We start from the raw sequence: 49,680 nt of genomic DNA on the forward strand, positions 1-49,680 counted from the left end.
ATTGCTAATTTAATCTGCTCTAATTATCCGTGCTGAGAATGTTGGGTTACGGCAGGATTCACTCCGTGCGTAAGTTATTCAATATTATTTGTCTGCCTAACCCAACCTACAAAAAGTTAAACTTCAAACTAATTTAAATATGTAAAATTACCTGTTTGTAGAAGCCCCTTCAACGCTACATCCGTATACTGGTAATATGAAAACGCTCCGTTACTGTCGTCAACATCGTGCTAATGCGATAGGGTAATTAGGTCAAGATAAAAAATCAAGAATTTTGCAAAGAAAAGTCCTTGGTAATTATCTAGAAATGCGATACTGCGAAACTGAAAAATTATGCAGGCATCGAAAAATTAAACCTAGTCAAAACTACTAATCTTAAACTTAGCGATTGGAAACTCCATATCCCAATGGCAACTGAAGGTAGTGATTCATTGAATCAAAACTTTAGTCATGGAGTGAAAATTTTAATCTTACTAAGTAGAGATTTAGTTTAGTACTTCAACACTGTACACATTCGCTTCAAAGGAACAGAACATGAGTACACTATACGAAAAAATCGGCGGACAACCAACTATTGAAAAAGTTGTCGATGATTTTCACAATCGCATTTTAGCAGACAGTAGCCTCAGTGGCTTTTTCGCTAATACAGATATGAAACAGCAGCGCGATCGCCAAGTTAATTTCTTTGCTCTTATTCTGGGTGGCCCCAAAGACTACAAAGGGCGCAGCATGGATCAAACACACACCGGAATGGGTTTAGAGCAGCCACATTTTGATGCAATTACCAAGCATTTAAGCAATTCCATGACTAGCTCTGGAGTATCTGCCGATGACACAAAAGCAGCAATGGAAGCAGTTGAAAAATTAAAAGGTTCTATCTTGCATAAGTAAGTAGTGTCTAGCCCAAGATCGATATTTTACTTTATTTTACTTTTAGGAAAGGGTTGCTCACGGCATCCCTTTTTTTTTGTTTTTATCGGTTGGGTTAGACAAAAAAATAAGTCCTGTTTCTGTATTTGTTCTCAATATTATTTGTCTGCTTAACCCAACCTACAACTGCATAAGTCCCGAAAAGCTTCACCTATATAGTAGATAGGTAATTGGCTTTAATCCGCATATTTTTAATCATCCAAGCCACAATAACCGCTTTTACCGTTGGAGAGCGAATAATATTTAATCCAAAATCAGTCAAATTCTAAAATCTAAAATCTAAATTCAATTACAATTATGCAATCAAGTTTTCTAACTACTGTTTTCCTACCCCTGGCTTTATTTATCATCATGCTAGGAATGGGATTGGGATTAACGTTAAATGATTTTAAACGAGTCTTTGTACAACCCAAAGCTGTAATCCTGGGTTTGATAGCTCAATTAATCGTTTTACCTTTAATAGGTTTTCTTTTAGCAATGATTTTTCCGCTTTCACCAGAGTTAGCTGTAGGAGTAATGATTCTCGCAGCTTGCCCTGGTGGCCCCACTTCTAATATGGTGACTTATTTAGTACGGGGAAATGTGGCTCTCTCAATTACTCTTACCGCAATTAGCAGTTTTATTACCGTATTTACTATTCCCATCGTGGTAAACCTGGCAATGCAAAATTTTATGGGAGAAGGAATTGCTTTACAATTACCTTTTCTCAAAACCGTAATTCAAATTGCTGTAATAACTTTTATTCCAGTAACCATAGGAATGTTATTACACCGATATACTCCCCAAGTTGCAGCGAAAGTAGAAAAATCAGTTAAATGGCTTTCCCTATTCTTCCTGGGATTAATTATCGCGGGTTTGCTTTTAAAAGAACGAGATAACGTACTCAGCTTTTTCTTTCAAGTTGGTGGAGTTACCTTAACCTTGAATTTATTAACAATGGCTTTGGGTTATGCGATCGCAACTCTTGGTAAACTCGATGAAAGCAGCGCCAAAGCAATTACCGTCGAAGTCGGAATTCAAAACGGTACTTTAGCAATTGCAGTTGCTACTACTCTGTTAAATTCCCCAAATATGGCAATTCCAGCAGCAATTTACAGTTTGCTGATGTTTGTTACCAGCGGAGCCTTTATCGGAATAGTTAGAAATCGAAAAGCATAGATTTATTTCTAATCTAATAATCTCCCCTTTGGATCGATAACTTCTGCCAGCGAAAAAATATTCCCAGTCAGTTTTTGCATGGTTTATTTATAAAGTTCCATTAGATGATATGATATTCTACAGACGGATAAAAACTGTTTAATAGCCGTCGGCTACATAAAAAATGAGTTTTGATATAGCTTAGGATTTTGAATAATTCGGTAAGCAAACATCTAAGCTGGCAACTTATAACATGATGCAACAATTTGTATACCAAAGATGTTTTGATTAAGTCAGGGAATTATTTAAACTCAATTTTGTAATTCAAATTGTGCCGATCTATTTTAACAGTAGGAATTCAATATTAAATTTAAAAATGCTTAGCTCAAATGTTTGCTGCTCAAACTTAAAATAATTCTAGGGGCTTTGAGAAGCTAACTATTTATGACGCGGTTACGAAACCATAAATTTTGGTTTCTATAGAATATTTTATCATGCAATTGAATCCTATATTAGTGATTTTAGCCGAACTTTTTAGAATTTATTCTTTAGCAAATCGAATTATAAAATCAAATTGTAAAATTGATCGTAACTGTTATATAGAAGAAGCGCTGAAGCGCAACTACGAACAAATACCAGAAATATTACTGAGATTATAGCGAATTTATCGTATCTTACTTTATATAAATAATCGCAGACATTGTATTACAACATCTGCGATATCTCTCTATTAATATTATTTACCAGCAACTGGCTGATAATACCCAAGCTCTGTTTGAATGTTCCTCAACGTATCTAAAGCGTCCGAATAATAACTACCATTATCAGCCTGAAGAAATTTCTTATTCTGCAAAAGCTGATTTAATTCAACCATCGCCTTTTGGGGATTTATTCCACTTAAAGCTTGTAATGCTCCACGGCGTATATCCAAATCATTGTTTTTCAAAAGTTTCGTTAATACAGGAATTGCTTTTTCCGATCGAATTTGACCTAAAGCTTTTGCGGCAATATAAACAACAGTTTCACATTCGTCTTTGAGCAGCGATATTAATTCGGGTACGGCTGCTTCTGCTTGTAAATTTCCCAAGGCTTCCGCAGCTTTATAACGTACATCAGCATATTCATCTTTGAGCAGCGATATTAATTGGGGAATAGCTGCTTGTGAATTTACTGTTCCTAAAATTTCTGCTACTTCCTCACGCATCAAATCATTATCGTATTCGAGCAAAGATATTAATACCGGGATAGCTTTTTCTGGTTGGGTTTCTAACAGAGAAATTGCTGCATTTTTACGCACCCACTGATTATCATCTTCTAAAAGGGATATTAACGTAGAAATAGCAGTTTCAGATTCAAAATTGCCTAAAGCTTCTGCAACATTTTCGCGTACATCTGAATTTTGATGTTCTAAAAGTTTAATTAATTTAGTTAAATTCTTCTCAACTGGCAATTTTCCTAAAAGTTTGACGGCTCCAGCACATACCTGACTATTCTTAGACTTAATCAGTTTAATTAATTCTGGAATTATCTCTTCGGTTTGAATTTCTTCAAGAATCCTTATAGCATTATGCTGTATATAATCATCTTTATGCTTAAGAAGTTGAAGATATTTGGGAATAGCTGCTTTACTGTTAACTTCTTTTAAAGCGTATATGACAGTTAAATATATATCGCTATCTTCATATAAGCTAAGTTCAACTAATTTAGCAATAGCTGCTGGTGAATTAATTTGAGCTAAAGCGATCGCAGCCTTTTCTTGTAAATCCCCGTATTCTCCTTCTCCTTCGTCCATAATCTCAATTAATTTGGGAACTGCTGGTGAGTATCGCATTTCTCCCAATAAAATTACCGCAGTAGTGCGTGCAGAAAAACTTTCATGTTCTAAAAGCTCAATTAATCTGGGAATCATTTTCTCAGATTTATTTTGTTGCAAGGTAGGTTGACTCATAGAATGTAAAATAAAATCTTCTGATTCGATCAATTCCATGATTTTGAAAATTATTTCTTCAGAATTAATCTTTCCCAAAGCAGCTACAGTTTTAACAACTAAGTTATTATCAACTGAATCTAAAAGGGATATTAATTTATTTTTTGCGAGTTCTGAATCAATTTCTCCTAACCTACGTATGACTTGAGAACGCACCTTACTATCTTTATGTTCTATAAATTTTATCAATCTGGAAATTGCTGCTGACGATTCTGTTTGATTTAAAAGTCTTATTCTTAATAATGGTGGAAGTTCTAAATTATCAATTAAACTAACAGTTTGTTCCTGCCACTCTTGATTAACTTTTCCTGCTAATAAAGCACCTAATTTCAAATCTATATCAAAAGCCAATTTCACCACACGTAAAGCCAAATCTTTATCGTCCACAAATCCCATTGCTACTGCCATAGGTTGAGTGAACATAACGTCATTCAAATAATCCCATTTCAATTCATCGTCGCTTAACTTGGGTAATTTCTGTAATAATCTTTGTACGGTATAGTCTGGCATAATAAAAATAAAAATGCTCGTTGGTTAAATCTTATTTTCTCAAATTAATTACCCTTTTACTAATAGAAATTTTAGATTTTTCTACTTACTCATCTTACTGTTCCGATGACGGTTGACTTAGTTATGAATTAATTCTATCCCATATAAATACACGACATAAAACTGATTATTAGGGTTCTATCTGAGGATTAAAATCCTCAGATAGAAAAGTTAAAACTCTTACTACGAACTAGGAGGATTGTCAATCAATTTTAGGCGCGAGCTAAAACTGGCTTGCCTGTAGATACTGCTTGTTCGATGATATCGGCAGCTTTAGTTGTTCCACCCGATCGCTTAATAGCTTCTTGCAATTTTAAAGCATTTGTTTTGTAAGATTCTTCGGTTAATACTCGTTTAACAGCCTTATGCAACTTTTCTGCGCTGATTTCTTTGAGAGATACAACTTCTCCGGTTCCCGTCCAAGCAATGCGTGCCCCAACCCCTGGCTGGTCGTTAGTAACTGGGATTGCAACCATTGGTACACCATTAGTCAATGATTCTAAAGTAGTATTTAATCCAGCATGAGTTATGGTCAGAGCGGCTTTTTGAAGCAGTTCTAATTGAGGCGCATATCCTACTACTAAAGGATTTCCTAGTAAATTTGGTAACGATTCTGGAGTAGTAGAACCACCTAGAGAAATTACTAATTGAGCGTCTAATTGTTCGCAAGCTGCGGCAATTTGCTCAAATACTCCCACAAGACGATTTTGCAGGGTTCCCATCGAAGCGTAAATCAGCGGTTGTCCGGTTAATTTCTCCCAGGGGAAAGCAACGGGTTCCCGACTAGCTGTGGTATGAAAAGGTCCGGTAAAGTGAAAATATTTAGGCAAATTTTGTCTGGGGAATTCAAATTCAGCAGGTTGTTGACTAATTTGAAGTAGTGGAGAGTAGCGATCGTTAGGGTGGAAATGCTCGGGTAAATTCCACTTTTTCCGATACAAGTCGATCGCACCTCTAATTGGTTTAGAAACGACATTTACAATCTGATAACCCAGTTTATTGCGTAAAAGCCCGCGCCATGTAGGGTTATACTGCCAGGGGGTATTAAAAGGAGGAAGGTTTTCGTCTCGATTTAGGATTAAAGCACTGCATACGGTAATGAAAGGAATATTGAGGTATTCTGCAACAGTTCCTCCCTCTGGTGTTACCTGATCTACTAATAGAGCTTCGATTTGATTATCTTTAATAGCTTGAGGAAGATATTCAAGGTTACGAATTGCTCCATTCGTAAGTAGTTTGACAGTATATCGCAATGCAGCCAACCCACTTAAATCCCCCAATTTTGCGAAAGCTGCTGCTGTTGAACCGATGGGAGATTCATCTAAAGCAATGGCAAGAAAATCTAATCCTGCTGCAATTGCTTTCTCTTTAGCATCCAATACTCCGACGACAGTAACGCGATGACCGCGTTTTTTTAGTTCATATCCTAATGGTAGTAAAGTATTGAAATGACCGGATGAAGTAGGACAAATGATACCGAAATGAGTCATAAGAATTTATTCTCCACAAAAAATGATTGAGAATTTTTATTAAGCTTAATTTACTGTTTTACAACTTACTTAAATATTAAAAGCTGCTTATCTTAATATTCTCCATTAAATGCCAGTTTATCTAAATTTTTTCTTTCCTATTTATCTTATGGGTAAAACTTTCATAGAATTATGCAGTTTCTCCCAATTTTTTTTCACGGAGACGAAAAGTACAAGTTTACTATTAAAAAAACATTGAAATAATAATTAACCGAACTTTAGCTTTTTGAAATAGTCTTTCATGGTAGGTTTTTTGTAGGAGAGAATAATTATGCAATCAATAAATAATAATCTCGTTGCCGATACACCTTACCTAGATTTGCTGCCGGAAGTAAACTTCAATCCCATTTTTATTATGGGAGAGCATCGTTCGGGTACGACTTTGTTATACAAGACATTGACTGCAACGGGGTGCTTTAACTTTCTCAAGGCTTATCACATTATCAAATATGATCAGATTTTATCTAATCATATTAATCACACTGAAGATAAGGCTCTAGAAGAATTAGAGGAACTTTTTCAACGAGAAGGAATTAGCGATCGCGCTATTGATAAAGTCATGGCGACTCCAGATTTACCTGAAGAATACGGGTTTATTCTCAAAAATATTGTTGGAGATGAGTTACGCATTACACCTAAGAATCTGCCTATTTTTCAACAGTTATGTCGCAAAATTCAATTGGCATCAGATCCAGATAAACCTATGCTGCTTAAAAATCCTTGGGATTTGCCCCAATTTATGTATGTCAAGAGCGTAATTCCCAAGGCTAAGTTCATCTTTATTCATCGCCATCCAATTCATGTAATTAATTCTAAATTGAATGCTGCACGTATTTTGTTTGATTCATGGAACCCCTATACTGCTCTAATTGCTCAGATGTATGCCCAGATATTCAACAATCCCGTTAAACGCTTTTTATACCAACTAATGTATTCAAAGTACTTCAACTTGGGATTGCGTCGAGTCACCAAAAAGTCAGTTGAATCATCTAGTTACTTTTTAGAGAATGTTAAGTCATTACCCCAGGAAGATTACTTCTGTATTAGGTATGAAGACTTATGTAAAGCTCCAGAAGCCACTATTTTAAACATTCTGGAGTTTCTAAAATTGCAGCCCAGAGTAGATTTAGATTATCAAAGCTTAATCAAACCGCGCCCTCCAAAATTATTGCCAGAAGTGCAAACTAATTATCAACAAATCTGCCAACAGCTACAGCCATACTTAAGCGATCGCGGTTATGATATCTAACTAACAGCACCTTGGAGAACTTGCTGCTGTTGAGTCCGTTTACCTTTAACTACCATTCGCACTCCATCTTTTGGTGACATCAGAATACCTTTCCGTACTGGCTTGACGGGCTTGCTATCGGCTAATTCTAACTGCCAACGGGATAGTATAGTTGCCAGAACCAGTTTCATTTCAAACAAGGCAAAAGCATAACCCAAACAGCGACGATTACCACCACCGAAGGGTAAATACTCATTGGGAGAAAATTGACGTTCCAGAAAACGCTCTGGCTTAAACTGCTTTGGTTCGGGATACAAATCTTCTCGATGATGAGTCAGATAAATACAGGCAGATACTATTGTACCAGGCTCTAACTGATATCCCATAATTTCTAGCGGTGATTTAACGATGCGTGGAAGACCAAAATTTACTACTGGGTAAATCCGCAGTGCTTCTTGGCAAACGGCATTCAAATAAGGTAATTTCATCATGTCGTTTGCTTCTGGATTATCGCCCAAGTTATCCAATTCTTGCCTCAGCTTCTCTAACACCAGGGGCTGCTGATGAATCCAGTAAAATGCCCAGGATAACGATGTAGCGGTGGTTTCATGACCTGCAACCAAAAGGGTCATTAATTCATCTCGTAACTCTACTTCCGTCATCGGTTCGTCATTTTCATCGCGAGCAGCCATCATCAAAGAGAGGATATCGGTACGAGATGAATCTAATTTTGACCAACGTTCCCTAATTTCAGCGAAAATAAGTTCGTCCATTTTCTGTCTCAAACGCAGAAAGCTTCCCCAAGGACTCCAATCACCCAAATCCTTTTGCAAGGCTGGAAACAGAAGCATCAAAGTTTGCACTATAGGTTTTTTGGGATTCATCCAAGCCATGAGCAATTCCTTAAGTTGCTCGTAACGCAAACCGGATTCTAAACCAAAAACAGCTTTTAAAATTACCTCAAAGGAAATGGCTTGCATAGAAGAACGTATCGATAAAGTTTCGCCAATTTTCCATTGACTAGTTACTTGCTCGGTGAGATTATGCATCAATTCCCCATAAGCTCGCATTCGTTCCCCGTGGAAAGGTGGCATCAATAATTTTCGTTCCCGCTTGTGTCGAGATCCACTCAGAGCAAGTATTGAATGTTGCCCCAACAACGGCAGCTTTACTCCAGCTTCCCCACCAGAATCTAATTTTTCTAAATTGGCAGTAAAAATTTGCTCAATACCTTCAGGATTACTAACTACAACTTGAGGAGTATTGCTAGGACCAACAGAAATCATAAATATATCGCCATATATTCGTGCTTGTTTCTCTAAAGTCTCTAAGGGTTTAATAATTGACTGGAATTTTCCTAGCAAAAATCGATTCTGGGGACCTGGAGGCAGTTTTGATGTAGACATAGTAGACATAAATATTATCGCTCACAGATACGATTAATTAAACTCAATATAAACTAAATATTCAAATTTATTTCCTACCGAATTTTGATTTTTAAACCGAATTAATCCTGCATTGCCTGTAAAAGAGGTTGATAACAATAGCTAAAAGGCACATTACAAAATTTAATAGGTCATGCTAGAGGAAACTGTCGATTATTTTGATTCAAGCAGAATGTTTCAAGACAACTAATTGTAATAATTCTTCAAACAAAGAATCACCAAAACTCATTAATCTCAACGATGGTTTTTCGTCAAATATTTGGGGATAAAAGGTAATATTATATGTATTGTCTTGATATATTAACTGCCAATTTTCCTGGTTGGGGATAAAGATCGCGTTGCAGTTTTTGAGAGTTATTGAAGTAGTAAATAGCTGCTCTATAGCTTGTGGTGTAAAAGGTGTAGTCGCAATCGGTTTTTGAATTTCTGCTAAGTCTGCATCCATATCCATAACCGTCATCTCTTCGATCGCAAGTCTTGAAGCGGGGGTATCTATTACCGAATCGAATTCCGACATTAAAACGTCTTCTTCTTGTGGATCTGCACTCATGACTGCTTGTTCGATAAATGTCGGAACTTGCGCTAAAATTGGTTGCAGATTTCCGACTACTGTAGCAAATGCATTAATGCGATCGCGCAATTTTCGGTAAACTTTGGCTTCAACGGTGCCGTCGTAATAAAAGTTGTGAATCCTGACGGTAGAATATCTTTGTCCGATACGGTCTATTCTACCAATACGTTGTTCGACTCGCATGGGATTCCACGGCATATCGTAGTTAATTAATACTCCACAATTTTGTAAGTTCAATCCTTCTGAAGCGGATTCGGTACAGAGGAGAATTTTGATTTGATTGTCACGAAAACGTCTTTTGATTTCTTCTTTGGGAACAATGCACCATTTACCTTCAAAATAGAATTCACCACCTCTACCGGAATAGCAAGCAATTTGATTGCCATATAATTCCTGCAAAGTTGCTCGTAGATAATCCATTGTATCGGTGTATTGAGTAAAGGCGATCGCGCTTTCTCTTTCTAAAAGTTCTTGACGAAGTATTTTGATAAATTGGGAAAGCTTGGTATCTTCTCCGGTATTGTCAAACTGTTGTAATAAATCTTCAAGATATGCGATTTCTTGGGGGTCAACTTCTTCTTTGATATTATCTAAATAGGATTCCATACCAATAATTACAGCATCGGAAGCATCGTCTAAATCTGTTAAATCATCGTTACTGAAAATGCTTCCCTGCTGGGTTAACAAGAAATCTAAACGGCGTTGCAGAGATGATTTAATCGCGTAAAATGAACTGGTTAAGCGTTTGCGGTATAAAGTCATCAAGAAACCCAAGCAGGAGCGTTCGTCTTTTTGCGCTAATCTGTAAAAATGTCTAACGTAATTGCTGACTGCTTGGTATAGTGGGATTTCTGTTTTTGATTCTAAAGCAATAGCGTTATCATATACAACTCTTGTAGGAATATCTTTTTCTAAAAGTCCCCTTTTGTAATATTGTCTTAAAGTATCGCGGGTATGACGAAACATTAAATCTTTGAGCGGAGTATTTGCGGTGAGATACTGACAAGAAGCGGTGATAAAGTCTTTATCTAGTAATAATTTTTTATGGTTGACGATTTTTTTACCCTGTTGCCAGGTATCTTGGATTTTATAAGCGAGATTGCGGTCTTTTTTTCGTAAGAATTGTTCTAATCTAGAGCAAGCTTCTCCACCGCGTTGAAAATAATCGCTGCACATTAATTGCCAAAAATCAAGAGTTTCGCGTTTGGGATTTTTTTGTAGCGATTCAAAGTAATCACAAAAATTATCGCCATAACTCCAATGTCCTTGCAATCCCAACAGGTATAATAAATCGAAGATTTCAATTGCATCAATTTGCATGGGAGTTGCAGAGAGCAGAATTAAAGATTTAGTTTTCTCCTTCAACTGCTGCATTAACTGTAACAAGCAATTTGGGGTTTCTTTGCGGTTTTGGGGACTTTTGCGACGAGCGTGGTGTGCTTCATCTAAGATTACCAAATCCCAAGGTTGAGCTTCTAAGAGTTCGAGCATTCTTTCTTTTCTTCTTACTAGGTGGGAAGAAGAAAGGATTAAATCGTGAGAATTCCAAGGGTTTAACCTCTCCCCTAACCCCTCTCCTACGAGGAGAGGGGAATAATTTTTCTCCCCATCCTCTGTCTTCTCCCCCTTCCCTTGTAATAACCTCTCCCCTAGCCCCTCTCCTACGAGGAGAGGGGAATAATTTTTCTCCCCATCTTCTTTCTTCTCCCCATCTTCTTTCTTCTCCCCATCCTCTTTCTTCTCCCCATCCTCTTTCTTCTCCCCCTTCCCTCGTAGGGAAGGGGGCTGGGGGGTTAGGTTTTTAGGGGTTAGGTTTGTAAATTCATTTTGAGCATAACTCCAGAAATGCAGATTAAATTTTTCTCGTAACTCTTCGAGCCATTGCGGTTGCACGCTAGCGGGTGCGAGAATAAGTACGCGCTTGACTTTTTTAGCTAATATTAAATATCGTAAAATTAAACCTGTTTCAATCGTCTTTCCTAAACCAACTTCGTCAGCAATTAGGAAACTTTGAGGAAATGTTTCTGCAACCCGACGCAGAATTTTAATTTGATGTACCCAAGGTTTTATCGGAATTGATTTTAAACAAAAATCCAAGCAGCCTGGATGGTTATGAATATTCGCTAATTGATGAAACTGCTCTAATTCCTCTTGACTTACTTTTAATGCCTCCTTACTTCTTTCCTCAGCGCTCTCCGCGTCTCTGCGGTTTATTAATCCATAATCTTCTACAGAATCAATAATCCGAGTATCAAATTCAATTTTCGGTTCCCATATTGGTTTAACATCGGGAGTATATTGCAACAGCTTTCTTTGTACAGCTTCCGGAACATCAAATACTCGGACATTCGGTGAAATATCGTACCAAAGTTGTTCAAATCTAGAAATTTCTTCTTCTACCCTATCTAACTCTCTTCCACCTTCCCAAGAGCAATAAACGTGGAAGGATTCGACATTTTTTGCCCAACCGCTAATAGATTCGTTATTTGAACCGCTAAAAGCTAAATTATCGCCATTAATATCTGTAAAGATACCAACTTTTTCATGAAAAATGTGTTGTGGATCTAATTGTTGTTCGCTGGATTCGGGAATACCATTTTCTTTGAGGGGAATAGCAATTTTGATATCAAGATAATTATTTGCCACCAACCAACTGAGAATTTCAAAATGTTTAAGTTGAGCAAAGTTTTCTGGTGGTTTTAATTCTGCATCTAAACGACTTAATAAAGCATCTCTTAACTTAAAACCTTGTTGAATTGCGGATAAATCTTGCTGGCTAAATTGACAACCCATAATTAAGCGGATTTGTCCTTGATGGTGTAGCATTGCTCCCAATCCACGGGCAACTTTACTCAAAATTGCACTGCCGAAAAAGCCGGATTTACGGTTATATTTAATCGCGCATTCTAAAGCTGGAATATAAAAGTCAGCGATGGTGTTATCGGTGTTGCTAGAGTAGCTTATTTTCCAGGGATAATCGCGTAGTAATTTGGACATATTATACAGACGCTACGGTAGAAGAACCTAACCCCCAACCCCTTCCCTACGAGGGAAGGGGGTTAAGATTCAAAGCCTCTCTCCTTGTAGGAGAGAGGTTTGGAGAGAGGTCATATCTAAGATAGCGTATTATATTTATGTAACCGTATTTACTAACATTTTTCTAAACTATCAGCCCATTCACGTACAATATTATGTGCTACTCCGGAACCTTTACGACGATAATCTTCTAGGGCTAATTTACTTTGTTGAATCATTTCGGCTTCGGTAAGAGGTTGAAAATTCAATGCTGAGTCTATCTCACCGTATTCAAATGGTAATGGTTTAAGATGCTCTAATATTTGCTGTTTAATATCGTTTGTTGTCATAATTTTTAACTTTTGTAGTTGTTTTTTGTTAATACAAATTAAGAATATATTTTAACGCAGAGGAGCGCAAAGGTTAACGCAAAGTAACGCTGAGTTTTTATTACAATATGTTTTTTATTGAAATGCTCCCACTGTTCACTGTAAATCCAATTCCAACTGCCCCCCTTGATTAAATTCTAATTCTTGCTGTTTATAAGATACTTTAGCTTTAATTTCATCCATTGATAACCACAATTCTTGTAACACTTTCTCTTCGGGAATGCGTTTTTTTTCGTCGCGAATTTGCGGGATAACTTTCAGAGCAACTTCAAATGTCCGCATGAATAAATCGTTGCTAATTAAACCCGTATTTTTCATAAATCTTCTAATGGCTTCAATGTTTTCTTCTTCTTGGTAAAGGGCAATTATGGCATGAAGTCCATCTAATAGATACTGAGCGGAAAAGTCGTTTTCATTTACCGAGAAGGCGCGTTTTTTGAGTCTTTGTTGTGGTGTAAGTAATTTACAGCTACCACCTTTTGATTCAATGATTTTATGCTTTTTCGCTAAGTCGGAAACGTCAAAACCACCCACAGCTAAAGCCAGTTGTCTGGCTTCGTCAAAGGGAAATTCGCGGGCTTCAAAGGTGTCCCATGCTAATATATACCATTGAGTTAAAGCATCGATGCCGTTGAAGTCTTTACCTTGTAATAAGTTTTGCAATCGGTATTCTACTATGGCTTGACGCACTTCTTCAAATGCTGCTTTGGGTTCAACTTGATTTCCGGCGCTGTCGAGAATAGAGGTATATTTGGTAAATACGCTCAAAGCTGCACCGAAAGCGGTTAAGCATAAATCGATACCGGGGGGTTTGATTCGTTGACGCGAATCTGCTACTTTGTCAGCATCGGGACGAGAATCTGCTGCAAGGGATTTTTCGATTTCTGGGGCTTTTTCAAAGACGATATTTCTGATATCAGTGCGAATGTCATCCCACCAAGCTTGCTCGGCTTCGGGGTTGCGTTTGCGACATACTAAAAGTACGGTGCTGGATACGGCGTTTTTTTGAGCTTGGTGCAAATTTTGCGGATTTTCGGTACTCACAGCCCAAGATGCGGTAATCTCGAAACCTGCATCTATGAGTGATTTGGCTAAAACATCCCACGCGCCGGAATCTTTGTGGTTAAATTGTACCGTCATAACTCCATCGTCGCGCAATACCCGGTGGTATTCTGAGAATGCCATTGCCATTTTAGCTTCGTAATCTTGGTTGGCTAATTCTTCGGGGGATATTCCCATATTGCGGAAGCGGGAAGGATTGGCGACGGCTTCGCGGTCTTTGTCGGTGAGTTCGAGGTAGAATAATTCCGGGAAGATATCGCCGAGGGTGCGTTTTAGCCAGACGTAGAAAAAGTCTGATAAATCAGCATAAGGAATTGTAGCGTAGTAGGGTGGATCAGTAATAACTGCGTCTACTGAGTTGTTGGGGATGTGAATTAAGTTATCGGCTGATTCGGAGTTGATTTGAATTGATTTTTCATTATGTTGTTCGATTCCTGGGATTCCTGTTGAACCGGGTTTAGTTCCGAATAATGAACAAAGTTTTGTGTAATCTGATGTCAAAGCATCTACACACCAACTCCACAATCGGTTAATACTCACTTCAGGATAATTCCATATTAAATTTAAAGCGTGTTGTCCACTTGCAAGTTGAATTTGTGAGGTTGTACCACTCCAATGAGCTAATCTTGAATTAGCATCAACACACCTATCCAAAACTAAAGCTAAATAAGTTGAAATCGCTTGTGCTTTCTCCCATTCATACTCAGCTTGAATTAATGCTTTTGCTTCGTTGATAATTTCTAAATAAGTTATAAGAGTTAAAAGCTGACGAGGATTAAAGCATTGCATCCATTCTGTAATTCCATAATTACGAATCATTGAATATTGAGGATTAGTCGGTGTAGGTTCATGACTAATAAGATTATTTGCTTCCCATTGACTAAGTTTTTCAAAAAATGTTGATTCAGCTAGATAAACACCTTTTAAATCACATTCTCTAGGAGTAATAAATTCTAAACTACCTTTTCCTTCTTTATAAGCTACTGCATAAAGCTGATGACCTAATTTACTTTCCTGACTTGGTGAAGAAATATATTCATTATCAATCACATTCCCACAATTAGGACACCTACCAACACCTCGACTAATAGTAGTTGTAGTATCCGGATCGTATTCCCCATCATCAGTTTGAATCGTCGTTCCCTTCCCCTTTTTTCCCTTAACCAATTCAAAATCAACCCGCTTATTTTCAGGATTAGGAATTGGCTTTACCGCATACCAATCACTTGTAACTTTCCTCGCTTGTCCTTTCCCTGCATAATTACTCGTCTTACTCAACCACCAATTCGGACTTAAAGGCACAACCGACTGACAACTCGGACAAACAACGGTATGCGCCCATAAATAATTTTGCACCTTTTCCCCTGGGTTACAAGGGAAAAACTCAGCTAACCTTTTTTCGGCTTCATCCCCTACCCACTTCACCCATTTATCGATATCCTGCTGCAAATCGGGACCAAATTTCAACGGATATTCCATCGCTGCTTTCATCGTCACCACAGCAACGGGATTCAAATCGGAAGCAAGCACATTTAACCCATATCTCGCGGCTTCAAAGGGTATACTTCCACCACCCGCAAACGCATCTAATACAGTCGGCGTGCGAGTTCCCCAAGTTTGCTGGCAATAATCCTGTACCTTCTTAATTCTTGTCGAACTTGGTGGAGTTTTGTAAAGCTTGACTTCCTTTCCCGGTACCAACCCCAATAAATGCTCAAATTCCGGCATCGTCACATCTGCGGGTAACAAAGAAGCCAAAACCGAAGCGCGACTAAAAGACAAAGGCTTGCGAGAATACCATCTATGCAAACCCTTAAACGGATTTCCCCCATGCTCGTAATATACCTGCTGGTTGAGCAATTGTACGGGCATTTTTGATTCAATGAACAGTTGGGGACGTTTGGGGGTTGGGTTGGACATCGGCGCGGGAGATTGGTAAATAATGGTCAATGTATATTGTAGTGCCTACCACGCAAACCGAAACTCATAAAAATATGCAGTCTTTTATAACTGACTTCTTGCACCATTGTCGTTAATCCCGAATTCCCGCCTTGAAATCAATTTCAAGGCTAATATACAAAGTACGTTAAAACGCACTATAATCACCTCAAAAGCTTAACCAGTCTGATTTATCAGACTTCGTATATGAGCCTGGGAATTTATTCCAAGGCGGTTTATGAGCCGAAGTTCGTAACACACCAAAATGTCTCAAAATGGTGCGTTACGTTGTCGCTAACACATCCTACAATATTCAAATATCATATTAAAGTTAAAGAAGACAATCCAAAACAAACGCATCCGTTGTTAAAATCCAAAATCGAATGGCTCAATTATTAACCAAATTAATTACAGTTGAAGAATTTCTTACGACTAAACCAGAAAAGGGACGCTATGAATTGCATAATGGGGCAGTAGTTGAAATGGCACAACCAATAGGGGAACATGAAGAGGTGACTGGCTTTTTAACTATTGAAGCTTCTGCTGAAATCAAACGCTTGCAATTATCGTATTCTATACCGAAAACAGCATTAGTACAATCAGCTAGTAGCGAATCTGCATACTCCCCGGACTTATTAGTACTTAATAAACCGGCTTTAAAATCTGAAGAATTATGGAAAAAATATTCTACCGTACAGTTAGGTGCTTCAATACCTTTAATAATTGAAATTGTTTCGACAAACTGGCGCGATGATTATTATAGAAAGCTAGGTGAATATGAGGAGATTGGTATACCTGAATATTGGGTAGTTGATTATTTAGGGTTAGGTGGAACCAAATTTATCGGTAAACCAAAACAACCGACTTTATCTATTTATAATTTGGTTGATAATGAATATCAGGTTTCTCTATTCCGAGGAAATGACCGGATTATTTCTTCTACTTTTCCCGAACTAAATCTTACGGCACAACAAATTTTTGATGCTGGGAATTAATAGGTATCAATCAACAATCGGATTTTCCCTACCAATTCCTAATTCCCGAAGTTTACTTTTGACATCTTGCCAATCACTACCGCAATAGTAATATTTTTTATCCAAAATATCGGCGATATAATAACCTTGTTTACCACCGTTGATGCGGAAAAGTTCAATAGCGACTTTTTTCATTGAAGTATTAAATGCTGAAAATAAATCATCATTTGAAAGTAAAGGAGAGTTAAATAAATTTATAAAGGGTTTTCCATGCTTAAAAGCCCAACCATTACCGCGACGTTCGATAATTCGGTAATAAACAGGACGGATAATTGTTGTGTTTAAGTTTGACATAGTTAATATAAGATATAAGAAAGATTAAGGAAGATAGCCCCCAGGTGCTAGTTAGGGGCTATCATTCTATTTAGTTGTTGCCATTATCGGACTCTTGATGTGGTTCCGAAGCCACATCTTCCAAGTCTTCTTTGACAACTTCCGTGTCTACGAGATATGTGTCACCAGATACCTTATCCTCTTTCTCCCAAATGCCTTGAAAAAGACGGATAAAGATTTTAACTGGATTCCAAAAACCTCGATGACCATTACCGTTTTTGCTCAATACAACACCTCCTAAATATTCGGTAATTGGGGACTAATTATGTCCCCATATTTATTTTCAATTATTTTTAGACCAGTTTTTATTAATAATTTCAAAGATTTATAAAGCAAAAAATTAAAATATTTTCACCATTCCCAACTACCAATTACCAATTACCAATTACCCATAAATATAATATCAATCCCCCAACAATACCCGAATCGCTTTTAAAGCGGTGCGTTTTTTCCCATTACTAACTTTAGCAAACCAGTAATGGGATTCTTCGTTACTCATTTCAGTAATTCCGCTGGCAATATTCGCAATTCTCTCCGGTTTAGAAAGCGGTTGTAATGTTTGAATCAATAAAGCTAAATTTATTCCGGTTTCTTCACTGACAATATAAGGTGTTTTACGACTGTTATTTAAGGTTTTGGGGTCGTAATTATTCGCTTTTAAACAATCATATACTGCTTGTTTTGCCATAATTAAAGCATTACCTTTTAAACGTCCAATTCGTTTAGCAGAAGGACGCTTTTTTTCACCAGCTTTTCTATAAGCACACTGATATAATTCCAGGGCAAAGTTATTGTTATCGATGGGAACTACACGTAGTTGGAATTCTTGCATTTTTTGTTAATTGTCATACTTGTTTTTATATAAAGCTGCATATAACTTCCCGCATCTCAGAAACCTATCCCCTAACCCCTTCCCTACTAGGGAAGGGGAACAGGAAAATATTCTTATTACCCCCCATTCCCTCATAGGGAAGGGGGCTGGGGGGTTAGGTTTTAATAAGTTACTTTTACTAATAAGTTAAGCCTATCAACTGGATTACGATTAAGGGCATTTTTAATAATACTAATTTCTGAGCCTTCTGGTTGCACTGGTGAAGAAAATTTAATTTCTAGCTTCAACATGACATCGGCTTGGGCATCTTGACTATTCAACAAAGCGTTAATTGCTCCTTGAAAGCTTTGAAACCCTTTTACCGCACCTTGGTATTCTAATCTGACAAACTGTTCCCCTGCGGTAATGGTTGCTAACTGGTCAATTTCTATGGGAAACTTGATTAATAATGGTAAAGCCGTCATTAATTTACGATAATCAATTACTTGGTCTACGGAGATTTCGATTAATTCGATACCAGTAATTTTGTCATCGTGAATGCGATCGCCTAATTGATTAAATACTCCATTCGGTGTTCCTTCTAATTCAAACTCTTCTGGTTTTGCTTTAAATAATGGAGTAGTATCCCAATCACCACCTTTTTCTTTGCCGTTGGGTGTTTTAGGTGTACCATTGCCATAAGTTACAATACTCGCTTGACTTTCCTTCTCTACTATTTCATCATTACCGTAATCAGCGATAATTTTAAAGTTTGTAGTTGTATCAATTTGGGCTTCGTATTCATCGCTGGGACGAAATTCTTGTTGGATTAATTCCCCATTTTGATAAAGTGTAATTTTCAAAGCTCCCGATGCTTTCCACCTTACTTTTACTGGTTTAATAGAATCGGTACTATTCATTACTTGAGTATAAAGTTGAATTTCTCGCGGTTTTGGTAATTCTAGAATTCCGCGACGATAAAGCACCATTCTGTCCGAAAATTCGATAGTATCGGGTAATTTTAATTCAATATCATCAGTTTTAATAAACATCTTTTCTCCCACCTTCATATCCCAGCTTCCATTTTGCAAACCAGTACGAATGGTATCTCGCAATTTAGCAACTTCCGCATCAAGCAGTATATTTAAACCTAAATTTTTCGCGAATTCTTCTCGTAAAGCTTTGGTTGTCCAATGTTGCAATCCTGCTAACCAAACTTTCTGTAATATATAAGCAGGTGCATAAGGTAAGGCATCTTCCGAACGAATTTTCTGACAATCTTTAAGAGTTTTTAATATCACATCCTGCTGATTATTTTTACCTTTAATATCGCTAGCATCTTGCGCTGGTAAAGTATAATGCATCAAGCCGAGTGGCGCTTTTACGGCATCGTTGGCAGGATAAAATAAATGACGGTAAGCATTAGTTAAAGATATTCTAATTTTTAAATCGAATTCTCCTTTTTTCTGTTTTAACTGCTTCTGCTGGCTTTCCGATAAATCTTGTAATCTATTAGCTGAATTGAGAATATTTAATATAGCCAGATATTCCCTAGTATTCTCAATTGCTCTATCTAACTCATTTTTATTCGCGATCAAAAATAACAATCGATTTCGATAAATCCGAAACTTTCCCGCTTCCCCCGTTTGATTAAATATCTTCTCTACAAGCGGCGGTGCATTTTCCGTAGTTGCAGAAATTGTCGCTTCGTTAAAATCAATTAAACACAAAGCAATATTATCAGCAACATCGTCTACATCTCCCGGTGATTCTGGTGCCGAAATTGATTTGAATAACTTAGGAGCAAAAACGCTATCGCGACGTTTTCGTAATTCATCTTTGGCTTCCGTTTTACCAATTTGCTGCTTTTCTTCGGAAATAATCTTATTAATTGATGGCTCTTCTTTAAACCGAGCAACGGAAGTTATACTATCATTTTCTAAATACCAAGCAACGGTACTCAATCTTTCCAAAGCTGTATCAACAAAACCAGTTCCCAAACCCGGAGTTAACAGCGATAAATTTAATTCAGTACGACTAATTCCGGCAACAACACCTTGATTGATAGAATGTAAAAAAATAGTTCTTGCTACCCAAGAAGAAAAAGCAGGTTTACCAGCAGCTTTCCATTCACCATCTTGGATTTGAGCGTGCGCTTCTCTCCCATCTGAATTATATATGTCAGCGGATATCGCCAAACGTAATAAAGGACGTTCTAAGCGTGAAGTTAATTCGCTGGTAATTTCTTCTTCAATACCGATAGGAATATGATGGGGATGAATCAAAGGTATCCAATTGTTTGCTGAATTTTCCCACAAATAACGAATAACTCTGGCAAATAATCGTAAAGCACCTCTAGTACGCTGAAAGTTTTGAATAGAGGCAATTTTTTTATTAAGTAAACTAAAAAGTTCGGGATGAAAGGGATAACTTGCTGCTATAGTTTCAGCATAACGGGAATCCTTGCAACCATCGGGTAAACTAATACTGCTAGCTTTATAACTTTGTAAATATTCCTTTGCTGCATTTTGCGCTGCATTATTATCAATACTAGTAAATAAACGCTGTTTAACAATATTATAAATTTCCACATCGGTACTGGGTTTAAGAACCCTTTCCTGACGTGCTGAAGCTGAAATTGCTTCCTTTATTTCCGTAGTTTCTTCCCCAAAACTATCACCTGAATCAGCCAAAGTATAAACAAAAACTAAATTATTGCTAGAAGCTGCTAAATCCATCAAGGAAAACAAAAAAGCAACTACCTGTTGCGCTAAATCGCTTTTACCAACCGTCACCGCTTTACTAACTCGTAGATGTTGAGCAATTTCATCTAAAATTATTACAGTAGGTTGTCCCTGAATAATTCTTGATAATACAGCCGTACCGGGGCTAACTCGCTGCTCATCGGAACCTTTGAGCAAACTATAACCATCAATTCCGCCGATTTGATAAGCAATTTCACCCCAAATAGTGTACGTAGTAACACCCGTATCTGCGTGCAAAACTCCTTCCACAGGTGTTAAATCTTGACAGGCGATCGCCGCTACCTGAATCGGACGTTGTGGGATTACACTTAAGTCAGCAAAACGTTCTAAACCGGGAATTTCTCGTCCATTTTTAGCAATATGCCATAAAGCAATTTCATCGTGAGTTTTACCACCACCAAAACTAGTTTCCAAACGAATAATCGGAGAGCCGACTTTATCACCAACCAAACGTCCGAATACTTCCGAAATTAACGTTTTTAACCCCTGGGTAGCAAAAGTATTGCTGAAAAAAGTGGTAGAATCTTGGTAAACAAGGGGAGCATTACCTTCCACAACCAACTTTAACTTAGCTGCAAATAAATCTAATGAAAGTTCTCCAGCTAATATTTCTTCTCTGGGAACGCAGGTTTTAAATATAGAAGGTAGCTGCATAATTAGTTTTTTAGTTTTTGATTATACATTGTACGCGAAGCAGAATTATGTAGGATGCCGTTCAATATTTACCGTTTTATGCGGTTAATTCTATTCTAAGACGGTACCACTATGCATCATAGCTATCCCTCTCCCGACAATATAGGGTGTGTCGCAACGAAAATATTATGCGATTACTAAATTATTCGCAGATACATTAACCAGGTAAATTTCTTCCTTAGTACAGGCTAGAAGATGTCACCCAATTTCAAACGGATAAATACGCAGCACTTGACTGAGCAGCTTTTCTCAGACGACATTAGTAAGGATTGACGCTGCTGGCGATCGCCAAGTTCAGTCTATTCCATCAGCGCAGACATTTTTTGATCGGGTATTTGCCTCTGTTACGAATGCTGGCAATCTTTCAAGCCGTGATATCCAGTCGCAGCTTTTAGATTTATATCAAGATACGTCTGGCTTGATGCCTTCGGCATCAAGCTCTGCTTATCGCCGCATTAATGCACAACGCACTCTACTATGCTTTATTTCTTGGGAAATCGACAAGGTTTGCTTGAATTTAGCAAAGCAGTTTGGTGCTACTGGGGGTTTCACCAAAGCCCTTCGGGCAAAAGTCGCGAAGTAAAAAGTAATAAGTAAGAAGTAATAAATTTTAGCCCGAAATATGGTATAAAGCCTCGTCTTTTAAAGACGAATAAAAACCAAATTTATCATTATTTGAATCCTCTACCTAAAAGGTAGAGGTATTACTTCTTACTTCTTACTTACTACTTCTTACTTGTGAAAAGTCGGGATTTACTTCCCTATGTACTTTCCGTAACACGGAAGGCTGGCTAGAAAATTGCTTGGAGAAAAAGTGGTGGCAAGATAAATCAACTTCTCACACCTCAACCGATGCCCGTCAAGATAATCCAGAACCAAAATGCGCTACCGAGAAGTTAACCCAGGAACAAAAAGTTTGGTATGAGAATGCGATCTGCTGCTTGCAGCAGCGCTTCGCTATCGCTCTTGGGATTTGTTTACCGTCACCCATTGAAGAATTACCCATTAGATGGAAATTATGCAATGCGTGTTGCAAAATATGGCATGGTTGCGTCTAGTAACGGTCAAGTTAGATTACCATCGGCAGGATGCTATGAAGCTTTTGAAGCATCACTTTTAAATCAAATATTGTATTGGTGGGGTATTTAATTAAGTTTAATTCTCGCAATACGCGGAACGCCGATACCTTTCCGGTGTATCGCCTACCTAATCAAAGTGCTATACGCGCAGCGTTGCATAAAGGCGATCGCCTCGTTAAGTAAGGGGTCACTGTGCCAAGTTGGAAAAACTGTACGCTAACAGGTCTAAAGAATATTTTAAACCCTTACCCAGATAAAGTTACAACGAAATATATTTTTGAATTTTTGATGTTTTATATCTGAAGCGGTATTCCTCTACTTTGAACGAAAAAGCGTTGTTCTAGGGGTTAAAAATCTCTTAGCGTACAAAATTTCCGAATTGGTACGTTTTCTTCTTAATCGCAAATAACTTACTAAGTGGGTATGCCTTCATTATTTGTGTCATTGTTCGCTGCGTGAATACTTCGTTTCGCTATGCCTTGGCTAACGCCACACTACGTGAACCTTGCACTCGCTTCAGACAATATACAATTTATTTTGCGTTAGTACTTAACGTACCCGCAAAAACAAAACAACATTATTTAATACTTTTAACTAAGTAAAAATACGTAAAAACAGGAGTGGACTGAAAACATATAAATTTCATATAAAATATTGAAACTTTACTCAGTATTTATACATTTAATACTGTATAGAAATTATAGTTTAGATTGTAATCAATTAACTAGCTAATAAGTGTGATTATAGTGATTTCATAGCATTAGCTTTTGCCTGTTCAGTATTTTGACTTAATTGGAAAATGTATAAACTAAAACTATCTTTTGCTGTTGCTTTCTCAGCATTTGTTGCGATGGGAACTTTAACCTCAAACCCAGCACAGGCTGCTCTGCTAGACTTCAGCTTTACCACAATAAACGGCGCAACAGGAACATTCACTTTGGATACAGATACTCCTCCCTCTCCTGTTCCATCCATAGGGGCAGAGGGATTTCCAGGTATTTTATATCCTGATGCTGTTTCTAACTTTTCTTTTTCATCGCCAGAAAGACCAGAGTTTAATACAAATAACGACAATGCCGATTGGGAAATTATCCCAGGTATTATTCCTGGTAATGTCGGAAATCTTAGCGGTATTTCTTTTCCGAGTGGATGTTCGGTATCAGCTCCTTTTACCTGTACAAATAATATTGGTGTACTTTACACCGGAGATCCTTTAGAGCTTTCAGATAATCTTGATGCTTATGCAGTAGGTCTAGGTGTTCAGTTATTTGACCCCACAAATAATTTTGCATCTCTTGAAATTGAGGAGTTTAGCGACTATAAAGTTGTTCGTAGAGAGACTATCCCCGAACCAAATACTTATCTAGGTGTTTTGGCTTTTGGTATTTACGGTACAGGTTTAGTTTTGAAACGAACAAGAAGCAAGAAGCAATTTCACTAATAATATTTCTGAATTCAGACATGGATAAGGGGAGCGTCCAAAATGTGTAAATTTATTTTTTTGTATTGTGAGCATCTTGCTCGCTAGTAAATATTAGGGAGCGAGACACTCCCACTACAAATTTTATTTTTGCCTGCATTGGGATGCTCCCTTATTTTTAGTAAGGGGTAATAATTTATTATTTCAATCTAGTAATTAACTACCATTTAATTTCTCAAGTATTTGGTCTAACTTCTCCATAATCTCATCAGCTTTTCCTTCATATCGCTGTTGATTCCCATGCAATGGCGCAAAATTTCAAAAATTTTTTAACCCCAAATTAAGTGATTTTTGCGCCATAAAATTTTTTTTGATAACCACAGTATTTTGAGCGATTTTAAATCGTGCCACAAATTGGTAATTTATCAATTCTTGGCAGGATTTTGACCGGTAATTTTAGCGCCCGAAACACTGATTATTTCGTTGATATTTATAATACAAACTTTGAAAGAAATAATCCCCGCTCAAACAAGTCTAGAACGCACGCCAACCCCCAATACAGTCCGGATAAGAAAATTTAACAAACCAAAAACCTTGTAGAGACGCGATACATCGCGTCTTTAATACCCAAAATCACCACGAAAAATTCTTAACCGAACCGTATTGAGATAACACCGCTTGCTATGAGCGATCGCTCCCGCGACAAAGAGGGCGAGTTAACTCCATCGGGACGGCGATCTGTTTGCTGTGAATATTTGACATGGTTCGCACAGACGTGCGAACTAGTGTACTTAATATATTTATTACAATCAAAGTACTGAGGTTACAATCTACTGAACCGTAGGTATATTTTATTACTAAAGATGTAGCGTCTTCATTGTTACAGTAATTTTTCCTGAGCAGATTAATTTTTGGGTAGCCCTGGAGCATCAGCGCAGCCGTGCGGCTGAACGGCACGCGCCTCGAAGAGGCGATCGCGTTAACAAAGTGTGTCTTGAAAGGGCATAATGAGCAAAGCGTCATATTGTCCGACCATTGTTATGCTGCACCCAAATCTTTCTTGTGGGAAGAACGCAACGTCCGCTTTGAACCATGTTTTTTAGACGATAATTTACTAGCTTGCTCCCCAACGGTCTTATCACCAGATAATACCTCCTCTTCATCCGATGTATCATCTGATTCCCAGTACAAAATGTCTCCGGGTTGGCATTGAAGTACCCTACAAAACTTTTCCAAAGATTCAAAAGTAATCGATAATGACCTATTTTGTTCGATTTTTTGAATATTTTGCAGGCTATAACCAGTCCTTCTTGCTAACTCGTTCTGTGACAGACCCCTATCTTCTCTAACTTTTTTTAATGTTACTAGCACGGGCATTACCTTATTCTTACTCCTTAACGTAGCACTACTGTTAGTTAGCAACCCCTGGTTTGACAAACTATAAGTAATATAAATAAATGACCAAGAGTAGCATTACTTATAGTAATAGAGAAACATCACTATTCTCTTGTGTGCCACCAACAGAAGTACTACTATTGGTAATACAGAGAAATAATCTGTTTAAAAATTAAAGGGCGATCGCTCCTGACTCCAATCAAAGTGCGATAGCGAAGCGAGTAAAGCAAGCAGATCGCCGTCCCCGGCGCAGCGAAAGCTGATCGTCCTTGTTGTTAACCCGATAAAAAGGTTAAACCGTAAACATAATAGTATGCAAATATAGTTATGCAATGTTATTAAAAGCTAATCTTCACCCATACCTGCTTCCTTCTGGGCTTGCACCAATTCATCAAAACTGCACTTATAAACTTTCATTAATTTTTCAAAACCCATAGGAGTCATTCTGGGAGCAGTTTTAAGCTGGTCCCAATTCCGAACGGTAGAAACAGCTACGCCAAGCTCTACAGCTATTTCCTCTGCTTTTTTGCCGACACGAATCCTTAAGTCTTTCATATTCATATCAATAGATTACACCATTAATCTTAATACATTTAGATGGTACTAATCAATTGACAGGTACTAATTAGTTATTAGATAATAAAAGCAACAGAGATGGCTTCGTTTCCTAGGCGCTACCACCTCTGCTGACAACCCTTAATAAAAGGTCTAATTCATTATGCCTCAAACCAGAATTGATGCTCAAGCTCTGGCTCAATTTGAGTTGGAAGAATATATCGAAGAACAAGCTGTTGAGCTAGCCCCAGAATTTGAAATTGACGCGGTACATGACAGCGACTTTGGAACTTTGTACCGAGTTTGGCAAGGAATGAACCTGCTGGGTACTTATTACCGTGCCGATATTGATGGGTTATGGGTCGCTCAGCCTGTTGAAACTGAAAAGCGTCCGCGTTGTGAAACTCCGGAGCAAGCGCAGCTTCTAATCATCGCTATAAGCGGGTTGTTGGTAGTTGATATAGCGCAGCCATAAATATTTCTTTTTCCAAAAAACTCTGCATGGCGCATCCCCAGATGCGTCTTTAACAAAGCTATAAGGACATCTCACCATGAATAAAATTGCTGTAATTGCACACAACATCAACGATTCAGTAGTAGAGCAACGAAATTCGGACGGTTACATTAACGCTACAGCCTTAACCAAAGCTTACAAATTAGCAACTGGGAAAAGGCGCGATGTTAGCGAATGGCTGTCAAATAAGCGTACACAAGAGACTTTAAAACATTTAAGTTCAAACACGGGAATTCCCGTAATTGAGTTATATCAAGTATTACAGGGTTCTCCAGAAGCTGGTGGGGGTACTTGGATACATCCAAAGCTTGCGATTAGATTTGGTATTTGGTTGAGCGATGAATTTGGTTATTTAGTTGAGGAATGGGTTGAACAGTGGCTTACTACTGGGCAGTCTCCAATTAATAATGAATTTCTCGCCGCTACTATTACCGCTGCACTCGAACAAGCGCTGACACCTATCAATAAGCGCCTCGAACAAATAGAGCAACGCTTCGCTGCCCTACCTTCTGCTAAGCCCAAACGCCCTTGGACTTTGCCCTCGAACACCCCACCAGAAGAAATCCCCCAAGGCTACCAGCAATTAGAGGACGGCTCTTGGTTGTCACCGGATGCTTATCAATCAATTCTGCGCCAAGGTAGGCGATCGCTTTCTTGGGAACTAAGAAATCTCAGAAATTTTGAGTAATTAGTACATTCGTTTCCTTCGCAGACTTTTGTAGAGGTGCTTTCACTCATGATTCGCCTCTACACAAATATTGCCCGACTCACTAATAAATGTTGTTTAAGTTTTATGAGCGTTATTTCGTCACAAAAACCATCTATTTTGGTCATTCTTAGACGGGAGTATCTAGAAATCACGAAAGGTAATTTCTGTGCTGCCAAGCTAATCGAATATTTCAAACATTGGACAAAGTGGAAACTCAAAACCCACCGCACTCCTTGGATATACCAACCCCTCAAAAACATTCATGCGGACTTGATGGGCGAACACAGCCTACACGTTATTAGAAGTGCGATAGCGAAGCGCTGCTGCAAGCAGATCGCGACTTTGATTGATGAGAAAATTTTGAAGAGGCGATCAAACCCAAATAACAAACAAGATAAAACCTATCAGTACCAAATTAACCTTTCTGAGTTAAATAAGCTACTTGAATCCCGAAGGTGCAATTTAGAGCGTTCGGAGTTCAATGTTGAAACACACCAACAAATAACAGATCCTCAGACTTCAGATCCACAAAAGCAAGCGGCAGGAAAAGAAAAATGCTTGGAGCAAGAACAGTTAACTAGTGAGCCAACAAATGAGGAGCAACCCGCAGTTACTCGTCCTGTTGAAGATTGCAGCGAACATCTCTCGACTAACGAATTACCATCTCGTGAGGATGCACTTCCCCCGTCGGAGGACAAACAATGCGATCGCGAAGCGCTGCTGCAAGCAGATCGCCCATCAGTTGATACAACTCCTCCACCGGACAACGAACGGGAAGAAGAAAATATTAAGCTCTCAGAAGTCCGCTCTACGGTTGGTAAGCTCACGCCAAGACTGAAAAAGCTAATTGCTGAACATACCCTTGGCGATTTGAGAAAAGCACTTGCCTTATACCGCGATCGCTGTTCAAAGCAACAAATCCGCGATGCCGAGGGCTGGCTCAAAAAATGCTTACAACAAAGATGGTGGCAAGAAAAATCAACTTCTCACACCTCAACCGATGCACGTCAAGATAATCCAGAACCAAAACGCGCCACCGAGAAGTTAACCCAGGAACAGAAAGTTTGGTATGAGAATGCGATCGGACTTGGGATTTGTTTACCGTCACCCATTGAAGAGTTACCAATAAGAATGGGGTCGGTGTGTGCCAGGGTAGTAATTCCCAATCGTCGCCCCTTCGATCCACCGTTTGAAGTTCTGCCAATTGAAAAACTAATGGTGCAATATCCAATTGGCGCGGCGGCTGAGGTGAAGTCATGAGTGATAAGCAGCTACCGTCTGAAGATATAAATATAACTTCGGTAGAAATTATTGAATCCCAGGAGCTAACTGAAGACGAGGAGCAACAACGTTTATATCTTGAACGCAAAGTGGAACGGGCATTCTATGAAGCTGGCAAGGCTTTAATGGAGTTACGCGATCGCCGTCTTTACCGTTCTACTCATAAAACTTTTGAGGAATATTGTCGCGATAGGTTCGGGTACAACCGTTCTCGCTCTTACCAATTCATCGATGCTGCAATCGTTGTGGACAATTTACTTGAGTGTCCACAAATTGTGGACATTTTTCCCATACGAGAAGGTCAAGTTAGACCGCTTACCTCTCTAGAACCATCTCAACAGCGGGAAGTTTAGCAACAAGCAGTGGAAACGGCAGGGGGTAAAGTGCCATCGGGTCGCATCCATAAGTTGATAAAACCTGACCCTATAAAAATACAAGAACGTTAGTTCTAAAGTTTATGTAATTCCAAAAGGAAAATATCATGGGACTATTCGGAAAATTAGTTAAAAATATTGATTTTGACAATATAGGGTTTGGAGTTGTAAAACCTGTAGTTGATTCTATTAGTGATATCGGTGTTGGTGTAATTAAAAACACTGGAAAAATTGCATGGGGAACAGGTCAAACAATTGCAGGCTTTGTTTCAGAAAGTGATGAATTGATAGAAACAGGTTTAAAAAATGTTCAGACAGGAGCAGTGGCATTAACTAGTAGTTTAATAATTAAAAATATTGTAGATAAAGATGAAGAGGATGTTTAAATAAGAAATTTCCAAATAATAAAATACCCAACTTTTACTTCTCCCATGCAATCCCAGCAAAACAACTTTATTCACCAGATATGGAACCAGCAGCGCTTGTAGTTTTAAAAAGTTTGGGGGAGTTAAAGCGAGCTTATTTGACAGAGTTGGAGGAGAAGTTATTGGGGGTTTTGGCTATGGTGTGGCAGATAGCGGTTTTGGAAGGGAGTGCAATATACATAAAGGTGTCGGCGGGAGTGCGATCGTCTTTCTCTGTGTAAGTAAGAAAAAATTAAGAAGTAGGAGAGAGCGCTTGTTATAGAGCAAGTATTTCAACACTTCCGGCGTAAAAGGGTTTTTCCCGTTCCGCAAATCTTTAACCCAACTTCGATAAAATCATCAATTGCACCTTTGTAATCACCAATTAGCGCTCTAGCAATTCCACGAGAACCATGAGAATTTTTAATTTTCTAACGATCGCAAAAGTTTTCGGCTACTGACTTTGCAAATCTTGATGCGATTGCTAAAACCTTTGCAAACAAGCAGGGCTAACGAGATTATTTTTGACCCTATTAAGAATAGGCTGGTCTTATTGACATGATGCGGTCACCCTGTAGATTTACTTTATAAATAACCTCTAAATACTATGAATTTTTATTAAAAAAAAAAGAGGGATTACGTAAAGGCTTTAACTACAAATGAATCATAACATATAGGCATTTTCAGTTTCTGAAGGAAGAATAAGTTCGTAAGTTCGTAGTAAGCACTTTAGTCCTTGATTTTGCAGCACTTTAGTGCTGACTACAAACTCCTCCCAACAACCTAAACTTAAAATAATTAAATCTGAAGGAGCATATGCAATGAAAGGTTTATCTTTAAAGACAATTGCGCTAGTATTTTTGTCTGCTTTTTTAGTTATTAACCCAGAAGTTTCTAACGCTCAAACCCGTGTTACTCCTCATGAATATCTAGGCGTTTGGAGCAGTGGTAGTGGTAATCATACTACTACCCCTCCCCTTACCTGGTCTGCCTTTTTAAACAAAGGAAAGGAATTAACTGCCAAGGGATTACGCTTAATTGATGTCGAAACTATCCTAGAAGGAAGGACTCGTAAATATGTGGGTGTGTGGCGTAGTGGTAGTGGTAGTAATTTGATTACAGAACCTCTTAGTTGGTCGGCATTTCTTGCTAAAGGAAAGGAATTAACTGCCAAAGGACTACGCTTGATTGATGTCGAAACTTTTCAAGAAGGTAGAACTCGTAAATATGTGGGCGTTTGGAACAGTGGTAGTGGTAGCAATTTGATTACAGCACCTCTTAGTTGGTCGGCATTTCTCGCTAAAGGAAACGAATTTACAGACAAAGGACTACGCTTGATTGATGTCGAAACTTTTCAAGAAGGTAGAACTCGCCAATATGTCGGTGTCTGGAGTAGTGGTAGTGGTAGCAATCTGATTACAGCACCTATACGCTGGTCTGCTTTTGTGAATAAAGGCAAAGAATTAACTGCCAAAGGACTACGGCTAATTGATGTAGAATCCTTTTCAGAAAGTGGAACTCGCCAATATATCGGTGTTTGGAGTAGTGGTAGCGGTAGTAACATTATTAGATCGCCGCAAAACTGGTCGGAATTTTTGGATAAAGGACAAGAATTATCCGCCAAAGGATTACGCCTGACTGATTTAGAAGCCTTTCCGGTGGGAAGTTCGTCATCAGGTTCGGGAAGTTCACCTAGTTCTGAGTCCTTTCCTCCTACACCAAACTACATTAAATTAACATCAGGAAACCTTGGCAGCCAAAATTACAGAATCGTAGTTGATTTTAGCCGTGTTATTGATGGTAAGCCAGAAATAACATTACCTACTCGATTTCTTTCGATATTACCAACATACGATGATAAAATTATCTTTCCTGATAACTTTTGTGGACTAAAAATTATCAAGCCATCACGATTTTTATGGTTAGATAACGCCAACAAAGTTGTCGAGCAACATCCATACAGCTATGTACCAGAATCAAGCTCTGTCAAAAAAATGTATGGAGATAACTATTATTTAGGAGGAATTGACTTTACAGGTCCTATTGGTGCTTGCAGCAACGCTTCAGATAATTGGCAGTTTCCTTTTCCATTGACAAAAGAAGGTAAAAATCCTTCCACCAATCTCAAATTGGTCATAGAACTTGAAAGTGATTCGGAAATAAAGTTCCTAAATTACAATATTTCTAAGCAACCCTTGAAGGCAGACAAAATTTTCAAGGAAATAAATTTCAACAAAATTCTTAAAACAATCATGGCTCAATTTGATGAAAGCGATAGCAAGAAGCGTTTAGAAAATTTTGATGAATTTGTTGAGGAGGTTTGCGAATCTTCTCCCGATAAATGTCCATATTTCTAGTAAATTTATCCCAGATTTTCGGGATGCAGAGAAAGCGATCGCCCTAGTTGTAATCCAATTTCAAATATTTGATTTCAATCACCAGAATTCCGGTAATTGATTTAATAAGAGCGTTTGAAGGTTATTCAGTTTTTGGGAAGTAAGACTTTTTCCTAATAAAGCGATCGCCGTCCCTACAGAGCTTAACTCATAGCGAAGCGAGTAAGGCAAGTAGATCGCAGATTTTTATTAAGAATAATCTCATTACAGAGATTTTATTTTATCATTTCCTCACTCAAATCTAGCGCAATTGCACCGTATTAGTGTCGGCGGGAGTGCGATCATAATAAAGATAAAGGCTTGCATTTTCTTCTAAGAATAAACGGAACGGAAGATAATTATTTGCGTTGTCAAGGAAGTGCTTGCCGTGAATATCGCACTGAGGGCTACAGTCGTGGTACATTCGTCCCTTTGTTATCTGAAGTATTTGTCCCATTAGAACTCGACAGTAATTCGCGTGCGAGTAGCATTGGAACCAAAATGTACGCTAACGACTGATTCCTGTGATAACGATAAAATTTCTATCTTCCTCAATGCTTCACTCTCACGAGAATTCAGGCTTAGAGCGGATTATTCCTGTGATAAAAATTGTTATCACAGGAATAGTTAGATTTTAATATAACGGCTCAAACTCAGTGACAGCAAGCATCTTGGGCTTAACCTACATTCCTGTTCCAATGCTACTCACGGGCGTACTTCGTTGCGCCTATCGGCGATCGCTCCCGGAACACAGGTGCAGTTAGCTCCATACCTCAAAAAATTTCTATGATGCGTGGTTGTCCGTCAGGATAATAAACACCAAACAGTTATTTGACACATCAGTAATCACCCAAGGATGAGTAACGTAAGTTTGTTGGACAACTTTATCGCCTGGTTGAATTTGGGCATAAAACTTACGCTTACCCGAATAATCGAGCCAGTATGTTTTTACTGGTACGTTTCGTTGGTTGATAAATGTAATTTCCGTTGTGATTTTGTCAGTACGCGAAATCGACACCGATTCAGCTTCACATTTTTGGGATTGAGCAGCTTCAGCAGTCATATTAAAACCTGTAGTAAATGGGAGTAATGTACTACTGGCAATAATGAAATTAAAATATCTTTTTTTGAGCATTATTATGATGCTTGACTTCGCACTAACTAATATAACTTATCAATTTCGTTTGATACGTTTGCGATAATCCCAAGGGCGCTCATAATTCCCCGACCATACACCGATACGTTTGCCCTGGGCTATTTGTTCAGCACGTTGGAATACTTCAGCGTTCGGACAATTTTTAAGGTATTGATGGTAAAGATATGCGTTTCCTGAAGTCAATTGTTCTTCATTCAATGATTTTTCTCCACCATTTACTGATGTAAAAACTTCAGCAACTTTTCTGCCATATCTATCCGTATCAACTATACTTACCATCACCTCGTTATTTGCTTCTTTTATTAACGAGCGTAAATTAGATTTTGATTCTTCACCCCACTGTTGCCCAGTTTGATTGCCTTTTGAAGTTTCCGGTGCATCAATACAAGCAAGCCTAACTTTTAGCTTTTCTCCCGTTGTCTGCCCGACAGTTATCGTATCCCCATCCGACACTTTAACTACTGTCCACAGTTCAGTTATAGGTGCTGCTTTATTACTGTCTGCCGTCCATGTTTGCTGTCTGTCGGACAAAGATAATATAATAAAAACAGCACTTACCCCAACAAATGTTATTCTAAATCCGAACAAATACTTAGTTTTTCTATTCGATTAGTAATACATTACCTTAAGTATGGCTCCGTGGCGCTTGAGGGCGCGTAGCGCCCCAAGCTTAAGGTGATCGCGTAATTCATACTTTGATTCAGCAACGCCAAAAAATACACCTTTTAAGGGTGCTTATGATTACATCATATAGATAAAAAAGAATGTTTGGTATAATTTATGCAACCTGTATCGGTTTCACTAGGGCGGTTAAAATAGAATCGCAGAAATTATTCCAACAACCAGCAATCCATTGACAACGAGCGTGCAAAATTATTTCAGCATTATTTTTCAGCCAGAACTTGCTATTTCCAATCAGGGCGTAAGTTGACAGCTTGCCGAATTAAACTTTCCACTGCACCGCTACCAATAGGTAATTTGAGAGATGAAATTTTATGGTAATTAAAGCGTCCTTCTTTATTACCTTTAAGAAAATAATTCCTAACTCTATCTAAATTTTTACGACGCTCACCAGCAAACCCTAAACTAATTTTATTCATATCTTGAAGAATGAAATTTATTTTACCTTTTTTTAAAGCAGAACGAGTCTGTTTAAACTATTTTTGTCGTTCTGTTTCATTAGAAAAGCTATTATCCACAAACACTTGTAAATGTTCAGTTGCATGATAAAAGTCTAATAATTGATAAGTCTCTAATGGTAAACCCAATTTTTGAAGAAGTGGAGGAATATGTTTCCATATCCACTCGGCTCCATCAGCAATTAATAATACTTGTTTAGCTTGATTTATCCCTAAGCTAACAAGGTACATTTCTAATATTTTGAGAAAACCCTGGTAATCTTCATAAGTTCCATCATTTATAATTGGAATCTCACTACGTTTAATTTTTTTACCCTTTTTATCAACTGTGTAAATAGTCAAAACTTTTGGCTCAATCCATTCTCCAGTTTAAAATCTTTCAAAGATTTGTTCAAATCTAAAGTAGCAAATATTTTTTTATTCATTCGGTAGGCGCTCCCTGTTTTGATTTAAATTTCAAAACTATTACCAATACAGCATCCTACCTTTTTTTTGCCTTAAGAAGATAAGGATATTACTGTGCAACATCCTTATCAGATTTTCATTTAAGTAATAATACTATTTTTTTTTGGAATAAAAATTTTTATGCCCGTAAGTCAGATGTTGGCGATCGCTATCTTAATTATGTTGGCGGTCGCGCTGCACTACCTTAATTTTTCTCATATCCGATTCCGTTACCATCGCCGTCAAAGCGGTGAGCGTCTGGTGGTATGGCAAGAGAAGAGCAGTAACTTACTGGGAAATCACTACTGACAGAAGAGGGTATAAGTAAATATTATGGTAGCTGTGACCTTTATTACTCATGTTTACCTAGCTTTTTATTGGCGATCGCCTTTCGATAAAAACTTTTTGGTTTAAGTAAGTCGGCGAAAAAAAATATAGCTATGTAACGAAAAGTTAAGAGCAATGATTTGAGTAAAATTTAACACGTTCTGTTGTATAACCTCCTTTTTCGCCTCTGGCTTTAACCCCATTCATTACAGCGTAGGCAAGGTCTAATTCATCATCAAACATTTGACCAGATAATTCATCATTTTTGAGATGCTGCCACTCAAGCTCTATCGGGTTCATTTCTGAGCAGTATTTGGGTAAAAAGAATATATACAAGCCCATGTGTTCCCATTTAGACCACAACTCCTGTACTTCTCGGCATCGATGTATCGGCCCGTTATCTTGCACAATTACTTTGGTACGCCCAGTTTTTTCGGCATCAGCAGCTTCATATTCCATCATTTGAATGTAAGCTTTACGGTCAACACCACCTATTACCAAACCGTAAACAAAGCTGATTAAAGGTTGGAAGAAACCAACAATACTTAATCTACGACCGCGACGTTTTGTTTGTTCTAAATGCTTTTGCTCACCTTTGAAATAATAAGTATAGCTGGGTTCACTCCACATACAAAACCCCGACTCATCCAAATACTTCAAATCTATTTCTCCGCAAGCCTTACTATAATTGAAGCTTATATGCCAGCTTTAAACTTTCTACTCCGTCCTAAAAAAATGCTTTCTTACATTTACTAATGAATCTTGAATAAACTCTTAAAAGAGGCATTATTTCTTGATATTTGTATCCACATAGCGCCGTTTTTACTGCTATCGCTCGCGTATTTTCCAGTTTATCTCGGCTATTATTGATAAAATCTTCCAGTGACTGAATCCACATCGATACACCCCATACACTAATTTTAATAAATACTAATCACTTATAGATAACTTTGATTTTTTTCTGTTTGTGGAACTTGCTTATCATGTCCTCGATTCATACTATATACAAAATAAGAAGTAACACTAATTAGTAAGGAAATTGCTAAAGTGATACCAAGAATTTGCAAAATATTAAGATTATTTTTTTGAGGTTCTATATTACTATTTGTTCTTGGCTGATAAACTGTACCTTCCGGTTTCGACTGTGCATTTGATGGGGAATCTGCTCTTGTTTGGTATATTGTTTTTTCAGGTGTTACCTTGTTTACTGCGTTCTGCTGCGATTGCATAATCGTACCATCAACAGATTGCTGTTGGCTTGGATTGCTGCCAATTCGTGGTTGAAAAATAGTCTTCTCTGGTGTCGGAGGGTTCCCTCCAGAGGCATTACGCGCTTGATAAATGGTACCTTCAGGTTTTAGTTGTTGCGGATTTGATGGTGAATTCTGAATTATTGTACCTTCAGGTTTATGTCTTTGAACTTGATTTGATACTGGTGGCTGTTGAAATAAGTGATTTTGGGCTGGATTTAGCTGCTGATTCTGTTCCTGCTGAGGTTGAGAATTCGCGATTTCAGATTGGCTTTCCAATGGTAGTTGTAGGGGTTTAGAAAGTGTTTCGTTATTTGAACCTAGTTGGGGTTGATTTTCTTCAAACCTTTGCTGAGGTTTGAAAACAGTTTCGTCATTTGAACCTAGTTGGGCTTGTTGTGATTTGGGTTGAACAATAACTTGTCTGCGCTGGGGGTGGTTAGTACTTGTTGCTCCTTGTATCGCGGCTTGCAAAGCTTGACGCAGTTCTTCAACTGATGCAAAACGGCTACTAGGTTTCTTTTGCAGACATTTTAAAACTACAGCTTCTAATTCTGAAGATAAATGCTCGCAACCGGGCTGAGATTTTAATGATACGGGATCTCGATAGCCATGAGCGTGCAACCATGAACTTTCGCTGACTCTATTTCTGTCAATACTTAAACCAAAAGGATCTGCTGCGCTGAGCATTTCGTAGAGGATAATTCCCAAACTGTAAATATCGGATCTTCCATCTATATTTCTATCGTTTTGAATTTGCTCCGGTGACGAATAGCGAAATGTTCCAATAAATGTTTTAGTTAGATTTGTTTGTTCGGAAGACTCGTTATGAATTTTGGCGATGCCAAAGTCTAAAATCTTGACTGATTCTCCAAATTCTTTGGGTAATAAAAATATATTATCTGGCTTCAAGTCACGATGGATAACCTGGATGGGAACGTTATTGTGATTAACATCGCGCTGCATCACAACTCCTTGATGGGCAACTTGCAAACCTTTGCACACCTGCGCCATAATTTTTACCGTTTGCTCCGGGGATAACTGCTTTTCTCGTGCCATCAAATATCGCAACGTTTCTCCCCGTAGATATTCCATTACATAGAATGGAAAACCTTCGTCAGTCACTCCACAATCGCTAATTTCGATAATATAGTCGCTTTGCAGAGCAGCACAAATTGCAATTTCTCGCTCAAAGCGTTTTTGCATCTCACCCGATGCCAGCCATTTGTCTTTAAGCAATTTTAATGCCACTTTTTTACCAACACGGGTATCGGTAGCAAGGAATACCTCTCCCATTCCACCTCCACCCAAGCCTTTATCCAAACGGTATCGCTGGCGATCGCCAATCGAGCGACCTATCCAAGTATTTGATGAAAGTGGGGAGTTCATTTATCGGAACCCATCCTATTTAATAAAGTGTTTATAGTTTAAATAAAAATATTCCGAAGTATGCAGGATTTTTGCCGTTTTAAATCGGGGTTGTTCTCTTGTTGCAATGCGTGTTAAATTTCCATATGTATAATAGTATTGTCAATAATAAAAGCAATGCTTATAAGTTAAAATCATAAAAAAAAGAACTAATGATGATTTATATTTGTTGCTAACTATAAACTTAATCTGTTTACAGATAGTTGACAATATACTTTTGTATATAAATGCTATTACAATTCTATAAAAATCAAGACAAATATATTCGTAGTTAATGAATATTTATGCTATGACCATGAGTAAGCAAGATGAGTAATGCGCTTTCCATTGCTGCTGTGACAGCGACGATCAAAAATTTGCTGGAAAATGGTTTAGTGGGTGATGCGATCGCAGCTAGTGTCGGAGATGTCACAGTAAGCGCCCAGCCACCAGATAAAATTCAAGTAGGAACAGACGAGCGGGCGCAAATCAACCTTTTTTTATATCACGTTACCCAAAATCGCAATGTTGATTGGATTTCGCCGGAATTTCGTAATCGTTACTCGCGCATTAGCGATCAAGATAACCCGCGCTCCACAAATCCACCTCTAGCTCTTGATTTGCATTACTTATTAACGGCTTACGGACCAAAAGATTTTCAATCGGAAATTTTACTTGGCTACGCAATGCGATTGTTGCATATATTACCAATAATTAAATCTGAAGTAATTGAAAGCGCTTTGAAAAATGCATCTGAAACAAGTACCTCCAGTGTATTTTCACAAGCTCTTGCGGGTGCATCTGTATCTAATTTAGCTCTGCAAATTGGACAAATCAAAGTTAGTCCAGAATTTCTCAGCATGGAAGATACTTCTAAAATTTGGTCTCTTTTACAAACAAATTATCGACCTTCAGTTACCTATAATGCATCGATGGTATTAATTGAAAGTTGTGGTACAGATTAACTACAAGGCTACATCATTTCCTGTTGTCCACCTCCACCACCACCCATAAAGCTATCAGCAACGCCACCCAACATACTACCAGCCATACCTCCTAAAGGACCGAGCATTCCGCCAACTGCTCCACCAAGACCTTCCATCATACCTCCGCCGCCTTGTTGACCGCCGCCACCGCCGCCCATCATACTGCCCAAAGCTCCTAAACCACCCATTAACAAGGGTAAGAAACATTGAACGGGTTCGGTGCTATTCTGGATTGGTGGGATTGTCTTAAAATTACTAGCCGACCCAGGAACCTGGACTGATTCACCTTTTGCAGCTTTGGCTCCTAAGTTATCTGCTTCTGTTTCTAAACTAGGGTCAGCGTTGATGGGCGCACCTTTGCTTTGGTGGGGTACAGCTACACGTCCGGCTCGTTGTTGCACTACATGGGTGAGTTCGTGTCCTAAGAGTGCTTGTCCTGACGAGCTTTGGGGATTATATTGTCCCGGAGCAAAGTGAACATTATTGCCTTGGGTAAACGCTAAAGCACCCATCGATTTCGCTTGAGGGCTGTCTGTATGGATACTGACATCGCTGAAATTACTACCGAAAGAATTTTCCATTTTTGACCTTACTGGTGCAGGCATGGAACTGCGACCAGAGGATGAACTCTTACTATTTTGGTTTTGTTTTGTAGGTTGAGCAGATTCTGACTTCATTTGGCTGATACTGTGACCAAAGCGTTTTGATTGCTTGAGTTGGGTATGCAAATCTGATTTTTCGCTATTGTGATCTGACTTGTTTTGGATAGCAAATCCACGACCGCCAAATTGATTATCTGAGGTTGTAGTGTTGATTGGGGTGGATTTTTTCTGAAGAAGTGTTTGATTACTCATAATGAAAGGGATTTGAGCGATTTGTTGGTATGATATTTGATTTTATCTAACTCGATATTCTGGCTTGAGTTTTTTAGAGAAAATTCTTGTAAAATGTACTAATTCTGTAAGAAAGTTAAGTATAACTACAACAAAATTATAACTGAATTGACCGATGGAAAATCTTGCTCAAAGTTAGACTAAAGTCTAGTTTTTCCCGCTTAATTTTCAATGTAGCTTCAACATTGGGAGTATTTTTGTATTATGAATGGTCAAATTTACGATCGCGATACTTTCGGTAAACTTCGCGATCGCAAAAATCAACAGAAAACATCCTCCCCAACTACTCTTGACTGGGGAATGCCTCAAGTGCGATCGTTTACGATGCAACTCAAAACAATATCAAGGCTACCAGATTTAAAAACATCCTTAATTCAAGCAGAACGTTACGGTCATCACCTTGATGCAATTCAATGTGCAGGTCTTTCTACGACAGTACCAATACAAATGTCCTCGACTTTGGAAGAGGAGGAAAAAAAGCGAATATCAGGTGTGAATTTAGGAGTGAAAAAACCAACAGATACGGGGAATCCACTGGATAAAGCTTTACACATCAACAAACGGTTACGAAAATTAAATAATCATCATCAAAAAGACCAGAGTATTAATAATAATAAACACTTTGACGATAAAGCGCCAAAATCAACAGAAACATCTACATCAAAATCAAAAAATCAAGATAAAGAAAATCAAGATAAACATCACGAAGAGCATTTAAAATTAGCAGACAATAACTCACCTTCACAAGACCCAGAAGTGACAAGATTCTTAAATAAAGAAAGTACAAATAATTTACCTGAATCAAGTGGCAATAATACATTACAAAATCCAGCCAAAAGTTTTATTTCTCCCCCTCCTACATACAATGAAGATAAAAATACTCCGTCTCCCAAAACAGGAACACGTAGTCAATTTTTAGCTAACAGAGAAGCGATGAATTTATTAGGGGATAACAAAGGATTTGCTGCTACTCAACGTGCAGTTAAAAAAGTTTCTGTTGGTGATACTCCCAATAAAGCGAAAGATAATCAGCATCAAGTAAAATTAAAAAATGCTGCGGAATTAGTTCGTGAACAGGTGATTAAGGATGATAGACAAGTTAAGGAACAACTACGAGGGACGTTTGATTTAGAGCCGGATATTGTTGAAAAAGAAGGTGGGGAGCAGTTGATTTTGCAGAAAATGCAATGACTTTCAAGTTAACCAGAGTGCAACCAGATTAATAAAGTGAGGTTTTTTAAATGTCTAGCCGACTCAGTATAGGTAAAACCAGTCATCTGGAAGCAGGAGTGAACACAAATATAACTGAGAGAATGTTTCAAGGACGACCATTTGTGATGGTACCTTCAAAGCCTGTAAGAGACAAGCAAACTGACCAGAAGGCATCTTTGCAACAGGCACACAAATACGGGCATAGTCTTAGTAATGCTCGCGTACAAAATATTACTAATACTACGAAAAAAACAACAGTAGTCCAACAGCAGAAGGGAGATAAAGAAAAGATTAAAAAACAAGGGGTTGATGCCAGTGATATGACTGGTGGTCATACTGGTTTTGGTGGTGCAGTTGCAGATTCCGGTATTGCAGCAGGAACTGGTGGTATTTTTGGATTACCAGGAGCTTTAAATGATGCCAATGATGCTCATAAAGGTTTCAAAGAAGGAAATAAGCTAAAGGCTGGTACCAGTGGCGCAAAGTTTCTTGCAGGAGGGGCAGGAACTGGTGCAACCATTGCAGGAGGATTTGCTGAGTCAGTATCTGCGGCTGCGACGGGTGCGATCGCAAATGTAGGTAATATAGTAACGGGTGGTATTGACGCTTCTATGGGTACAAAAAATGCTCTGGAAGCAAAAAAAAGCCGTAGAGAAGTTAAAGATGTAAGCCGTTCGGCTGCCGAGAAGATATTACCCCAAGGGGCTAACAGCAAACCACGCACCACTCAAGAGCTTAGGGATGTGCAGAAGTCAGGATATGGCTCCTCAAAGGCTTTAGAAGGGCAAATAGATCAAAAGAAAATAGAAGTCAATACTGCAAAAAGTAAGATAGACCTGATGACACCAAATCAAGAACCAAATAACTCTGCTAAAGACGGATTCAGGTTATTAAGACAGGACAGGAAGGATTTAAAGAAGCAGCAAAAACAATCTGCAAAGGACAAAAGTGACTTAAAGAACCAGAAAAGCGATTTAGGAAAATCTTTAGACACATTGGATGTTGGTTTATATGCTGCGGACACACTAGATAAAACAAAAAAACGCGAGATAGTTAATGCTACTGGCGGCGGTATTAAAACAGTTGGTGGAGCTGTAACGTTTGCAGAGCCGATTAGCGGTAGTGTATTGGGAGCTGTTGGAAGCAGTACCAAGTCTTTCCGAGCATTGGCTCACAAAACTAAACAAACAGGACGGAACAAAAAATATCCAGGTTTCAATCAAAACAAGACTTCTGAAATTAAACGTGCCGAACGTCAAGACATCGCCAATAAAATGGCTAGGAATCGAGGAAGCGAAGATATGCAGAAAATATTTAGCAAATTACCTAGTGTTAATCAAGAGCAAACTGACCGTTTTAAAGATCAACAATCATCTAATCGGATGTCAAAAGAGGAAATTCAAAAAGTTATTAAACGACGTAATTACTAAATTTTGGGTTTTATTATTTCCAGATACTATTGTGTGATGTTGGCAACTGATTTACTCGCTGTTGTGACTGTACCTCTCTACCAGATTTCATCAACATAACCTAAAAGCCTTTATTATGGAATCATGATGGGGTGAAAGTAGGTAGATCGCAAACAAGTTGAAAATATATGGACAACAATAAACAAATTTACAATTACACAGTTCTTCTGGAAAAAGAATCAGATGGAGGTTATCACGCTTTTTGTCCGAGCCTTAAAGGTTGTCATTCTCAAGGAGATTCTTTTGAAGAAGCCATCGAGAATATTACAGAAGCTATTGAATTATATATTGAAAGTTTAAGGGCTGATAATCAGTCAATTCCTAAAGAAGATTTAATTGTTAAGCCATTAAGTATCTTGGCATGAGTAATTTTCCCAATGTCAAAGCTAAAGAATTTATCAAAATCATCGAAAAATTAGGTTTTTATCTTGACCGTCAAAAGGGGAGTCATGCTATTTACAAGGATAGTCATGGAAAAAGGGTTGTTGTTCCTATTCATGCGGGAAAAGACCTAAAACAAGGGACTTTAATGGGCATGATTCAGGATATTGGTATTGACAAGGAAACTTTCTTTGAGTTAATGGAAAAATAAATAAGGTGTAATTTTATTGTTTGGTGTCGATACTCAAGCCATTAATTGTTGCTGGCGCTGCTGTTGCCCACGTAGAAGAATGTCGGATTGGCTTTCCATTTTAGCTCGGTTAACTTGGAAAGAACTAGGCCATTGCCCGGTTACTGCCGCCTGTCGCGCAAGAAGCATTTCTTGCTGCTGCCATCGATTAACAGGAACAGCTATGTTATTAGCTCCTTGAGCATATTCTACTTGCCTCATATTATTTGCCATTGTATTGTAGGAGTTTGTTGCAGCTAGTCCTTGTGGAGTGTTAGCATTCCTTCGGAAGTTTGGATCGAAAGCATACCCCAGTTGATTTACTTGCACTGCACTACTGGCATCTCCTGATTGAAGTAGTTGTCTTTGAGTGTCCCGATATGAATGTGAGTTAAAACCTGATGCATCAGGACTGCTGTGCGTTCCTGTTCCAATGTGGCCCCTGTGTGGCTGAAGCATCTCTTGATAAGCTGGTGCCCTGTTTTCCAATTGACTAGCACGACCTGAGGTTCCCCGTCTTAAACCTGATGTTTGGTTCAACGGCTCAAAACCTATTGGGTGTTCCGATTGATGTGTCTGACCTGATATGGGGATTCCGTACTGTTGATTCAGCCGTTTCTGCTCATTTTTTTTATAGCCGTGTTGGCCTGGTGAGTATGTGGTTCTTGATTGTGACTGTGAGTTTACTGCCCGTGAATATGGGGTTCTTGGTCTGCTATGAGTGCTACCTTTCCTTCTTGTAGGTATTCTTGCCATTTGAATGACTTCTACATTACTACCTTCTCTAACTTTTTTTGGCTGTACTGCTGTAGTATTTGAATCATTATCAGGCTGCATTTTGTGGAGATGATAACCATAATTTTCAGTCTGCATCAAAGATTTCTTTAAATCTGGTTGCTGTATGTTATCTTTTTTGGATTGCACCACAAACGGACGCGATTGGAACATTCCTTGAGTTGGATCAGTTAATAATGAATATGTTGCTTTAGTAGTAATGTTATTCGGAACGTGTAGTCGTTTAGCCATAGCAATACCCTAACTTAATTTGAAACTTTAAATACCTTTCCCCGTCAGACTTTATTCCTTAGCTCAAGCAACTTTTTGTATAGTTTTGAACCCTAGCTCATAGCTCTAAAATATCAAATCTTAAACCCACCCCTTAACTTCAGTATCCGTAAGTGTTCTCTCCAATTTAATACACTTACTCTTCGCTGCCTGCAATATACAATTCATCGTCACCACTTCCTCACCGTCAGCCGCTAAAAACGCTGCATTCATGGCAATACTACGAATATTACCTCCTGCGACACTCAATTGTCCCAACTTTTGATAGTCCAAACCTTCTGTGAGTGTCGCTTTGGGAAAAATCCGCCGCCAAATTTCTGCTCGTTGAGTGGAATCTGGAAAAGGAAATTGGGTAATAAAACGGATACGACGCAGAAATGCTTGGTCTAATGAACTTTTCAAGTTAGTTGTTAACACTGATAACCCGCCGTAACTTTCCATTCTTTGCAATAGGTAACTCACTTCCGCATTAGAATGGCGATCGTTAGAATCTTTGACTTCACTGCGCTTACCAAACAAAGCATCGGCTTCATCAAAAAGTAATATCACACCTCCCAATTCTGCCGCATCAAATACCCTACCCAGATTCTTTTCCGTCTCCCCAATATATTTACTCATTAAAGCACAACCCTTAACTAGGCAACTTGCAACGGCTTTGTAGGCAGCATTCTGGGTTCTGGCAATGGTTTATTCTCTTCTGTAAGCATTTCCACAAAAGCCTGGATTACTTCCTGACCATTTTTGGCAGCTTCCTCGTAAGTTCTACCATGGGTATGAAACTCTTGCCAAGGAAACTCAGGCAAGTGAACTAAGAAAAGCTGATCCTCTTGTGACCATTGAATCACCATGCTGTAGTGATAGATCATTTTTCTCCTTCCCCGTTTTCGAGTTTTTCCAGTTCTTCGAGCTTTTTCAGCACCCGTTGAATGCCTCTTTCTTTCTAAATATAGCGGAGCATCATCACCATCTTTACCAGGGATGGTTAGAGGTTCTTCCGGTAGCAAAGGATGTTTCCAAAAAGTGTGACTTCCTTTACCTCGTCCTGGTTGAAGGATATACCCAACCTTTGCCACCATTGCTTTCAATTCTCTTACTTTCTTTGGCATTGCCCCTTTTTGCTATCAATCCCTCACTTATTGTAATCATTGGGTGTTTTTGTTACATTAATGTGACATTGGTAATAACATTTTACCGAATTTTAGCAATTATTGATTGCATAAGTAGGTCGGCGTAGAAAATTGTAATTAGGAAAAGGCAGAGTGTAGGTTGGTTAGAACGAAATGAATCCCAACCTCTACTAGATTTTGTTGGGTTGCGCTCCGCTTCACCCAACCTACCGAAACCGCGCACAGTGCCCCTAATTTTCAATTATGGGGGTGTAGTGCGGCACGGGAATTCATTCCCTGTAGTGTTCTAGAAATCCCAAAGAGCTTTCTAGCTTTAAATGTATAATGGAAATAGGAGGTAATCAGTTGTGTTTAATCTGACTTACGAATTCAAGCTAAAGCCTACCTTATATCAAATACAAATTTTTGAGGAATGGTTAGAAACTCACCGTAGAGTTTACAACTATGCTTTGGCTGAGCGTAAAGACTGGTTTAAGTCTCGGTCGTGTCAGATTAAAGCTTGTAGTCTTCATACTTGTTACATTATTCCTGCTGACGCACCACGACCAACTTACGCAAGTCAATGTAAATCTTTAACTAATGCACGCAAAAATAACAAGTACTTAGGTAAAATTAATGCTCAGTCTTTACAGCAGACATTGAGACGACTTGAAAAAGCTTTCGTAAGTATGTGGGAACAAAATCACGGGTTCCCACGATTTAAAAAAGTTGGACGGATGCGGTCTTTCTCTTTTCCCCAGCTAGGTAAAAATCCATTGCAAAATGGGTATATTAAATTGCCCGTAATAGGGAATGTAAAATTAAGGCAATCTCGGTCTATCCCAGGTGAGGGAGTTTTAAAGCAAGCGCGTGTAGTTAAGCGTGCTTCTGGATGGTATGTAATGCTAACCGTTCAGTGGGATGTAAGTCCACCACAACCAATGCCGCATGGGGAAGGAGTAGGAATAGATGTAGGTTTAACTTCAATGGTTGCAACTTCCAGTGGTTTTTTAGTCAAACGTCCGAGGTTTTTTGTTAACGTAGAACGCAAGCTTAAATTGCTGCAACAACGTGTTAGTAGAAAGCGCAAAGGCTCGAACAATTGGTTAAAGGCAGTACAAAAAGTTGCAAAGCTCCATGAATACGTTGTTAATTGTCGTAAAGACTGGCATAGAAAGTTATCACATCAATTATGTGATGGCGTAGGAATGATATTTGTAGAAGATTTAAACCTTGTTGGTTTGTCTAGAGGAATGCTAGGAAAGCATTGTTTAGATGCAAGCTTTGGGCAATTTTTTAATATTCTTGAACAAATCTGTTTTAAACGTGGTGTTTATTTTCAAAAAGTTGAAGCCCGAAAAACTTCTCAAATATGTCCTAATTGTCAGCATGAGACAGGTAAGAAAACCCTTTCTGAACGTGTACATAAATGTGATAATTGCGGCTATCAAACCGATAGAGATGTTGCAGCCGCTCAAGTAGTTCTGATTCGAGGACTTGCAGCCGTAGGGCATACGGTCAAGATGCTTAGTGAGGGCAAGTACATTGGTATCCCTGCGATCTAAGAATCCCCTTCAATTTATTGATGGGGAGTGTCAATAATTATTGATATCTTGTTAACCATCCCTGAGTATTGCTACTTATTTAGATCAAACAAATTGCACTCATTTCTCTAAGGAGCAACGCCTTTGTTCTTATTTCTTTTTGTTTTTGTTTTTGTTTTTGTTTTCTGTCTTGGTGAATTCACCATTTTGCTTCGCCAAACTGTATAAGTTCTGTCCTATGCCGTATGCTCCTCGCTCGTTCTCTTTAACTATGATCTTATCCTTGTGCTGTGCCTCGCCTTTAAAATCCTCTGACTCGAAGTTTATAAATAAAAATTCCTTATTACTAGGACTTACGCATTGATCAAAGTCAACGTTTAATGTGAAGATGTATTCGCGACCACTGGCAAAATCCGCGTTATACTCTTGATTGCTGTCGAAAAACCATGCTGCCCTATTCCTAGATTCATTACCTTCCGCCTCCTCTTTTGATGCGTATCGTATGAATTTGCCTGCCCTTTTTGGTTGCCACGATAATGACGCTCCGCCAATCTCTTGAGATTTATTTTTCCCTTTACCACATTGTATGGGTTGTCCCGTTCCCATTTTCAATTGTAATGCCGTCAGAGAAGATTGATTCGTTGAATCAATTTGATTCAAACGATGCCCATATTTCTCCGCTCGCATCAAAGATGCTTTAAAGTCAGGTTGCTGTTCCTTATTTGCAGTTTTTGCCTGCATCACAAACGGTTGCGACTGAAACATCCCTTGCACTGGAGTGTTTGAGAAATCCTGTGGTTCTTTCTTGGTTTTTTGATTTTGGGTATGCACTTGGCTAATCATAGCCATACTTTGACTGATGACTGATTTAAGATATAAGTTAATTTTCCCAAATAATTTCTCAATAAAATTAGACTAAAGTATGATTATTAATATTTTAAGTAGGTTTAAAATATAATCCAAAATCCATCAAACCCAGCCCTTAACCTCAGTATCCGTGAGCGTCCGCTCTAATTTAATACACTCACTCTTCGCTGCCTGCAATATACAATTCATCGTCACCACATCCCCTGCATCTGCGGCTAAAAATGCCGCATTCATGGCAATACTGCGAATATTACCTCCTGCAACATTTAACTGTCCCAACTTTTGATAATCTAAATCTTCTGTGGGTGTAGCTTTCGGAAAAATCCGCCGCCAAATTTCTGCTCGTTGAGTGGAATCTGGAAAAGGAAACTGGGTAATAAAACGGATACGACGCAGAAATGCTTGGTCTAATGAACTTTTTAAGTTAGTTGTTAATACTGATAGTCCCCGGTAACTTTCCATTCTTTGTAATAGGTAACTCACTTCAACATTAGAATGGCGATCATTGGAATCTTTAACTTCAGTGCGCTTACCAAACAAAGCATCAGCTTCATCAAATAGTAATATTACACCTCCCAACTCTGCCGCATCAAATACCCTACCGAGATTTTTCTCTGTCTCCCCGATATACTTACTAATTACCGCACTTAAATCAATTCTGTATAAATCAAGTTTTAATTCCCCCGCTAAAACTTCTGCTGCCATTGTCTTACCTGTACCGCTAACACCGGCAAATAAGGCACTAATTCCCAATCCTCGCTTGCTTTTACCCCCGAAACCCCACTCATCATATACTTTGGCTCGTTGTTTGACTTGGAGAGCCACATCTCTGAGAACTTGTACCTGAGACTCTGGTAATACTAAATCTTCCCACTTGGCAATAGAATCAATCCGTTGGGCTAAATCATCCAATTTGGGACGAGCTTGGGCGCGGCAAGTATCCCAAAGCAGATGGTTAAAGTTTATATTATCTACATTGTCTGTATCTTCTGACTCCTGTGCTTGCTGCCACTGGACGGAAACTTGAGAACAAGCGGCTTGAATCACGGGGACGCTAAGATTAAACTGCGACACTAAATTACTGACTTGAATTTTGGTGGATACTGATACTCCATTTAAAGCTTGTTCCCAGATAGTATACTGTTCGGGGGTTGTAGGACGTTCGACATCAAAAACTAGCGCCGGTCTTAATCGCGATCGCCGACGCTCGGTGGTAGTAATAATTATCGGGGAACGCATCCATTCACACAAATAAGTAATTGTGGATTCTTTATTCGCGTCTACCCCTTCTAAATCATCACAGTCCATCAACAAAGCACAACTAGCTAAAAGCACTTCCCGTTCCCAAAGTTGCTTAAACTTACTGATTTCACTGGGGGTTGTTGGTAAAGCATGAGCGGCGATCGCATATAAATTTAGTTGTAAATAATGACAAGCAACAGCTGCAATAGGACGTTTACTTGCAACTTCATTACCACATAATTGTAATATGGGCAATTTGAGAAAATCATAAATTTCGACCCACCATACAGCTGTCATTTTCTCCATCAGCTGTAAGTGAGATGGAACCAATTCTTCTGTAACCGTTACAGGTTCGACTATTCCCAATAATCGCTCATCTAAATGCTGCACCCCGATTAAATAATGCAATATTCGCTCATCAATCCGTAAAGGACTGCTCATCAAGTCACTTCCCGAACCGACTTCGATTAATTTCCACCGACGTAAGGAACCTGCGGGAGTAAAAGCACTCCAATGTAAACCATCTAACACCGTCATTGCTAAACCGAAAGTTGGATATTTACGCTCTGCATTTCCACAAGCAGCAGCGCAAAGTATGGAAAAACTCGCATCGAGTTCTACACCAGCACACAACAGCAGCAAATTCCGTTCAAATTCACTTAAATTAAAAATGGTACAGATTTTATCTAACGCAGACGGTTCGGAGGATGTAATCGAGTTATCTATGGGATTTTTTATGAGATTTTCCCCATGTGTAATATCCTCCTCCAGCAAACTTGGATCAGCGTGCTTCACCAAAATTGCCCTGATTTTAGCTAATGCTACCGATATATACGTATAATTATCAACGTTCTGATTGCTGGTAGTAGTTGCGTCCATTTCAGTTATCAGTTATCAGTTAAAATAATCGAATCTCTCAACTGATGATAATTGTTAAAAGTTATAACCAATTCCTAACTTTAGCCCAATATCAGTTTCATCGAAAAAGCCAACATCTACTCCAGCAGTGGCGCTAAATTCATCTGATAAAGGTATATCCACACCACCCGTAAGAAGAAATTCGACGGAACTATTATCATCTGTAGAAACTGCTGCTCCCCCTCCAATATAAGGAATTGCTATTATTCTCGATTCTCTAAAGATTGTGGATGATTTGATTGGAAAGTCAATTGTTACAGGTAGAAGTAATACAGCTTTGTCACTGATTGTAGCAGCAGGACGAAAAGAGAAGTTATTTGTTAACCCAATTTTACTGAAGATAGTAAAGGCATTTTCACCCAAAGCTGTCTCTCCATTCAACCCAAAATTACCACCGAACCCGATATAGTTGCGAGCAGGTATTGTTTGGGGTTGGGGTGATTGAGTATCTGTACCAGGGTTTTGATTAGTGTTGGTACCGGGGTTTTGATTAGTGTTGGTACCGGGGTTTTGATTAGTGTTG

Annotated in this window: 43 protein-coding genes and 3 pseudogenes; 21 read left to right on the forward strand and 25 right to left on the reverse strand. The window is 38.5% G+C overall.

Features of this window, described 5'->3' with window-relative positions; all coding sequences use genetic code 11:
* Positions 1 to 534: 534 nt before the first annotated feature.
* Positions 535 to 891 carry a group I truncated hemoglobin gene (locus ACM03V_RS29135; protein WP_414624299.1) on the forward strand — a complete coding sequence of 119 codons (357 nt, stop codon included), beginning with the start codon at positions 535 to 537 and terminating at the stop codon, positions 889 to 891.
* 336 nt (positions 892 to 1,227) lie between these two features.
* Positions 1,228 to 2,088, forward strand: a complete 861-nt coding sequence (locus tag ACM03V_RS29140; protein WP_414624300.1) for a bile acid:sodium symporter family protein — start codon at positions 1,228 to 1,230, stop codon at positions 2,086 to 2,088.
* A 715-nt stretch (positions 2,089 to 2,803) separates the two neighbouring features.
* Here ACM03V_RS29140 and ACM03V_RS29145 read toward each other — a convergent pair.
* Positions 2,804 to 4,564, reverse strand: coding sequence for a HEAT repeat domain-containing protein (locus ACM03V_RS29145; protein ID WP_414624301.1), 1,761 nt, complete (start codon positions 4,562 to 4,564; stop codon positions 2,804 to 2,806).
* Between the two features lie 251 nt (positions 4,565 to 4,815).
* Positions 4,816 to 6,093: a glycosyltransferase gene (locus ACM03V_RS29150; protein WP_414624302.1), complete on the reverse strand. Its 1,278-nt coding sequence runs from the start codon at positions 6,091 to 6,093 to the stop codon at positions 4,816 to 4,818.
* A 310-nt stretch (positions 6,094 to 6,403) separates the two neighbouring features.
* Here ACM03V_RS29150 and ACM03V_RS29155 point away from each other — a divergent pair, with 310 nt between their 5' ends.
* Complete coding sequence (locus ACM03V_RS29155; RefSeq protein ID WP_414624303.1) at positions 6,404 to 7,381, forward strand: sulfotransferase family protein; 978 nt, start codon at positions 6,404 to 6,406, stop codon at positions 7,379 to 7,381.
* Here the strand turns inward: ACM03V_RS29155 and ACM03V_RS29160 are convergent.
* From ACM03V_RS29160 to ACM03V_RS29175, 4 genes are all read right to left on the reverse strand, one after another.
* Positions 7,378 to 8,766: a cytochrome P450 gene (locus tag ACM03V_RS29160; protein WP_414624340.1), complete on the reverse strand. Its 1,389-nt coding sequence runs from the start codon at positions 8,764 to 8,766 to the stop codon at positions 7,378 to 7,380. The two genes, ACM03V_RS29155 and ACM03V_RS29160, sit on opposite strands and share 4 nt — an antisense overlap.
* A gap of 202 nt (positions 8,767 to 8,968) precedes the next feature.
* Positions 8,969 to 12,373: a helicase-related protein gene (locus ACM03V_RS29165; protein ID WP_414624304.1), complete on the reverse strand. Its 3,405-nt coding sequence runs from the start codon at positions 12,371 to 12,373 to the stop codon at positions 8,969 to 8,971.
* A 152-nt stretch (positions 12,374 to 12,525) separates the two neighbouring features.
* Positions 12,526 to 12,741: a hypothetical protein gene (locus ACM03V_RS29170; protein WP_414624305.1), complete on the reverse strand. Its 216-nt coding sequence runs from the start codon at positions 12,739 to 12,741 to the stop codon at positions 12,526 to 12,528.
* Between the two features lie 135 nt (positions 12,742 to 12,876).
* A complete protein-coding gene (locus tag ACM03V_RS29175; protein ID WP_414624306.1) occupies positions 12,877 to 15,762 on the reverse strand; it encodes a DUF1156 domain-containing protein in 2,886 nt (961 codons plus the stop codon).
* Positions 15,763 to 16,163: 401 nt separating this feature from the next.
* On the opposite strand from ACM03V_RS29175, the gene ACM03V_RS29180 reads away from it, so the two are divergent.
* Positions 16,164 to 16,775 (forward strand): Uma2 family endonuclease, encoded by a 612-nt coding sequence (locus ACM03V_RS29180; RefSeq protein WP_414624307.1) that lies wholly within the window; start codon positions 16,164 to 16,166, stop codon positions 16,773 to 16,775.
* A gap of 6 nt (positions 16,776 to 16,781) precedes the next feature.
* On the opposite strand, the gene ACM03V_RS29185 is transcribed toward ACM03V_RS29180, so the two are convergent.
* The 4 genes from ACM03V_RS29185 to ACM03V_RS29200 form a co-directional block, all read right to left on the reverse strand.
* The gene (locus ACM03V_RS29185) at positions 16,782 to 17,108 is read right to left on the reverse strand and encodes a hypothetical protein (protein WP_414624308.1); all 327 of its coding nucleotides are present in this window, start codon (positions 17,106 to 17,108) and stop codon (positions 16,782 to 16,784) included.
* 70 nt (positions 17,109 to 17,178) lie between these two features.
* Entirely contained in the window at positions 17,179 to 17,373 is a 195-nt protein-coding gene (locus ACM03V_RS29190) for a hypothetical protein (RefSeq protein ID WP_414624309.1), read from the reverse strand.
* Positions 17,374 to 17,550: 177 nt separating this feature from the next.
* Entirely contained in the window at positions 17,551 to 17,979 is a 429-nt protein-coding gene (locus ACM03V_RS29195; protein ID WP_414624310.1) for a hypothetical protein, read from the reverse strand.
* 161 nt (positions 17,980 to 18,140) lie between these two features.
* Positions 18,141 to 21,377 carry an ATP-binding protein gene (locus tag ACM03V_RS29200; RefSeq protein ID WP_414624311.1) on the reverse strand — a complete coding sequence of 1,079 codons (3,237 nt, stop codon included), beginning with the start codon at positions 21,375 to 21,377 and terminating at the stop codon, positions 18,141 to 18,143.
* A gap of 460 nt (positions 21,378 to 21,837) precedes the next feature.
* On the opposite strand from ACM03V_RS29200, the gene ACM03V_RS29205 reads away from it, so the two are divergent.
* The 3 genes from ACM03V_RS29205 (at position 21,838) to ACM03V_RS29215 (ending at position 23,936) form a co-directional block, all read left to right on the forward strand.
* A complete protein-coding gene (locus ACM03V_RS29205; protein ID WP_414624312.1) occupies positions 21,838 to 21,999 on the forward strand; it encodes a hypothetical protein in 162 nt (53 codons plus the stop codon).
* Positions 22,000 to 22,337: 338 nt separating this feature from the next.
* Positions 22,338 to 22,565, forward strand: a complete 228-nt coding sequence (locus ACM03V_RS29210; RefSeq protein WP_414624313.1) for a hypothetical protein — start codon at positions 22,338 to 22,340, stop codon at positions 22,563 to 22,565.
* A gap of 729 nt (positions 22,566 to 23,294) precedes the next feature.
* On the forward strand, positions 23,295 to 23,936 hold the full coding sequence (locus tag ACM03V_RS29215) for a hypothetical protein (protein WP_414624314.1): 642 nt from the start codon (positions 23,295 to 23,297) through the stop codon (positions 23,934 to 23,936).
* A 1,017-nt stretch (positions 23,937 to 24,953) separates the two neighbouring features.
* Here ACM03V_RS29215 and ACM03V_RS29220 read toward each other — a convergent pair.
* Both ACM03V_RS29220 and ACM03V_RS29225 read right to left on the reverse strand, forming a co-directional pair.
* The gene (locus tag ACM03V_RS29220; protein WP_414624315.1) at positions 24,954 to 25,292 is read right to left on the reverse strand and encodes a helix-turn-helix domain-containing protein; all 339 of its coding nucleotides are present in this window, start codon (positions 25,290 to 25,292) and stop codon (positions 24,954 to 24,956) included.
* A gap of 363 nt (positions 25,293 to 25,655) precedes the next feature.
* Complete coding sequence (locus ACM03V_RS29225) at positions 25,656 to 25,871, reverse strand: helix-turn-helix domain-containing protein (RefSeq protein WP_414624316.1); 216 nt, start codon at positions 25,869 to 25,871, stop codon at positions 25,656 to 25,658.
* Between the two features lie 157 nt (positions 25,872 to 26,028).
* Here ACM03V_RS29225 and ACM03V_RS29230 point away from each other — a divergent pair, with 157 nt between their 5' ends.
* The 7 genes from ACM03V_RS29230 to ACM03V_RS29260 all read left to right on the forward strand — a co-directional run bounded on the left by ACM03V_RS29230 (position 26,029) and on the right by ACM03V_RS29260 (position 31,504).
* Positions 26,029 to 26,340: a hypothetical protein gene (locus tag ACM03V_RS29230; protein WP_414624317.1), complete on the forward strand. Its 312-nt coding sequence runs from the start codon at positions 26,029 to 26,031 to the stop codon at positions 26,338 to 26,340.
* A gap of 76 nt (positions 26,341 to 26,416) precedes the next feature.
* A complete protein-coding gene (locus ACM03V_RS29235) occupies positions 26,417 to 27,067 on the forward strand; it encodes a KilA-N domain-containing protein (protein ID WP_414624318.1) in 651 nt (216 codons plus the stop codon).
* A gap of 105 nt (positions 27,068 to 27,172) precedes the next feature.
* Positions 27,173 to 28,348, forward strand: coding sequence for a hypothetical protein (locus ACM03V_RS29240; RefSeq protein WP_414624319.1), 1,176 nt, complete (start codon positions 27,173 to 27,175; stop codon positions 28,346 to 28,348).
* Positions 28,345 to 28,722 (forward strand): hypothetical protein, encoded by a 378-nt coding sequence (locus ACM03V_RS29245; protein WP_414624320.1) that lies wholly within the window; start codon positions 28,345 to 28,347, stop codon positions 28,720 to 28,722. The genes ACM03V_RS29240 and ACM03V_RS29245 overlap by 4 nt, the downstream gene beginning before the upstream one ends.
* A gap of 128 nt (positions 28,723 to 28,850) precedes the next feature.
* A complete protein-coding gene (locus tag ACM03V_RS29250) occupies positions 28,851 to 29,129 on the forward strand; it encodes a hypothetical protein (protein WP_414624321.1) in 279 nt (92 codons plus the stop codon).
* 80 nt (positions 29,130 to 29,209) lie between these two features.
* Positions 29,210 to 29,389 carry a hypothetical protein gene (locus tag ACM03V_RS29255; RefSeq protein ID WP_414624322.1) on the forward strand — a complete coding sequence of 60 codons (180 nt, stop codon included), beginning with the start codon at positions 29,210 to 29,212 and terminating at the stop codon, positions 29,387 to 29,389.
* A gap of 579 nt (positions 29,390 to 29,968) precedes the next feature.
* Complete coding sequence (locus tag ACM03V_RS29260; protein WP_414624323.1) at positions 29,969 to 31,504, forward strand: hypothetical protein; 1,536 nt, start codon at positions 29,969 to 29,971, stop codon at positions 31,502 to 31,504.
* Positions 31,505 to 32,306: 802 nt separating this feature from the next.
* Here the strand turns inward: ACM03V_RS29260 and ACM03V_RS29265 are convergent.
* The 3 genes and pseudogenes from ACM03V_RS29265 to ACM03V_RS29275 form a co-directional block, all read right to left on the reverse strand.
* Positions 32,307 to 32,585, reverse strand: coding sequence for a hypothetical protein (locus ACM03V_RS29265; protein WP_414624324.1), 279 nt, complete (start codon positions 32,583 to 32,585; stop codon positions 32,307 to 32,309).
* Positions 32,586 to 32,696: 111 nt separating this feature from the next.
* Positions 32,697 to 33,209 carry a thermonuclease family protein gene (locus tag ACM03V_RS29270; RefSeq protein ID WP_414624325.1) on the reverse strand — a complete coding sequence of 171 codons (513 nt, stop codon included), beginning with the start codon at positions 33,207 to 33,209 and terminating at the stop codon, positions 32,697 to 32,699.
* Positions 33,210 to 33,456: 247 nt separating this feature from the next.
* Positions 33,457 to 34,186: pseudogene (locus ACM03V_RS29275) on the reverse strand (ISLre2 family transposase); the annotation flags it as partial.
* Between the two features lie 216 nt (positions 34,187 to 34,402).
* Here ACM03V_RS29275 and ACM03V_RS29280 point away from each other — a divergent pair.
* Positions 34,403 to 34,570 carry a hypothetical protein gene (locus ACM03V_RS29280; RefSeq protein ID WP_414624326.1) on the forward strand — a complete coding sequence of 56 codons (168 nt, stop codon included), beginning with the start codon at positions 34,403 to 34,405 and terminating at the stop codon, positions 34,568 to 34,570.
* A gap of 144 nt (positions 34,571 to 34,714) precedes the next feature.
* Here the strand turns inward: ACM03V_RS29280 and ACM03V_RS29285 are convergent, their stop codons facing one another.
* Positions 34,715 to 35,248 carry a transposase gene (locus ACM03V_RS29285; protein WP_414624327.1) on the reverse strand — a complete coding sequence of 178 codons (534 nt, stop codon included), beginning with the start codon at positions 35,246 to 35,248 and terminating at the stop codon, positions 34,715 to 34,717.
* 278 nt (positions 35,249 to 35,526) lie between these two features.
* Positions 35,527 to 37,227 (reverse strand): serine/threonine protein kinase, encoded by a 1,701-nt coding sequence (locus ACM03V_RS29290; protein WP_414624328.1) that lies wholly within the window; start codon positions 37,225 to 37,227, stop codon positions 35,527 to 35,529.
* Between the two features lie 347 nt (positions 37,228 to 37,574).
* Here ACM03V_RS29290 and ACM03V_RS29295 point away from each other — a divergent pair, with 347 nt between their 5' ends.
* Entirely contained in the window at positions 37,575 to 38,210 is a 636-nt protein-coding gene (locus ACM03V_RS29295) for a DUF4255 domain-containing protein (protein WP_414624329.1), read from the forward strand.
* A gap of 8 nt (positions 38,211 to 38,218) precedes the next feature.
* Here the strand turns inward: ACM03V_RS29295 and ACM03V_RS29300 are convergent, their stop codons facing one another.
* Positions 38,219 to 39,085 (reverse strand): DUF4157 domain-containing protein, encoded by an 867-nt coding sequence (locus ACM03V_RS29300; protein ID WP_414624330.1) that lies wholly within the window; start codon positions 39,083 to 39,085, stop codon positions 38,219 to 38,221.
* 243 nt (positions 39,086 to 39,328) lie between these two features.
* On the opposite strand from ACM03V_RS29300, the gene ACM03V_RS29305 reads away from it, so the two are divergent.
* The 4 genes from ACM03V_RS29305 to ACM03V_RS29320 all read left to right on the forward strand — a co-directional run bounded on the left by ACM03V_RS29305 (position 39,329) and on the right by ACM03V_RS29320 (position 42,397).
* On the forward strand, positions 39,329 to 40,315 hold the full coding sequence (locus ACM03V_RS29305) for a hypothetical protein (RefSeq protein WP_414624331.1): 987 nt from the start codon (positions 39,329 to 39,331) through the stop codon (positions 40,313 to 40,315).
* 50 nt (positions 40,316 to 40,365) lie between these two features.
* Positions 40,366 to 41,766 (forward strand): hypothetical protein, encoded by a 1,401-nt coding sequence (locus ACM03V_RS29310; protein ID WP_414624332.1) that lies wholly within the window; start codon positions 40,366 to 40,368, stop codon positions 41,764 to 41,766.
* Between the two features lie 167 nt (positions 41,767 to 41,933).
* Entirely contained in the window at positions 41,934 to 42,170 is a 237-nt protein-coding gene (locus ACM03V_RS29315; protein ID WP_414624333.1) for a type II toxin-antitoxin system HicB family antitoxin, read from the forward strand.
* Positions 42,167 to 42,397 carry a type II toxin-antitoxin system HicA family toxin gene (locus ACM03V_RS29320; RefSeq protein WP_414624334.1) on the forward strand — a complete coding sequence of 77 codons (231 nt, stop codon included), beginning with the start codon at positions 42,167 to 42,169 and terminating at the stop codon, positions 42,395 to 42,397. The genes ACM03V_RS29315 and ACM03V_RS29320 overlap by 4 nt, the downstream gene beginning before the upstream one ends.
* 33 nt (positions 42,398 to 42,430) lie before the next feature.
* Here ACM03V_RS29320 and ACM03V_RS29325 read toward each other — a convergent pair whose 3' ends face one another.
* The 4 genes and pseudogenes from ACM03V_RS29325 to ACM03V_RS29340 all read right to left on the reverse strand — a co-directional run.
* On the reverse strand, positions 42,431 to 43,363 hold the full coding sequence (locus ACM03V_RS29325) for a hypothetical protein (RefSeq protein WP_414624335.1): 933 nt from the start codon (positions 43,361 to 43,363) through the stop codon (positions 42,431 to 42,433).
* Positions 43,364 to 43,561: 198 nt separating this feature from the next.
* Positions 43,562 to 44,104: pseudogene (locus tag ACM03V_RS29330) on the reverse strand (ATP-binding protein); the annotation flags it as partial.
* A gap of 11 nt (positions 44,105 to 44,115) precedes the next feature.
* Positions 44,116 to 44,346, reverse strand: coding sequence for a type II toxin-antitoxin system HicB family antitoxin (locus tag ACM03V_RS29335; RefSeq protein WP_414624341.1), 231 nt, complete (start codon positions 44,344 to 44,346; stop codon positions 44,116 to 44,118).
* A gap of 129 nt (positions 44,347 to 44,475) precedes the next feature.
* Positions 44,476 to 44,586 (reverse strand): annotated as a pseudogene (locus ACM03V_RS29340) (hypothetical protein); the annotation flags it as partial.
* A gap of 368 nt (positions 44,587 to 44,954) precedes the next feature.
* Between ACM03V_RS29340 and ACM03V_RS29345 the strand changes: the two are divergent.
* Positions 44,955 to 46,151 (forward strand): RNA-guided endonuclease InsQ/TnpB family protein, encoded by a 1,197-nt coding sequence (locus tag ACM03V_RS29345; RefSeq protein WP_414624336.1) that lies wholly within the window; start codon positions 44,955 to 44,957, stop codon positions 46,149 to 46,151.
* A gap of 129 nt (positions 46,152 to 46,280) precedes the next feature.
* Here ACM03V_RS29345 and ACM03V_RS29350 read toward each other — a convergent pair whose 3' ends face one another.
* The 3 genes from ACM03V_RS29350 to ACM03V_RS29360 all read right to left on the reverse strand — a co-directional run.
* A complete protein-coding gene (locus ACM03V_RS29350) occupies positions 46,281 to 46,979 on the reverse strand; it encodes a hypothetical protein (protein WP_414624337.1) in 699 nt (232 codons plus the stop codon).
* A gap of 120 nt (positions 46,980 to 47,099) precedes the next feature.
* Positions 47,100 to 49,118 carry an ATP-binding protein gene (locus tag ACM03V_RS29355; RefSeq protein ID WP_414624338.1) on the reverse strand — a complete coding sequence of 673 codons (2,019 nt, stop codon included), beginning with the start codon at positions 49,116 to 49,118 and terminating at the stop codon, positions 47,100 to 47,102.
* A gap of 54 nt (positions 49,119 to 49,172) precedes the next feature.
* The coding region (locus ACM03V_RS29360; protein WP_414624339.1) for a hypothetical protein at positions 49,173 to 49,680 on the reverse strand (508 nt) is incomplete at its 5' end.

This window comes from Calothrix sp. CCY 0018 (assembly GCF_963920925.1).
In the GTDB taxonomy this organism is placed as follows: domain Bacteria; phylum Cyanobacteriota; class Cyanobacteriia; order Cyanobacteriales; family Nostocaceae; genus Rivularia.

Excerpts from the sequence above, each read along its gene's own strand:
- ACM03V_RS29180 (WP_414624307.1), top strand. The coding sequence starts at position 16,164 with ATGGCTCAATTATTAACCAAATTAATTACAGTTGAAGAATTTCTTACG.
- ACM03V_RS29195 (WP_414624310.1), bottom strand. The coding sequence starts at position 17,979 with ATGCAAGAATTCCAACTACGTGTAGTTCCCATCGATAACAATAACTTT.
- ACM03V_RS29200 (WP_414624311.1), bottom strand. The coding sequence starts at position 21,377 with ATGCAGCTACCTTCTATATTTAAAACCTGCGTTCCCAGAGAAGAAATA.
- ACM03V_RS29165 (WP_414624304.1), bottom strand. The coding sequence starts at position 12,373 with ATGTCCAAATTACTACGCGATTATCCCTGGAAAATAAGCTACTCTAGC.
- ACM03V_RS29290 (WP_414624328.1), bottom strand. The coding sequence starts at position 37,227 with ATGAACTCCCCACTTTCATCAAATACTTGGATAGGTCGCTCGATTGGC.
- ACM03V_RS29185 (WP_414624308.1), bottom strand. The coding sequence starts at position 17,108 with ATGTCAAACTTAAACACAACAATTATCCGTCCTGTTTATTACCGAATT.
- ACM03V_RS29160 (WP_414624340.1), bottom strand. The coding sequence starts at position 8,766 with ATGTCTACATCAAAACTGCCTCCAGGTCCCCAGAATCGATTTTTGCTA.
- ACM03V_RS29145 (WP_414624301.1), bottom strand. The coding sequence starts at position 4,564 with ATGCCAGACTATACCGTACAAAGATTATTACAGAAATTACCCAAGTTA.
- ACM03V_RS29225 (WP_414624316.1), bottom strand. The coding sequence starts at position 25,871 with ATGAATATGAAAGACTTAAGGATTCGTGTCGGCAAAAAAGCAGAGGAA.
- ACM03V_RS29240 (WP_414624319.1), top strand. The coding sequence starts at position 27,173 with ATGAGCGTTATTTCGTCACAAAAACCATCTATTTTGGTCATTCTTAGA.
- ACM03V_RS29220 (WP_414624315.1), bottom strand. The coding sequence starts at position 25,292 with ATGCCCGTGCTAGTAACATTAAAAAAAGTTAGAGAAGATAGGGGTCTG.
- ACM03V_RS29355 (WP_414624338.1), bottom strand. The coding sequence starts at position 49,118 with ATGGACGCAACTACTACCAGCAATCAGAACGTTGATAATTATACGTAT.
- ACM03V_RS29155 (WP_414624303.1), top strand. The coding sequence starts at position 6,404 with ATGCAATCAATAAATAATAATCTCGTTGCCGATACACCTTACCTAGAT.
- ACM03V_RS29315 (WP_414624333.1), top strand. The coding sequence starts at position 41,934 with ATGGACAACAATAAACAAATTTACAATTACACAGTTCTTCTGGAAAAA.
- ACM03V_RS29235 (WP_414624318.1), top strand. The coding sequence starts at position 26,417 with ATGAATAAAATTGCTGTAATTGCACACAACATCAACGATTCAGTAGTA.
- ACM03V_RS29320 (WP_414624334.1), top strand. The coding sequence starts at position 42,167 with ATGAGTAATTTTCCCAATGTCAAAGCTAAAGAATTTATCAAAATCATC.
- ACM03V_RS29170 (WP_414624305.1), bottom strand. The coding sequence starts at position 12,741 with ATGACAACAAACGATATTAAACAGCAAATATTAGAGCATCTTAAACCA.
- ACM03V_RS29260 (WP_414624323.1), top strand. The coding sequence starts at position 29,969 with ATGAAAGGTTTATCTTTAAAGACAATTGCGCTAGTATTTTTGTCTGCT.
- ACM03V_RS29295 (WP_414624329.1), top strand. The coding sequence starts at position 37,575 with ATGAGTAATGCGCTTTCCATTGCTGCTGTGACAGCGACGATCAAAAAT.
- ACM03V_RS29350 (WP_414624337.1), bottom strand. The coding sequence starts at position 46,979 with ATGGCTATGATTAGCCAAGTGCATACCCAAAATCAAAAAACCAAGAAA.
- ACM03V_RS29140 (WP_414624300.1), top strand. The coding sequence starts at position 1,228 with ATGCAATCAAGTTTTCTAACTACTGTTTTCCTACCCCTGGCTTTATTT.
- ACM03V_RS29325 (WP_414624335.1), bottom strand. The coding sequence starts at position 43,363 with ATGTTCCAATCGCGTCCGTTTGTGGTGCAATCCAAAAAAGATAACATA.
- ACM03V_RS29150 (WP_414624302.1), bottom strand. The coding sequence starts at position 6,093 with ATGACTCATTTCGGTATCATTTGTCCTACTTCATCCGGTCATTTCAAT.
- ACM03V_RS29135 (WP_414624299.1), top strand. The coding sequence starts at position 535 with ATGAGTACACTATACGAAAAAATCGGCGGACAACCAACTATTGAAAAA.
- ACM03V_RS29250 (WP_414624321.1), top strand. The coding sequence starts at position 28,851 with ATGGGACTATTCGGAAAATTAGTTAAAAATATTGATTTTGACAATATA.
- ACM03V_RS29205 (WP_414624312.1), top strand. The coding sequence starts at position 21,838 with ATGCCTTCGGCATCAAGCTCTGCTTATCGCCGCATTAATGCACAACGC.
- ACM03V_RS29335 (WP_414624341.1), bottom strand. The coding sequence starts at position 44,346 with ATGATCTATCACTACAGCATGGTGATTCAATGGTCACAAGAGGATCAG.
- ACM03V_RS29210 (WP_414624313.1), top strand. The coding sequence starts at position 22,338 with ATGAGAATGCGATCTGCTGCTTGCAGCAGCGCTTCGCTATCGCTCTTG.
- ACM03V_RS29175 (WP_414624306.1), bottom strand. The coding sequence starts at position 15,762 with ATGTCCAACCCAACCCCCAAACGTCCCCAACTGTTCATTGAATCAAAA.
- ACM03V_RS29280 (WP_414624326.1), top strand. The coding sequence starts at position 34,403 with ATGCCCGTAAGTCAGATGTTGGCGATCGCTATCTTAATTATGTTGGCG.
- ACM03V_RS29300 (WP_414624330.1), bottom strand. The coding sequence starts at position 39,085 with ATGAGTAATCAAACACTTCTTCAGAAAAAATCCACCCCAATCAACACT.
- ACM03V_RS29265 (WP_414624324.1), bottom strand. The coding sequence starts at position 32,585 with ATGACTGCTGAAGCTGCTCAATCCCAAAAATGTGAAGCTGAATCGGTG.
- ACM03V_RS29230 (WP_414624317.1), top strand. The coding sequence starts at position 26,029 with ATGCCTCAAACCAGAATTGATGCTCAAGCTCTGGCTCAATTTGAGTTG.
- ACM03V_RS29255 (WP_414624322.1), top strand. The coding sequence starts at position 29,210 with ATGGAACCAGCAGCGCTTGTAGTTTTAAAAAGTTTGGGGGAGTTAAAG.
- ACM03V_RS29305 (WP_414624331.1), top strand. The coding sequence starts at position 39,329 with ATGAATGGTCAAATTTACGATCGCGATACTTTCGGTAAACTTCGCGAT.
- ACM03V_RS29215 (WP_414624314.1), top strand. The coding sequence starts at position 23,295 with ATGTATAAACTAAAACTATCTTTTGCTGTTGCTTTCTCAGCATTTGTT.
- ACM03V_RS29310 (WP_414624332.1), top strand. The coding sequence starts at position 40,366 with ATGTCTAGCCGACTCAGTATAGGTAAAACCAGTCATCTGGAAGCAGGA.
- ACM03V_RS29245 (WP_414624320.1), top strand. The coding sequence starts at position 28,345 with ATGAGTGATAAGCAGCTACCGTCTGAAGATATAAATATAACTTCGGTA.